Genomic DNA, 53,889 nt, shown 5'->3' with positions numbered 1-53,889 from the left:
GTTCGGATAGATTTTCAAACATGGCCCTCTAGGCTCCTCTGCCGGCTTCCACGTGTCGTCCCATAAGTAGGAACAGACGGTTCAATTCTCAAACGCCTTCGCGCGAAATGCGGCGACGGTTCAAAACGGTTTTGCCCCCACGGGCGATACTCGCTGGTGGGGGGCGATCCCCGCATGGACGGGGACCGGAAGGTTTTTCACTTCCGGATGTTGCGGCGCGTTTAGGCGGTTTGCGGCGGTGAGTCAAGCTGGACCGGGTCTTGCGCCCGTGGCGGGATCGCGGCAGGACGGCGGCGGACAGTTACGGGAGAGTGCGGCTATGGATGCGTCATCGGCCTATCAGGACAGTCTGCCGGTCAGTTCGGACGCGTTGCTGCGGCAGCTCGACGACTGGGGGGTCGAGTACCGCCTTTATGAGCATGTCCCCCTGCGTACGGTCGAGGACAGCAAGGCGATCGAATCCGGGCTGCTGCCCGAGGGGCTGGACGTGCTCCGGATCAAGAACCTCTATCTGCGCGACCGCAAGAAGCGGAACTATCTTGTGACGTTGGAGCAGGACCGCGCCATCGATCTCAAGGCGCTGGCCCGCGATCTGGGCGCGGGCGGGCTCTCCTTCGGATCACCCGAGCGGTTGATGGAGTTTCTCGGCATCCGGCCCGGCGCGGTCAGCCCGCTGGCGATGGTGACCGGCGCGGGCATGGGGGTGCAACTGGTGCTCGACCGCGCGGTGCAGCGGGCGCGGATCATCTGTCTGCATCCGCTGGTCAACGACCGCACGGTGGCGATGCGCCGGGAGGCGCTGATGGAGGTGCTGGAGCGGTTCGGCGCCGCGATCACCTGGCTGGACTAAGCGCGGTATCCCGCGCCAGATAGCGGTCAGATAGTGGGCAGACAGTTGAATGCGCCCCAGCCGAACAGGGCCGGGGCGCGGGCCGCGATCAGGCGGCGATATTGTCCAGCGCCTCGTTTGCCGCCCTGAGTGCCGCGTCGGGGTCCACGTTCATCCGGTCGGCCGCGACGATCTCGATATCGGTGATACCGATAAAGCCCAGCACGTGACGCAGATACCCGGTGGCGAAATCGATCTCCGAGCCCACCGGCGTGCCGCCGGAGGTGACGGCGAGGATCGCGCGCTTGCCCTTCAGCAGCCCCTCGGGGCCGGCCTCGGTATAGCGGAAGGTGACGCCGACGCGCGCCACCATGTCGATCCATGCCTTGAGCGTGGCGGGAACCGAGAAATTGTAGATCGGCAGGCCGATAACCAGCACATCGGCAGCCTTCAGTTCATCCACCAGATCGTCGGACAGCGCCATCTGCGCGCGCTGGGCGTCGTTGCGTTGATCCTCGGGGGTGAAATTGGCGGCGATCCAGGTCTCGTCGATCAGCGGCAGCGCATCGGCCAGGTCACGGCGCAACACGGTGCCGGCGGCCAGACGGTCGACGATTTTGGCAGACAGGTCGCGGGAGGTCGAGGCGCTGCGGCGCGCCGAGGTGTCGATATGCAGAACGGTGTGGGTCACGTCGTTATCCTTTCGAGGTGGGCACGGAATATGTCCTGCTACACAGAAAGTATCTTGCATGACCGAACGCAATTACCGAAAAAGCAGGGCGTCTGTGATCTGATGCACATACCCGGAGGAGCGCATGGACAACTGGGACGAGATCCGCACCGCCTATCAGGTGGCGCGCATGGGCACCGTCAGCGGCGCGGCCGAGGTGCTGGGCGTGCACCACGCCACCGTCATCCGCCATATCGACGCGATCGAGGGGCGGCTGGGCGTCAAGCTGTTCCAGCGCCATGCGCGCGGCTACACGCCCACCGAGGCGGGCCAGGACCTGCTGCGCGTGGCGCAGGCGACCGAGGACCAGTTCAACCAGCTTTCCGGCCGGCTCAAGGGGCAGGGCGATGAGGTGACGGGCGAGCTTGTGGTAACCTCGCTGGCCTCGCTGTCGCCGCTGCTGGTTCCGGTGCTGAGCGAGTTTCAGGCGGCCCATCCGGGCCTCATCGTGCGCTTTCTGACCGGAGAGCGGCTGTTCCGCCTGGAATACGGCGAGGCGCATGTGGCGATCCGCGCCGGTTCCGCGCCGGACCAGCCCGACAATGTGGTGCAGCGTTTCGCCGATCTGCCGGCGGCGATGTATGCGTCCGAAGGCTATATCGCCGAATATGGCAAGCCCGCCTCGGCCGAGGATTTCGCCAGCCATCATTTCGTCGGCGCTGACGATCCCGACAACCGGGCTCCGTTCAGCAAATGGCTGTACGCGCAGGTTTCGCAGGAGGCGGTGATCTTTCGCTGCAACAGCGGCGAGGCCTCCGACGAGGCGATCCTTTCCGGCGCCGGCATCGGCTTCATGTCGGTCTGGGAGGCCGAGCGCCATCCCGGCCTGGTGCAGGTGCTGCCGCCGCAGCCGGAATGGGCCAGCGCGCTGTGGCTGGTCACCCATGTGGACCTGCACCGCACCAACAAGGTGCAGAGCTTTCTGCGCCACCTCAAGGAACGGTCGCAGGAGTGGTGCAAGTGAGCGGCACGGACACCGCAGAGCGGGCGGGGCTGAGCCCAGGGGTCCAGGGGCATCTGGCGATGCTGGCCTTTTCGGCGCTGGTGGCTGGCTCTTTCTCGCTCGGGACCCAGGTGGCGAACGAGATCGCGCCGGCCGCCCTCAACGCGGCGCGTTTCGCCATCGCCGCGGTGGTGATCGGCGTTTTTGCGGCGGCAACCGGCAAGGTGACCCGCGCGGCCTTTGCGGCGCCCTGGCGCTATCTCGTCCTGGGCGGGCTGTTTGCCGCCTATTTCGTGCTGATGTTCGAGGGGCTGAAGACGGCAAAGGCGGTCAGCGCCGCGGCGGTCTTTACCCTGACCCCGATCCTGTCGGCGCTGTTCGGCTACTGGCTCCTGCGCCAGATCACCACCCGGCGGATGGCCGCCGCGCTGGCGGTGGGGGCGGCCGGCGCGCTCTGGGTGATCTTCGACGGCGACTGGCAGACGGCAAAGGTGTTTCATATCGGCAAGGGCGAGGCGGTCTATTTCGTCGGCTGCGTCGCCCATGCGGTCTATACGCCCATGGTGCGGCGGCTGAACCGGGGCGAGCCGGCGGTGATGTTCACCTTTGGCATGCTGCTGGCGGGCTGCCTCGTGCTGGTGCTGTTCGGCTGGAATGACATCCGCGCAACCGATTGGGGCGCGCTGCCGCCGATCGTCTGGGTCGGCCTGTTCTATCTGGCGATCTTCGCCAGCGCCGCCACCTTCGTTCTGCTGCAGTTCGCCACCCTGCGGCTGCCTTCGGCCAAGGTGATGGCCTATACCTATCTCACCCCCTCTTGGGTGATCCTGTGGGAGATCGCCCTGGGCCACGGGGCGCCGAACGGGCTGGTGCTGGTGGGCATCACCATGACGGTGGTGGCGTTGGTCCTGCTGCTGGAACAGGAGGCGTGACATGAAGAGGCCTGACATGAAACGGTCATCTGCGCCGGGTAGGCAGATGTCATGACCGACCATGACATCTGCCTGACCGTTTCGCTTCCCGCCCGCGCGGGCGTCTCCCTGATCGCCCCGGCGGGGTTCAGCACGCCCCACGCTGCACCACTATCGGTCGCGGTGCGCGGCGCCGACATGTGCCTGATCGCCGATCCGGGCGCGGCGCAGCACGCGTTGATTCTGACGCCGACGGCCGAACGGATCGAGGTCGAATGGCGCTATGCCGCGACGGGGGCGCCCTACCCCGAGGCGCTGTTTGCCCCGCGTGACAGCCGTTTCACCCGCAGCGCCGCCGCGCTGGGCGCCGAGGTGCGGGGGATCGCGGACGGGCGCGATCCGGCGGGGATCAAGGCGCTGGCCGATCACGTGGCCGCTCTTTTCACCTATGGCCACCCCGAACAGCGGTATTACGACGGCGCCGACGAGATCCCGCAGATCTGTTCGCTGACCGTCGGCTCCTGCGTTGACATCAACGCTTATTTCATCGCCGCCTGCCGCGCGGCGGGCTATGAGGCGGGGTATGTCACCGGCTATTTCATCCCCCGGGAAAAGCGGACCCATTGCGAGGACATGCATTGCTGGGTGGTGACCCGCGCCGGCGGACTGGTGCAGGAATGGGACATCGCCCATCACCTGAAACTGGGCACGGGCGACATCCGGCCGGGGCTCAATCCAAAGCCCGGCGTGCGGCTGCCGATGGCGCATTCGATGGGGCTGAATTTCCCCGCCGCCGGGCTGACCGACATCAAGCTGATCGGCGAGCCGTGGTGGATCGGGGCGGACGGTGCGCTCAGCCGGCCGGATCTCCAGATCCGGCTTCGGGGCTATGATCGTCTGGCCGGCTGAACTCGGCCTCCAGAAACCGCTCGAAGGCCTCCAGGTTGACCGGCTCGAACTGGCCGAACCCCTGCATCCAGACGCTGGCGGCGCGCAGCGCGTCCGGCTCCAGCTTGCACCATTTCACCCGGCCGCGCCGCTCCTGGCTGATCAGCCCCGCGCGGCTGAGGATGCTCAGGTGCTTGGAGATGGCGGCCAGCGACATCGCAAAGGGCTCGGCCACGTCGGTCACCGCCATGTCGTCTTCCAGCAGCATCGACAGGATCGCCCGCCGGGTGGGGTCGGCGAGGGCGGCGAATACCATGTCGAGCGGATCGGTCATGCCGAGGGCGTAGCGCCGGGGTGCGGCGATCGTCAACCATTTGGTTGAATATGGGTTTTCGCCCCGTTTGCCGCCAAGGCCGGTGGTTCCGGCCGGTGCCCGTCGCGCCATCAATAAAAAAGTACCAGATATACCAATATCTTACCCATCATTTTCAACGGCCATTCTAGCAATTGACTCCGCGCCCGCCGCCGCTTAGCACGATGCCTGAAAATACATGGGGTGGACGCCGGTGAGTGACGACGACCAAAAGCAGCGCATGGCGCAGCTGGAGGCGCGGATCGAGGCGGCGAAAAAGGCGCAGGCGCCCAAACCCCGCGTGGACGAGCATTACTCCCAGGCCAACCTGGCCTGGCGAATGGTGATCGAACTTGTGGCCGGTCTCGGGATCGGCTTTGGCATCGGCTACGGGCTGGACAGCCTGTTCGGGACACTCCCGATCCTGCTGCTGCTGTTTACATTGCTGGGCCTTGCCGCCGGAGTGAAGACGATGCTTCGCAGCGCGCAGGAGATCCAGGAGCAGAAATTGGCCGAAGGGGCCGAGCGAGACGACGAGAGGGATTGAACGTGGCAACCGAAGCGCAAGGTGCAGAACACGCCGCAGAGAGTGGCGGCCTGGTATTCCACCCGATGGATCAGTTCATCGTGAAGCCGCTGTTCGGGGGTGACACCCTGGCCTGGTACACGCCGACCAACGCGGCGCTGTGGATGGGGCTTTCGATCGTGGCGATCATCGTGCTGCTGGTCATGGGCTCGTCGCGCCGCGCCGTGGTTCCGTCGCGGATGCAGTCGGTCGCCGAGCTGGCCTATGGTTTCGTTCACAAGATGGTCGTGGACATCTGCGGCAAAGAAGGGGTGAAGTACTTCCCCTATGTGATGACGCTGTTCATGTTCATCGTCTCAGCCAACTTCCTCGGGCTGCTGCCGCTGTCGTTCTCCACCACCTCGCATTTCGCCGTCACCGTGGTGCTGGCTCTGCTGGTGTTCCTGAGCGTGACCGTTCTGGGGTTCGTCAAGAACGGCGCCGCCTTCCTTGGTCTGTTCTGGGTCTCGAGCGCGCCGCTGGCGCTGCGCCCGATCCTGGCGATCATCGAACTGATCTCGTATTTCGTGCGCCCTGTCAGCCACTCCATTCGTCTGGCCGGCAACCTGATGGCGGGCCACGCTGTGATCAAGGTGTTCGCCGGCTTTGCCGCGCTGACCGTCGTCAGCCCGGTGTCGGTTCTGGCGATCACCGCCATGTACGGCCTCGAGGTCCTGGTGGCCTTCATCCAGGCCTATGTCTTTACCATTCTGACCTGTGTGTACCTCAAGGATGCGCTGCATCCGTCGCACTAAGGTTCCCCTCATCACCCAATATCCAAACTTCCAATCGTAAGGAGATATCACAATGGAAGGCGATCTCGCACATATCGGCGCAGGCCTGGCAGCAATCGGTTCCGGCGCAGCCGCAATCGGGGTGGGCAACGTGGCAGGCAACTTCCTGTCGGGCGCCCTGCGCAACCCGTCGGCCGCCGCCAGCCAGACCGCGACCCTGTTCATCGGCATCGCGTTTGCAGAAGCACTGGGCATCTTCTCGTTCCTGGTCGCTCTGCTGCTGATGTTCGCTGTCTAAGCGCCTTCGGAACATCTGATCCTTACGGTCGGGCGGCGCGGGGATGACCCGGCGCTGCCCGAAGTAGGCTAAGTTCCCAAGGAGGACGACATGGCAACTGAGACGCACGACGCAGGCCAAGCCGCTGCAGAGATGGCGCATGGCGCCGCCGAAAGCGGTGCGGGCATGCCGCAGCTGGATTTTTCGACCTACCCGAACCAGGTTTTCTGGCTGGTTGTCACGCTTGTCGTGATCTACCTCATCCTGTCGCGGGTGGCGCTGCCGCGCATCGGCGGCATCCTGTCCGAACGGGCGGGAACCATCACCAACGATCTGGCCGCTGCCGAAGACCTCAAGGTCAAGGCCGCCGAGGCCGAAGAGGCCTATAATCAGGCTCTGGCCGAGGCCCGGGCCGAGGCACAGCGGATCGCCGCCGAGGCGCGTGCCGAAATCCAGGTCGGCCTGGACGACGCCATCGCCAGGGCCGATGCCGAAATCGCCGCGAAGGCCGCCGAATCGGAGAAGGCGATCGCCGAGATCCGCGCCGGCGCGCTGGAAAGCATCGAGATCGTGGCCAAGGACACCGCCGCCGAGATCGTTTCGGCGCTGGGCTTCAAATCGGATGAGGCCGCCGTCACCGGCGCCGTCACCGAACGGATGAAAGGGTAAGACAGATGCGCAATTTGACCGCCCTCATCCTCAGCCTCGGCTTTGCCAGCCCCGCGCTGGCCGCCTCCGGCCCGTTCTTTTCGCTGCACAACACCAACTTCGTTGTGCTGCTCGCCTTCATCGTCTTTGTCGGGGTCCTGTTCTACTTCAAGGTTCCGGGCATGATCGGCGGCGCGCTGGATACCCGCGCTGCGGGCATCAAGTCCGAGCTGGACGAGGCCCGCGCCCTGCGCGAAGAGGCACAGACGCTGCTGGCCTCCTACGAGCGCAAGCAGAAGGAAGTGCAGGAGCAGGCCGACCGGATCGTGGCGCACGCCAGGACCGACGCCGCCGCCGCCGCAGAGCAGGCCAAGGCCGATCTGGCGGCCTCCATCACCCGCCGTCTGGCCGCCGCCGAGGATCAGATCGCCTCGGCCCAGGCCGCCGCGGTCAAAGAGGTGCGCGATCAGGCCGTGACCATCGCTGTCGCGGCCGCCAATTCGGTGATCACCAAGCAGATGACCGCCGCCGAAGGCAACCGGCTGATCGACGCGGCCATCGCCGATGTGGAGGCCAAGCTGCACTGAACGCGGCTTGCAGTATCGCAGAAAACTGAAAACCCGGCCTCTGGCCGGGTTTTTCTTTTCCGGCGCCCGGCCCCCCGGCATCGCCACGCCTTGTGCGGTGGATCTTGCAGGAGAGGGGCCCGGTCGCCGACCTGTCGGGCCACTCTCTCAGACGCGCTTGCGGTCGCGCCCGGTTTCCCGTTGCAGTCGCTGCCGGGCGATCGCCTCGTTGCGCTCGGCGCGCCGCTGATCCTCCAGTGACCCCTGGACATAGTCCAGATGCGCCTCGACCGCGGCCCGGGAGCCGGCGGGATCGCGTGCCTGCAACGCGGTGTTGATCGCCCGGTGCTGGTCCAGCAGAGCCGCCCGAGAGGTGCGCTGCTTGAACATCACCTGACGGTTGTAGAACACCCCCTGCCGCAGCAGGTCGTACATCGAGCGCATCATGTGCAGCATCACCACGTTGTGGCTGGCATCGATGATGGCCGAGTGGAACTGCGCGTCCAGACGGGCCTCTTCCTCGGCGTTGTTGGGCCGGTTCTGCGCCGCCTCCATCTTGTCGAAGATCGCCCGGATGACCTTGAGATCGCTTTCCGAACCCAGCCGTGCGGCGCGCTCGGCCGCCAGCCCCTCCATGTCGCGGCGGAACGAAAGATAGTCGAACACCGCCTCGTCATGGGTGCCGAACAGACGGATCAGGGCCGGCGAAAAGGCCGACCCCAGAACATCGGCCACATAGATGCCGGACCCGGCCCGGGTGGTCAGAAGCCCCTCGTCCTGAAGCTCAGCCACCGCCTCGCGCAGCGACGGACGCGACACGCCCAGCCTGTCGGCCAGATCCCGCTCGGACGGCAGCCGTTCACCCGGGCGCAGGATGCCGCGCAGGATCAGCTTCTCGATCTGGCGCACGACCGAGGTGGACAGTTTCTCGGGCTGGACCTTTTGAAAGGGCATCGGGACTTCCGGTTGGGTATATGGCGTTATAGGGCCGCGCCCGGCGTCTCTCAACAGCAATCGGGTTTGTCGGAACGGCTGCCTGCGGCCCGCTCCCGGGGCCGGCGGCTGGAAAGACACGGTTAAGACGTGTCGTGGCATACTCCGGCCATGCGGTTTGCCAGCCTGATTTCCCTTGCGTTGCTGATGGGATGCAATGCCCCCGGTCCCCATTTCCGCGCCGTGCCCGCGACCCGGATCGCAGTCAACGGCAGCATTTTTGACGTTCGGGTGCGGAGAAAGCTGGCCGAGGCGATCCGGGTGAGCCCGGAATACGCCCCCCGGTTCGAGCCGATTCGGTATCGCGCCGGGCTGGCGATGGCGCTGGTCAGCGGGTGTTCGGTGACCCCGGTTCTGGGCGATCAGGCACAGGCGACCGGCTGGCTGGACTGTCCGGGCCACCGCCAACCGATGGTGCGGGTGGATCGCGCCTGCCGGCGGGTGTCTCCGGGCGGGGCGGCAGTTCCCGCCTATCGCTGCCTGCCTGCGGAATCGGCGGCCCGGTCGGTGGCCCAGTAGGCGGAGCGTCGCGCAAGTCACCCGCAATTTCGTCAATATATTGGGGATAAATACACCGCTCACGCCAGATACAGCGGCAACCCCGTTGACTCGGCGCGGCCCCAAGCGCCACATTTCGGGTTCAACTGGAATCACGATGGCCCGCCCTTGCGCTTTACCAAGCTCAGACTGACCGGCTTCAAAAGCTTCGTTGACCCGACCGACCTGATGATCGCCGAGGGGCTGACAGGGGTTGTCGGGCCGAACGGCTGCGGCAAGTCGAACCTGCTCGAGGCACTGCGTTGGGTGATGGGCGAGACCCGGGCCAAGGCGATGCGCGGCTCCGGCATGGAGGACGTGATCTTTGCCGGCTCCGGCAGCCGGCCCGCGCGCAACTTTGCCGAGGTCAGCCTGCATATCGACAATTCCGAACGGCTTGCGCCGGCGGGTTTCAACGACAGCGACACGCTGGAGATCGTCCGCCGCATCACCCGCGACGTCGGCAGCGCCTACAAGACCAACGGCAAGGACGTGCGCGCGCGCGATGTGCAGATGCTGTTCGCCGACGCCTCGACCGGCGCGCATTCGCCCTCGCTGGTGCGGCAGGGCCAGATCGCCGAGCTGATCAACGCCAAGCCCAAGTCGCGCCGCCGCATCCTGGAGGAGGCGGCGGGCATCTCCGGCCTCTATCAGCGTCGCCACGAGGCCGAGTTGAAACTGCGCGCGACCGAGACCAATCTGACCCGGGTCGATGACGTGCTGGAACAGCTCGCCACCCAGCTCGGACAACTGGCGCGCCAGGCCCGGCAGGCGGCGCGCTATCGCGAGATCGGATCGCAACTCCGGCTGGCCGAGGGGATGCTGCTCTATCGGCGCTGGCGCGAGGCGGACGAGGCCCGCGCGGCGGCCGAAACCGTGCTGCGCGAGCGCACCACCGAAGCCGCCGGCGCCGAGGCCACCGCCCAGCAGGCCGCCCGCACCCGCGCCGGCGCCGACGAGGCGATGCCTGCGCTGCGCGAGGAAGAGGCGATCGCGGCCGCCGTCCTGCAACGCCTGCAGGTGGAGCGTGACACGCTGAGCGACGAAGAGGCCCGCGCGCGTAAGACCATCGAGACGCTGACCGCCCGAATCGACCAGCTCGGCCGCGACATCGACCGCGAGACCGGGCTGAACCGCGACGCCGGCGAGACCATCGAGCGGCTGGAATGGGAGGCGCGCGAGCTGGCCAAGGCCGGCGCTGGACATGGCGAGAAGCTCTCCGAGGCGGCGGACCTGTCGCATGAGGCGGCCTCGGTCCTGCAGGACCGCGAGGAACACCTCAGCCAGGTGACCGAGGACGTGGCGCGGCTGGCCGCCCGCCACCAGTCGGCGCAACGCCTGCTTGAGGACAGCCGCAGGATGCTGGCCCGCTCCGAGGCCGAAGAGGACAAGGCGCGCCAGGCGGCGGGCGAGGCGGACCAGGCGCTGCGCGGGGCCGACGAGGCCTTCGAGGCGGCGCAGGAGGCCGCCGAAGAGGCGCAGGAGGCCGCCGAGGCCGCCGAAGAGGCGCTGGCCGCCGCCGACGAGATGCGCACCGATACCCAGGCCCGCGAGGCGGAGGCACGGGCGCAGCGATCCGAGGCCGAGGGCGAGGCCGGCGCACTGCGCGCCGAGACCCAGGCGCTGGCCAAACTGGTCGCCCGCGACACCGCCGAGGGGGGCCAGGTGCTCGACCTTCTGCGGGTGACGCCGGGCTATGAAAAGGCGCTGGGTGCCGCGCTGGCCGACGATCTGCGCGCCCCGGTGGTCGAGGAGGACGGCCCCTCCGGCTGGACGGCGCTGCCCGGCTACGGCGCCGGACAGGAACTGCCCGAAGGTGTGGTGGGGCTGGCCAATTACGTGACCGTACCGGAGGTTCTGATCCGGCGCATCGGTCAGATCGGGGTGATCGAGGCCGAGGACGGGCCGCGCCTGCAACCGCTTCTGAAACCCGGCCAGCGGCTGGTCACGCTGGAGGGCGATCTGTGGCGCTGGGACGGGTTCCGCGCCTGGGCGGAGGATGCCCCCTCTGCCGCCGCGCTGCGCCTGGAGCAGCTGAATCGGCTCGAGGCGCTGAAGCAGGAGCTGGAGCAGGTCACCGCCCGCGCCGAGGGAACCCGCGCCGCCCATGAAAGCCTCAGCCGCAAGCTGACCGAGGTGACCGAGGCCGACAAGGCGGCCCGCGACGCCCGCCGCGCCGCCGATCAGCGCGTCGCCGAGGCCGCCCGCGCCCTCAGCCGCGCCGAGGCCGAGCGCAACCTGGCCGGCGGCCGGCTGGAGAACCTCGGGCTTGCCGTCACCCGCCACAAAGAGGATGCGATGGCCGCCCGCGTCCAACTGCGCGAGGCCGAGGCCGGGCTGGCCGATCTGGGCGATCTGGACAGCGCCCGCGCCCAGGTCGAGGCGATCAGGCAGACCGTCGAGGCCGCCCGCATCACCATGTTGACCCGCCGCTCGGCCCATGACGAGCTGCGCCGCGAGGGCGAGGCACGGCTGAAACGCCAGCAGGAGGTCGCCAAGGAGATCAGCGGCTGGAAACACCGGCTCGACACCGCCGAACGGCGCATCGCCGAGCTGGCCGAGCGCAAGCAGAGTTCGGAAGAGGAACTGGACGACGCCCGCGCTGTGCCCGAGCAGATCGCCGAAAAGCGTGAGGAACTGGCCGAGGCCTCCGCCCAGGCCGAGGCGCGCCGCAGCGCGGCCGCCGATGCGCTGGCCACCGGCGAGGCCGCTCAGCGCGCAGCGATCCAGGCCGAGCGCGACGCCGAGCGGCACGCCTCCGACGCGCGTGAGGCCCGCGCCGCCGCCGAGGCGCGGATGGAGGCCGCCCGTGAAACCGTGCAGGCCGCCGCCGAGCGCATCGCCGAGGACATGCAGATAGGCCCCGAGCAGCTTCTCGAACAACTGGGGGTCACCCCCGATCAGATGCCCGGCTCGGATATACTCGAGGGGGATGTGAACCGCTACAAACGTCAGCGGGACGCCCTGGGCGCGGTCAACCTGCGCGCCGAGGAGGACGCCCGCGAGGTGCAGGAAGAGTTCGACACCCTGTCGGCCGAAAAAATCGATCTGGAAGAGGCGATCAAGACCCTGCGTAGCGGTATCTCCGGGCTGAACCGCGAGGGGCGCGAACGGCTGCTGACCGCCTTTGAACAGGTCAACAGCAACTTTTCCCTGCTGTTCCGGCACCTCTTCGGCGGCGGCGAGGCGAACCTGGTCATGGTCGAGAGCGACGATCCGCTCGAGGCCGGGCTGGAAATCATGTGCCAGCCGCCGGGCAAGAAGCTGTCGACCCTGTCGCTGCTGTCGGGGGGCGAACAGACGCTGACCGCGCTGGCGCTGATCTTTGCGGTGTTCCTAGCCAACCCGGCGCCGATCTGCGTGCTCGACGAGGTCGACGCCCCGCTGGACGACGCCAACGTGACACGGTTCTGCGATCTGCTGGACGAGATGTGCCGCCAGACCGACACGCGGTTTCTGATCATCACCCACCACGCGGTGACCATGAGCCGGATGGACCGGCTGTTCGGTGTCACCATGCAGGAACAGGGCGTATCGCAATTGGTTTCGGTGGATCTGAAAAAGGCCGAGTCCCTGGTGGCGTGAATTGACGCAAGCGCGCAATTTCGCTCGCCTAATCCTGTGTCTGGCCCCTATGGTGGACCATGATCCGCATTCCTCTCTGCCTGAGTCTCCTGCTTTGCGCGCCGGCGCTTTCGGCGCAGGGGTGGGATTGGCCCGAAGAAGATTTCGAGGGGCTCTTTACCGGGTTCAATCCAAAGTTCTTCGACCCTGAAAAACCCCGCTTTTCCCCGGACGGATCGGTGCGGCGGCCCTCCGATCCCGGTGGCCCGACCCATTTCGGGGCGTTCATTCTGCTTCCCGACGGGCGGCTTTGCATTTCCTCGGGCGAGGGGGCCGGGCGCTGTGACGTCTTTCTCAAGGACGGTCAGATGCGCCTGCTGGTCACCGAGGGCGGCAAGCGGCTGCCGTTCAAGTTCGAGCTGGGGATCGGGAACTGAGCCATCGGCGCAGCGCGCCGCCGATCCTCTGCCCGCACCCGGTCCCTCCCTTGATGGGAGAGGGGACGCCGGCAACCAATGATGTGCTTTTAGGGTCATCGCCGCTGGGGCGGGTTTCAGCGCCTCACAGCCGCTGCAACAGCGCCGCCGTGGGCCAGGCGTCTGCCGGCAGGCCCAGCTGCTTCTGTTCCGCCTGTACCGCCGCGCGGGTGCCGGCGCCGAGGATGCCGTCGACCTTGCCCACGTCATGGCCCCGGGCCGCTAGCCGGCGCTGCAGCTCTTTCATCTGCGCCCCGGTCAGCCCCGGTTCGGGATCGCCCGCGTCATAGACCTGCGCGCCTTCCAGCCGGTTTGCGAAATAGGCGGCGGTCAGAACATAGGTGAAACTCTGGTTCCACTCGAAATAGACCTGGAAATTGGGATAGGCGATAAAGGCCGGCCCCTTGCGCCCCTGCGGCAGGATGATCGAGGCGGGCAGCCCGCCACTGGCCAGGTCCCCCTCGCGCGGCCGAATGCCCATCCGCTGCCACTGCGCCACCGTCAGGGTCTGGCCCGGGCCGGTCAGCGACCAGTCGAGATTGCCCGGCACCCGCACCTCCTGCAACCAGGGCTCGCCGGCGCGCCAGCCCAGATGCGACAGCATCTTGGCCCCCGACATCAGCGCATCGGGGGCCGAGGTTTTCAGCCGCACATGGCCGTCGCCATCGCCGTCGATCCCGTTTTGCAGAATGTCGCGCGGCAGCATCTGCACCATGCCGATCTCGCCGGCCCAGGCGCCGGTGGTGGTGGCGGGGTCGAAATCGCCGTGCTTGTAAAGCTCCAGCGCGGCAAAGATCTGCGGTCGGAAGATATGCGGGCGGCGGCAGTCGTGCGCCAGCGTGCTCAGCGCGTTCAGCGTGTTGAAATCGCCCTGGAACCCGCCGTAGTCGGTCTCGAACGCCCAGAACGCCAGCAGCACCCCGCGCGAGACGCCATACTCGCGCTCGATCCGATCAAAGACGGTGTCGTATTTGCGGGTCATCGCCCGCCCCCGGTCGATCCGGTTATTGGAGATCAGACGGCGCGAAAACTCGATGAAGGGCATCTGGAACACGCCCTGCGCCCGGTCGGCCTTGAGCACCTTGGGATCCTGCCGGACCGAGCGGAAAAAGGCGTTGACGGTGGCTGCGTCGGTGCCCTTGGCGACAGCCTCGGATTTCAGGCCCTCGACAAAGCCCGGGAATGGGCCGCCGCATTGCGCATGGGCGGTGGGCACGGCGAGGCACAGGGCAATCAGGGGGGCGAAAAGACGCATGAAATCAATATCCTTGAAAATTCACCCTATCTTAGCGGCAGCAACAGCGCGCAGGCAACAATCAGCAGCAGGAAAATCATCCACACCCGCCAGAGCAGACGCGTGGCGGCCTCGATCTCGGCGGCGCCGATGCGGCGGCGCCCGGCCCGGTTGACCCAGGGCAGATCGCGCATGCGCCCGTCATAGCTGCGCGGCCCGGCCAGCGACACGTCCAGCGCGCGGGCCATCGCCGCCTCGGGCCAGCCGGCATTGGGCGATTTGTGCCGCCGCGCATCCGCGACGATCCCGGACCAGCGCCTCATCTGCCCGGTAAAGAGCGCGATCAGCAGCCCGGTCAGCCGCGCCGGGATCAGGTTCATCAGATCGTCGGCGCGCGCCGCCGCCTTGCCGAACGCCTCGTAACGGGGGGTGCGGTAGCCGATCATGCTGTCCGCTGTGTTGACGGCCTTGTACAGAATGAGGCCCGGAGTTCCCAATATCAGGAACCAGAAGGCCGGCGCGATCACCCCGTCAGAGAGGTTCTCGGCCGCGCTCTCGATGGCGGCGCGGGCGATTTGCGGCGCGTCCATGTCGCGGGTGTCGCGGCTGACGATCCGGGCCACCATCTCGCGCCCGGCGGGGAGGGACTGGCGCAGCCCCCCGGCCACGGCGCGCACATGCTCCGCCAGGGACCGCTGCGCCAGAAGGACCGCCGCCGTCAGCAGGTCCGCCACCGGCCCGAGCCAGCCGATGATCTGGCCCAGCGTCAGCGCCCCCAGCGCCAGCAGCGCGAGCGCCAGCGCCCCCTTTATCCCCCGCGCCTCGTCCCGGTTGAGCCAGTGGTCCAGCGCCGCCACCGCGCGCCCCATCAGCACCGCCGGATGCGGCAGCCGCGACCACAGCCAGGCGGGCTCGCCCAGCATCGCGTCGAGCAGCAGCGCGGCGGCGAGCAGGGCGGCGGTGCTCACAGCGCCGTCTCCAGCCTGTCCCAACCCCCGGCAGCGGGCAGACCAAGCCGCAACAGCTGCGACGAATAGGGAAACACACGGGTCCAGATGTGCTGCCGCGCCAGCCGGTCTTGCCAGGCCGCCGCATCCGCGACCCGGTAGAGACGGAACAGATCGGTGCCGCCTGCCAGAGCCGCGCCGCGCGCGATCATCAGCGCGTCCAGCCTGACGGCATCGCGGGCCAGCCGTGCGCGGGTCTCCTCGGCCCAGCGGCCATCGCGCAACGCCGCCGCCCCGATCCGCATGGCCGGGCCGGAGACCGGCCAGGGGCCCAGCAGCTCGGCCAGCCGCGCGATCGTCTGCGGCGCGGCGATGGCAAATCCCAGCCGCAGCCCGGCCAGCCCCCAGAACTTGCCAAAGCTTTTCAGCACCACCACCCCGGGCCGGTCGGCCAGCGCGATCAGGCTCTGCTCCGGGCAGATGTCACAGAAGCTTTCGTCGATGATGGTGAGCGGCGCGTCGGCCTCCTGCGCGTACCGCAAACGCCCGTCGGGGTTGTTCGGCTGCACCAGAACCCGGGCCTCGGCCGGGTCGCCGGCGACGACCGACCATCCCATGGCGGCGAATCCGGCGGCATGTTCGTTGTAGGTGGGCGCGTCGATCCGGACCCGGCCCGGCGGTGCCAGCGCCGGCAGCCGCGCGATCAGCGCCGAGGCGCCGGGCGCGGCCAGCACTCCGGCGCCCCCGGGCACGGGCCAAAAGGCGCGCGCGGCATCGGTCAGCGCCGTTTGCGCGGCGCGGTCGGGCAGGGCGGTCCAGTCTGCCGCAGCGACCGGCGGCAGCGGATAGGGAACGGGGTTGATGCCGGTGGACAGATCGAGCCACTGGCCGCGCGTGCCGCCATGGCGGGCGATGGCGGCGTCCAGCCCGCCGCCATGATCGCGGCCGGGCTGAGGCTGGGCTGGGGCTTGGTGCGGCATGTGGCGGACCCGGTGGCTGAGGGGGTGTCGCGCCGCTTCAACCGGATTTTGCCCCGGGGCACAAGCGGGGCGGTCGCGCCGCTTGGACAAAACACGAAAACTCGTTAGTGTTCAAATGGCAAAAGAACGGAGGTTGTGCGTGGGGGCCGGTCGCGTTTCAGACGGGATCCTGAGGATCCTGATCGTCGAGGGCGATCCGGATCTGGGCGGGCTCTGGGCGCGGCATCTGCGCCGGCAGGGCGGCGAGGTTCGTTTGGTCAGATCGCAAAGCGAGGCGATCCTCGCGCTTCAGTCCGAGGAGTTCAACATCATCGTTCTGGACCTCATCCTGGAGGCGGGCAGCGCGCTGGCGGTGGCCGATTTCGCCAGCTACCGCAGCCCGGAGACACGGGTGGTCTTTGTCACCGACAGCACCTTTTTTTCCGACGGATCGATCTTTTCCCACAGTGCCAACGCCTGCGCCTACGTGCGCAGCAACACCCCGCCGGAGGATCTGGCCGCCATTGTGGAGCATTACGGCGCGGCGCGGTGAGGTGAGGTGGTTTGTTCTGCCCGACACGCCGGATCAACACCCTGGGCGCCGGACAATCGCGGCCTTTTTTGCGCTTGCCCGGGCCCCCGCCAGTTCGGCCCTGAAACCGCCTCCCGGAGGGTTTCCGAGACGGGCCTCACCCCCGCCCGTGTGGCGCCCAAAGGTCCGGCTTGGCCACCGCCGGCACGATCCGGTGCGGGTTGATGGTCTCGTGACTGAAATAGTAATGGCGCACGATGTGGTCCGTATTCACCGTTCCGGCGACGCCGGGCCACTGATACAGCTCGCGCGTGTAGGCCCAGAGATTGGGGTAATCGACGATCCGCCGCTTGGCGCATTTGAAATGCAGGTGATAGACCGGATCGAACCGGATCAGCGTGGTGAACAGCCGCCAGTCGGCCTCGGTGATCCGCGCGCCCATCAGATAGCGGGCCTCGCCCAGCCGCGCCTCCAGCCAGTCGAGCGTGTCGAACAGCGGATGCACCGCCTCTTCATAGGCCGACTGGGTGGTGGCGAAACCGGATTTGTAGACGCCGTTGTTCACCGTGTCATAGATCCGCGCATTGATCGGCTCGATCGCCGCGCGCAGATCTTCGGGCCAAAAGTCTGACGTGTTGCCGGTGATGCCGTCGAAGGCCGAGTTGAACATGCGGATGATCTCGGCGCTTTCGTTCGAGACGATGGTTTCACGCTCCCGGTCCCAGAGGATCGGCACCGTGACCCGGCCGCTGAACGCGGGATCGGCGCGGGTATAGATCTGATGTGCCAGAGTGTGGCCATAAAGCAGGTCGCCGGTGGCGCCCTCGAAATCGGTGGAAAACGTCCAGCCGTCCGCCAGCATGTCGGGATGCACCACCGAGACGCCGATGTGATCCTCCAGCCCCTTGAGCGCTCGGAAGATCAGTGTGCGGTGCGCCCAGGGGCAGGCCAGGCTGACATAGAGGTGATAGCGCCCCGATTGCGCCGCGAACCCGCCGACGCCGCCGGGTCCGGGGCTGCCGTCCGGGGTCACCCAGTTGCGAAATTGCGCCGCCGCGCGTTCGAATCGTCCGCCGGTCTTCGAGGTGTCGATCCAGCCGGACTGCCAGGCGCCGTCTATCAGCATGCCCATGTTGCCCTCCATCGCGGTTCCCGCCAAAGTTAGGGCCTGCGCGCCCGCGCGCCCAGTGCGGCTGCTGCGCACCGGGTCTGCACCTGCGCACAGGCGGGTCACAGGCGGGTCGATGACGGGCGGGGGGCATCACCGGCGGGGTGAACCGTTGCCGCAACAGCCGGCGGGAAATCCGCCGCCAGGACGGGCCATGCGCTCCGCGCGCTTGCTTTTTTCAGGCGGCGGCGCAGAGTCGGGTCAGGCGTGAGGAGAGTGTGACGTGACCACCTATCTGTCGAAAGAACTGCGCGAAGGCATGGATGCGGCGCGCCTGGCGGGGATGAAAAAGGCCAGCCGGCTGCGGGTGCTGGCGGATGACGCCTTTCACCCGGTGCTGCGGCTGTGGCGCGACGGCTTCTCGGTCGAGGAGGCAGAGGCGGCGCATCTGCGCGGTCTGGTCGATCTCTACGACGGCAGCCGGCACCTCTATCAATGCCTGATCGTCGCGGCCGAGGAGGACGGCGGCGAGATGCGGTTCGAGTTCAAGCGCAACACACCGGCCAGTGACCGCGCGCCGCTGGATTACAGCCGCGATCCGGACGCGCCGGTGGCGCTGCTGCCCAGGCCGGACTGAGGCCGCGTCGGCGGAAATCCGAACCGGCCCGACCCACAGAAAAAGCCGCGCAGGGGGAAATCTTCTTGGAGGTTTTTCTTTGAGCGGGAGACCCCGGCTCAGGCGCTTTCCAGACGGTTCAGCAGCGCCTTGGCGGCGGCCTGTTCGGCCTGACGCTTGGAGCCGGCGGTGGCCTCGGCCTCTTCGCCGTTGTCCAGCCGTGCCGCGATGGTGAAGACCGGCGCGTGATCGGGGCCGGAGCGGCCCAGCTCGACGTATTTCGGCGGTGCCAGACGGCGCGCCTGCGCCCATTCCTGCAACGCGGTCTTGGGGTCGCGGGCATCCTCTTCGACGCTCTGGATGCGGCGGCCCCAGAGCCGCAGGATCATCTCGCGCGCCGGCTCAAAGCCGCCATCGCGGTAGACGGCGGCGATCACCGCCTCCATCGCGTCGCCCAGCAGCGCCTGCTTGCGGCGTCCGCCCGAGAGCATCTCGGACCGGCCCAGCTTCAGAACAGATCCCAGATCGACCTCGCGCGCGACCTCGGCGCAGGCCTCCTTGCGCACCAGCGCGTTGAAGCGCGGCGCGAGCTGCCCCTCGGTCGCCTTCTTGTCATCCAGCAGCAGCGCCTCGGCCATCACCAGCCCCAGCACCCGGTCGCCGAGGAACTCAAGCCGCTGGTTGTCCGCGCGCGTGGTCGAGGAGACAGAGCCATGGGTCAGCGCGCGCACCAGCAGTTCCGGCCGCGCGAACCGATGGCCGATCCGGGCCTCGAAGGCTCTCAGTTCCGCCGAAAGTTTCACTCGATCCCCTTGAAGAACCGGTCGCTGCGCCAGGTCCAGAAAAACAGCATGGAACGTCCGGCGGAGGAGAACATGATGCGATCCGCCCGGCCGACGATGTTTTCATAGGGGACAAAACCGACCCCGCCGGCGGCCTGCGGCAGACGGCTGTCGGCGGAATTGTCGCGGTTGTCGCCCATGAAGAAATAGTAGCCCTCCGGCACGGTATAGACGCCGGTGTGGTCCGAGCTCTGATCGCCGATATTGAGGATGGCGTGGCGCACACCGTTCGGCAGGGTCTCGATCTGGCGCGATTTCTCGCAGGTGCCGCCATTGCCCACCGGGCCGTTTTCACAGCGCGGGCGATGGCCCTGCGGCCCCTGCGGAGCCGAGAGCTCCTCGAACACGCCGTCCGCCTCGAGCTTGACAGCCTCGCCGTTGATCTGAAGCACCCCGTCGATGACCTGGATGCGGTCACCCGGCAGGCCGATCAGACGCTTGATGAAATCGCTCCCGGTGACCGGATGGCGGAACACCACCACATCGCCGCGCTCGGGCTCGCCGCCCCAGACGCGGCTGTTGTCGCCCTTGAGAAATCCGCAGATGTCCTCGGCGTCGATATCGATGCCGATGCCCGGCAGCTTGATGTTCGGGCAGGAGGCATAGGAATAGCCATAGGCCATCTTGTTGACGAACAGGAAATCGCCGATCAGCAGGGTCTGCTTCATCGAGCCCGACGGAATCCAGAACGGCTGGAAGAACAGGGTCCGGAACACCCCGGCGATCAGCAGGGCATAGACGATGGTCTTGACCGTCTCCCAGATGGCGTGTCCGGTTTTTTCTGTGCGGGCCATGCGGGCCTCCGTTCGGAATGGGGTTGGGCGCTTCTTGCGGGGCGGGCCGGGGTAAGTCAAGCGGGCGGGCCGGCCGCCCCCTCCGGGCCGGCAATCGGCCGCGCCTCGATCACCACAAAGGCCTGCGCCCAGGGGTGATCGTCGGTCAGCGTCACATGGACAATCGCCTCGTGTCCCGGCGGCGTCATCTGCGCCAGCCGCTCGGCGGCCCAGCCGGTCAGTTGCATCACCGGTTGGCCGGTCCGCAGGTTGCTGACGCCCATGTCCTTCCAGGCGATGCCCATGCGCAAACCGGTGCCGAGCGCCTTGGAACAGGCCTCTTTCGCGGCCCAGCGTTTGGCATAGGTGCCGGCCACGTCGCGGCGGCGTTCGGCCTTGCGCTGTTCTATCTCCGTAAAGACGCGGTTGCGGAACCGGTCGCCGAACCGCTCCAGCGTGCGGGCCACCCGGTCGATATTGGCCAGATCGGTGCCGATGCCGAGGATCATGGCGCCGCCGTCCGCCTGCGCGCCGGGGCAGAGCTCGCTACCGGCGCAGGGATCACCCCCGTGCCTCGTCCATCAGCCGGCGCATCTCGCGGATCGCCGGGTCGAGGCCGCGGAAGATCGCCTCGCCGATCAGGAAATGGCCGATGTTGAGCTCGCGCACCTCGGGAAAGGCGGCGATCGGCTGCACCGTGTCGTAGGTCAGCCCGTGGCCCGCATGGACCTCCAGCCCCAGCGAATGGGCAAAAGCCGACATCTCGCGCAGCCGCGCCAGCTCGGCGTCGCGCTCATCGAACCGGCCCTCGGCGTGGGCGTCGCAATAGGCCCCGGTGTGCAACTCGATCACCGCGGCGCCGATGCGGTGGGCGGCCTCGATCTGCGGCCGGTCGGCGGCGATGAAGATCGACACCCGGCAGCCCGCATCGCGCAGCGGCGCGATGAAATGGGCCAGCCGGTTTTCCTCGCGCGCGACCTCCAGCCCACCCTCGGTGGTCCGCTCCTCGCGCTTTTCGGGCACCAGGCACACCGCGTGCGGCTTGTGGCGCAGCGCGATCGCCTGCATCTCATCGGTTGCCGCCATCTCGAAATTCAGCGGCACGCTCAGCGCCTCTGCCAGCCCTTCGATGTCGGCGTCCGAGATATGGCGGCGATCCTCGCGCAGATGCGCGGTAATGCCGTCGGCACCGGCCGCCTCGGCCAGTTTCGCCGCGCGCAGCGGGTCGGGATAGGCACCGCCGCGGGCGTTCCGCACGGTGGCGACATGGTCGATATTCACGCCCAGCCGCAGACGGTGATCGGTCATCGGAAGACTCCTTGCCAGAGATTGCGCGCCGACACTAATCCGCCTTTTCGCCGACGTCAGCCTCTGCCCTGGCTTTTTTCTTGATCGCGTCGAACTTGGCCTTGATCCGGCCGCGCCGGCGCTGCTGATAGGCGCGGATCAGCGGCACGCTGAGGTAATAGGCGACAATGCCGGCCACCAGGCCCGGGATCAGACCGCCGACCATATAGGGATAGAAGATGTCGTGATAGAATACCGTCAGCCCGTTCCAGTCGGCCTCGCGGCCGGTGAAAAGGGCAAAGATATTGTCCTTCAGATCGCCGCCGGCCCGGGCAAACTTGCCCAGAAACCCGGTATGGCGGTTCTCGTCGAACTGGGTGCCCAGCAGGAAATGCCCGGTCTTGAGCGAGATCACCCCGATCGGCACATAGGTCAGCGGATTGCCGAAGAAGGTGGCGCTGAGCGCGGCCAGGATATTGCCCCGGACCGCCCGCGCGACCAGGAAGGCGACCACGAAATGCATGCCGTAGAACGGGGTAAAGGTGGTGAACACCCCGGCAAAGATGCCCCGCGCGATCCGCTCCGGTGTGTCGGGCAGGCGGCGGACCCGGTGCTTGACATAAAGAAAGGCCCGGTACCAACCGCCGCGAGGATAGAAAAATTCGACAACAATTTTCAGGAGCGAGCGGCGATCCCGGCGTTTGAATACCAACGTCGTCGTCCTTTCGTCCCTGTGCCGAACTCAGCGCGCCGCGGTGTGGGCCGGTGGCTTCTCGCGGTAGCGTTCCACCGAGGCCACATCGCTTTCAGCCTCGAGCATTAACATCAGTGAGTGGAGCTGTTCCACATCGCGCAGTTCCACATCGACCATCAGACGGTAGAAATCCGGTTTGCGGTCCACGAATTCAAGATTGCTGATATTGGCCTTCTTCTCGCCGATCAATGTGCAAATACGCCCCAGTACCCCGGCGTCGTTGCCGATGGTCAGGTCCAGCGTCACGTTGTAGGCGGCCGGGTGGGTGCCCGAATGCCAGTGCAGATCGACCCAGCGGCCCGGTTGATCCTCAAACTCGCTCAGGGTGTCGCAGTCGATGGTGTGCACCACCACGCCCTTGCCGCGATAGGTGATGCCGACGATGCGCTCGCCCGGCAGCGGTTGGCAGCAGGGCGCGCGCTCGAAACTCTGGCCCGGCTGCAACCCGATCACCGCCCGGCGCGGCGACACCTGTTCGCCCTCGTCGCGGCTAAGCTCGGGATAGACCGCCTGAACCACGTCATGCGCGGTCAGTTCGGCGCTGCCCAGCCGCGCCAGAAGCTCGTCGCGATCCTTCAGCCGCAGATGCCGCGCGGCGGCGTCGAGCGCCTTGTCGGTGGCCTTGCGCCCCACATGATCGAAGGCCGATCGCGCCAGTTCGTGGCCCAGCTTGATAAAGCGGCCGCGATCCAGTTCGCGCAGCGCGCGGCGGATCGCGGTGCGCGCCTTGCCGGTGGTGGCGATCTCCAGCCAGCTGACCTGCGGGGTCTGCCCCTCGGCAGTGATGATCTCGACCGACTGGCCGTTCTTCAGCCGGGTCCAGAGCGGCACCCGGATGCCATCCACCTTGGCGCCGACACAGGCATGTCCGATGCGGGTGTGGATCGCATAAGCATAATCGATCGGTGTCGCCCCGCGCGGCAGTTTCACCACATCGCCCTTCGGCGTGAAGCAGAACACCTGGTCGGAATACATCTCGAGCTTGACCGCCTCGAGGAAATCCTCGTGGTCCTCTTCGGCGTCGAACTGCTCGGTAAGCGAGGTGATCCACTTGGCCGGGTCGACGGCAAAGGGGTTCTCGCTGCGCACACCGTCCCGATAGGACCAATGTGCCGCCACGCCGGTTTCGGCCACATCATGCATCTGGCGGGTGCGGATCTGCACCTCGACGCGCTTGCCGTCGCGGCCCGACACGGTGGTATGGATCGAGCGGTATCCGTTTGATTTCGGCTGGCTGATGTAATCCTTGAACCGGCCCGGCACCGCGCGCCAGCGCTGGTGGATCGCCCCCAGCGCGCGATAGCAATCCTCTTCGCTGCCGGTGATGATGCGGAACCCGTAGATGTCCGACAGGCGCGAGAACCCCTGTTCCTTCTCCTGCATCTTGCGCCAGATCGAATAGGGCTTCTTGGCGCGGCCGAACACCTCGGCCTCGATCCCGGCCTTTTCCAGCTCGTGCCGCATGTCGCCGGTGATCCGGTGAATCACGTCGCCGGTCTCGCGCTGAAGCGTGATGAAGCGGCGGATGATCGACTGCCGCCCCTCGGGGTTCAGCACCCGGAACGACAGATCCTCCAGCTCCTCGCGCATCCACTGCATGCCCATGCGCCCGGCCAGCGGCGCAAAGATGTCCATCGTCTCGCGGGCCTTCTGGGCCTGCTTTTCCGGCTTCATCGCCTTGATGGTGCGCATGTTGTGCAGCCGGTCGGCCAGCTTGACCAGGATCACCCGCAGATCCTTGGACATCGCCATGAACAGCTTGCGAAAGTTCTCCGCCTGCTTGGTTTCGCGGCTGGAGAGCTGCAGGTTGGTCAGCTTGGTCACGCCGTCGACCAGTTCGGCCACCTCACGGCCAAACTGGCCGGACACCTCGGAATAGCTCGCCTTGGTGTCCTCGATGGTGTCGTGCAGGAGCGCGGTAATTATCGTCGCGTCGTCCAGCCGCTGTTCGGTCAGGATCGCGGCGACGGCCACCGGGTGGCTGAAATAGGGCTCGCCCGAACGGCGGACCTGCCCATCGTGCATCTGCCGCCCGTATTCATAGGCGGCAGTGATACGCGCGGCGTTGGTCTTGGGGTTGTAGTTGCGGACCAGCGCAATCAGGTCTTCGGCCGATATCATTCCGTCCGCGTCCCCATCACGCTCAGCCCTGGCCCTGGGCCTCCATCAGCTTGCGCAGCAGCATTTCCTCGGTCATGTCGTCCTCGGCCGGCTTGTCCTGCTCGGCCCCCATCAACAGGGCCATCTGATCCTCTTCCGGCTCGTCCACCTCGATCTGGGTCTGGTTCGACTCGATCAGACGTTCACGCAGTTCGTCCGCGCTCTGGGTCTCATCGGCGATTTCGCGCAGGGCAACGACCGGGTTCTTGTCGTTGTCGCGGTCCACGGTGATCGCGGCACCGGCGGACACTTCGCGCGCGCGGTGCGCGGCCAGCATCACCAGTTCAAACCGGTTCGGTACCTTGTCTACGCAATCTTCAACCGTCACGCGGGCCATGAGGTGATCTCCAATACAGTTTGGGTCCGGAACGGCGGTTTGTATCCGCGAATCTCTGGCTTGACAAGGCGGGAACAGCCCGTAACCGCAGAAATCAAGGGTTCAGATCGGGCGGATTTGCGCCACCTCCGCCGCCGGCAGCGCGGCCAGCAGGTCATGAACGGTCCGCCCCAGGAGCGGATGTCTCCAGCCGGGCGCTATGTCGGCCAGTGGCACCAGCACGAAACCGCGGTCCTGAAGCCTGGGATGCGGCAGGATCAGCCGGTCGGGCGTGGCCCGCCGCTGCTCCTCGGCCGGCAGGTCGCGCCACCGGGTCTGGGTCGCGGGGTCGGGGGCGACAGCGGCGTCCATTGCCAACAGGTCCAGGTCCAGTGTGCGCATTCCCCAGCGCTGCTGGCGTTCGCGGTCAAAGGCGGCCTCGATTGTGTGCAGCGCGGCCAGGCAGTCGACCGCATCGAGGTCGGTTTCGACCCCGACCACCGCATTGACATAGTCGGGCCCGGCGCCGGGCGGAAAGCAGGGGGTGACGAAAAACCGGCTGACGGCGCGAATCGCCAGCCCGCGCGGGGGCATCGCGGCGACCGCCGCCACCAGCGTCCGCTGCGGCGATCCGGCGCGGGAGGGAAGGTTCGCCCCCAGCGCAATCAGGGCATTTGACCGGAATCCGGTCAATTTCGCCGGGCTTTCGCGCCCAGTCTGGCCTTGCGATACATTGGATTTCACTTATTTTGGTACCATCATTTCGCCAGATTTTATTCACTCACTCACGGAACGCCACGGTGAAATGATCACACCGGAAGGACATTTTTATGTTTTACAAAGACGAACGGCTCGCGCTGTTCATCGATGGTTCGAATCTTTACGCGGCGGCCAAGGCGCTGGGGTTCGACATCGACTACAAATTGCTGCGCCATGAATTCATGCGCCGCGGTAAACTGTTGCGGGCCTTTTATTACACCGCCCTGCTTGAGAATGACGAGTATTCGCCGATCCGCCCGCTGGTGGACTGGCTGCATTACAACGGGTTCACCATGGTGACCAAGCCGGCCAAGGAATACACCGACAGCATGGGCCGGCGTAAGGTCAAGGGCAACATGGATATCGAGCTCGCGGTCGATGCCATGGAACTGGCGCCGCGCGTCGATCACATCGTCCTGTTTTCGGGCGATGGCGATTTCCGTCCGCTGGTGGCCAGCCTGCAACGTCAGGGCGTTCGCGTTTCGGTGGTCTCGACCATCCGCAGCCAGCCGCCGATGATCTCGGACGACCTGCGGCGCCAGGCCGACAACTTCATCGAACTGGAAGAGCTGAAGGAAGTGATCGGGCGGCCGCCGCGCGAGAACCAGTCTTCGGAAACGCGCAGCGTGGCTTACGCCAACAACTGATCCCCTGACGGGAAGGGGCGCGCCGGGTTGGGGCCCGGCGTCGCCGCTCAGTTTCCCGCCTGGGCGTTGATCGTGTTGTGCTGTTCGATGACCGCGTCGGGCCAGGTGCTCTTGATATAGGCCAGCACGGCAACAACGTCGTCCGGGCTTAGGGTGTCTTTGAACCCGGGCATGCGGCTGATGTAACCGCCGCCGACCAATTGCGCCGTGCCATGCCACGTCAGCGCCAGAAGCTGTTTGTCCGGGTGGTGCCAGGTGTGGCCGCTCTCGTCATGGGGCGGGGCGGGCAGATATCCCTCGGCGTCGCGTTCGCGCCAGTTCTTCTGTCCTTCCAGCCGGGCGCCGTGGCAACTGGCGCAGAACCCCTTGTAGACCTCGGCGCCGCGCGCCACGATCTTCGCATCGGTATAGGGCAGCAGCCCTGGCTGCGCCTCTGCGCCCGTTTGCGACCAGAACAGCGTCGCGGCGGCCAGCGCGGCCACGCCGATCCCTCCGATCTTCCAGATCCGTCCGGTTCCCGCGATCCGTTCCTTCATCCTGCGCCCCCAAGCATCGGTTTCCTCTGCGCTGACCTGCCCGCCTCCCGCGCCGGAAGGTCCAATCACGGCTGCGTGAGTGGCGGCTTGGGCGGCGGGCGGACTGGACCATCGCGCCCTGACGCCTTACCTGTCTGGGCAAGGAGACCGCGACATGAGCAAACCGCCCCTGACCCTCTATCTCGCCGCGCCGCGCGGCTTCTGCGCCGGCGTCGACCGCGCCATCAAGATCGTCGAGATGGCGCTCGAGAAATGGGGCGCGCCGGTCTATGTGCGCCATGAGATCGTGCACAACAAATTCGTCGTCGACGGGCTGCGCGACAAGGGCGCCGTCTTTGTCGAAGAGCTGGAGGATTGTCCCGAGGACCGGCCGGTGATCTTTTCGGCGCATGGCGTGCCCAAGGCGATCCCGGCCGAGGCGGCGCGGCGGCACATGGTCTATGTCGATGCCACCTGCCCGCTGGTTTCCAAGGTGCATATCGAGGCGCAACGCCATTCCGACAACGGGCTGCAGATGATCATGATCGGCCATGCCGGCCACCCCGAGACCATCGGCACCATGGGGCAATTGCCCGAGGGCGAGGTTCTGCTGGTCGAAACCCCCGCCGACGTGGCCGATGTCGTGGTGCGCGATCCGCAAAAGCTGGCCTATGTCACCCAGACCACGCTCAGCATCGACGACACCGCCGAAATCGTCGCCGCGCTGCGGGCGCGGTTCCCGGCCATCGTCGGTCCGCACAAGGAGGACATCTGCTATGCCACCACCAACCGGCAGGAGGCGGTGAAGGCGATGGCGCAGAACTGCGATGCCATGCTGGTGGTGGGCGCGCCGAACTCCTCCAACTCGCGCCGTCTGGTCGAGGTGGGGGCCAAGGCCGGCTGTTCCTATTCGCAACTGGTCCAGCGGGCGGAGAATATCGACTGGCGCGCGCTGGAGGGGATCTCCAGCATCGGCATCACCGCCGGGGCTTCGGCGCCCGAGGTGCTGGTCAACGAGGTGATCGACGCCTTCCGCGACCGTTTCGAGGTGACGGTGGAAACCGTACAAACCGCCATCGAAAACGTAGAGTTCAAGGTGCCGCGCGTGTTGAGAGAGCCCGCCTGATGTCGCTGCAATTCCTGCTGACCGCCTTCGTCGTCGTGATCGCGCCGGGAACCGGGGTGCTCTATACCCTGGCGCTGGGGCTGGGGCAGGGGCGGCGTGCAGCGCTCTGGGCCGCGCTCGGCTGCACCTTCGGCATCGTGCCGCACCTTGCTGCGGCGACGCTGGGCCTGGCGGCGATCCTGCATGCCTCTGCCCTGCTGTTCAACGGGGTGAAATTCGCCGGCGTCGCCTATCTGCTCTACCTCGCCTGGCAGTCGCTGAAATCGGGTGGGGCGCTCAGCGTCGCGGCGCAGCGCAGCGGCGAGCCCGGCTGGCGCATCGCCCGGCGCGGTGCGCTGATCAATATCCTGAACCCCAAGCTGTCGGTGTTCTTCCTCGCCCTGCTGCCGCCGTTCCTCTCCGGCGACCCGGCCACCGCCACCATCGAGATGGCCGGCCTCGGCGGTATCTTCATGGCGATGACGCTGGCCGTCTTCATCCTCTACGGGTTCTGCGCCGCCCAGGCCCGCGCGCTGGTGCTGGGGTCCGAGAGGGTGATGCGCTGGCTCAACCGCTCTTTCGCCGCGCTTTTCGCGGCCCTCGCGGGCCGTCTGGCGCTGGAGCGGATCTGAGCGCCGCATGTTGAGAGGTGTTCCCCCGATCCCGCGCCTGCTGGGGCTGACGGCCCTGATCCCCTTTCTGTGGGGCGCGGCGACCTATCTGAACGGCGATCTGGCGGCCTGGGGCGCCAGCCATCTGGGGCCGCGCTTCGTCGGGCCTTACGTGCAGCTTTTCTTCGGCTCGGTGCTGCTCAGCTTCATGTCCGGCGCGCTCTTCGCCTTTGCTACCCGGGGCGGCGGCCCGGCGGGCGCTGCGGCCCATGTGCTGGCGGCGCTTCCGGCGATCTGGGCCTTCGCGATGACCGGCGGCGGGCCGGTCTCGGCCGCGATGAACCTGATCTTCGGCTTTGCCGGGCTGCTGCTTCTGGACCTCGCCTTTGCCTATTGGCGGCTGGCGCCGCCCTGGTGGATGCGGCTGCGGCTGCCGATGGCGGTGGTGATCCTGGCCTGTCTTGCCGTGGGGGTGGTGCTGTGAGCGATCCAAAGACAATCGCCATCTATGACGACCGCGCGGCGGAGTACGCCGGGATGACGGATCAATACAACACCACTGACCCGCGGCTGGTGGCCTTTATCGCCGCCTGCCCCGAGGGCGGACGGGTGCTGGATCTGGGCTGCGGCCCCGGCGCCGCGGCGGCCAGGATGGCCGAAGCGGGGCTGGCGGTCGATGCGGTGGATGCCTCTGCGGCGATGGTGGAGATGGCGGCGCGTCATCCGGGGGTGACCGCGCGACACGCCACATTCGACGACATCGCGGGCGAGGCGCTTTATGACGGGATCTGGGCCAACTTCAGCCTGTTGCACGCGCCCCGGACCGATTTCCCCCGCCACCTGTCCGGGTTGCACCGCGCGCTCAAACCCGGTGGAGTCTTTCTGATCGGGCTGAAGCTGGGTAAGGGAGAGGCCCGCGACCGCATCGGTCGGCTTTACACCTATTACACCGAGGATGACCTGATGGATTACCTGCGCGCCGCAGGCTTTACCCCCACCGATATCAAACATGGGCAAGGCGAGGGGCTGGACGGAACCGTGTCCCCCTGGATTTCGGTGATCGCCCATGGCTGAGCTGTTTGCCTATACCGACGGGGCCTGTTCCGGCAATCCCGGCCCGGGCGGCTGGGGCGTGCTGTTGCACGCGATCGAGGACGGCGTGATCGTCAAGCAGCGCGAGCTGAAGGGCGGCGAGGCGGCCACCACCAACAACCGCATGGAGCTTCTGGCCGCGATCAACGCGCTGGAAAGCCTGACGCGCCCGACCGAGCTGACCATCATCACCGACAGCAACTACGTCAAGAACGGCATCACCGGCTGGATCTTCGGCTGGAAAAAGAACGGCTGGAAGAACGCGGCGAAAAAGCCGGTCAAGAACGCCGAGCTTTGGCAGCGGCTGGATGCGGCGCAGGTGCGCCACCAGGTGACCTGGAAATGGGTCAAGGGCCACGCCGGCCACCCGGAGAACGAGCGCGCCGACGAACTGGCGCGCGAGGGCATGAAGCCGTTCAAGGCAAAAGCCTAGTCGCAGTCGTAGAACTTGCGCCGCGCGCCGATGCAGTCCGATGAGACCACCGGCGCCAGCTTGGTCGTGTCCTTGCGTGTCTGTGCGCCGGTGACATTGCCGACTGTTCCCCGATCCGATTGCGCCGCGCCGGAGCCGGAGACAGACGGCGATGTCCTCCTGGTTCCGGCCCTGCCCTGGGCGGAGGCGGGCGGTTTCGCGGCCGCCGGTTGCCGCGTGGTCGTCCGCACCGGCACCTGTTTGCATTCGGTCCCGGCGTGTTGCTCCAGCCGGGTCCGGATGCGCAGCAACTGCGCGGCATCGTCCGGCGCGACGGTCGGCAGGGAAATGCCCGCCGCCTCGGCAAACCCGTCGAGCCCGCGCTGCGAATTGGGTCCCAGAATGCCGTCGACGCCGCCCCGGTAGCAGCCGCTGGCGCGCAGCGTGCGCTGAATGTCGCGGGCGAGGTCCACCACAGACGGGGCGGCGGGGGCCGCCGGGGCCGGTGCGGAGACTGGCGCGGAGATCGGGGCGCGGATTGGCCGCGCCGCGCCCTGCGGATCCGGTTCCGGGGCGGCCAGGCCCGCGCGGCCCCCGCCGGGCGCGGTGCCGGCGGCGCGGCGCAGCGCCTCGCGTTTTTCCAGCGCAAAAGCATAGAGCGGATGGTCGCTCTGCCCCTCGTGCCGGATCAGAAAGGCATCCCAGTCGGCCAGTGTGCCGTCGCGGTCGATGCGCACGAAATCCTCGGCCAGCGACGGCCCGGAGGCGGGGGCGGGCGGCGCGGCGGCGGCAGGCTGCGGCGCGCCGCCGCCACTTGCGGGGTTGATCACATATTCGCCGCCGCCCAGCGAGGAATAGACAAAGGGCGCCGCCCCGGGGACCGACTGGCGCATCCGGTCGCGGACCCGTCCCAGCACCCGGCGCACATCCGCAGGCGGCCCGTCCAGCGCGGCCAGAAAGGCGGCGGTAAAGGGCGAGTTTCCGCCCTCTGTCCCGTCCGGCGTAATGGCACCGGCGGCGGCGGCATAGGCGACCAGCGTGTCGCTCTGATCGGTGCGCAGATCGGCCAGCCCCTGGCTGACGCTGCGGCTGCCCCCGGATTGCTGCATCCGGACGACGAAGGGGTTGTTGCGGCAGGCGTCCAGCACCACCATCTTCATCACATGCGCGCCGGAAATCTGGCGCAGAACAAGATCCAGATCGACCATCTCCAGCGGCGCGTCGCGTTCGTCCTCCAGCCGCGCATCGACGGGGACAAGGTAGTTGGTCCCGCCGATCTCGATGCCGTGGCCGGCGTAGTAGACCAGCGCGATATCGGCCCGGTCGGCCATGTCGCGGAATTTGCGCAGCGTGTCGCGCATGCCGATCCGCCCCAGATCGTCGCCGCGCAGCACGGTGAAACCCTGCCGGGTCAGCGCCGCAGCGACGGCGGCGGCGTCGTTGCGCGGATTGTCCAGCGGGGCCACCGCGGAATAGGCGGCATTGCCGATCACCAGCGCCACCCGCCCGGCCCAAAGGGCCGAGGGCAGGATCAGCAGGGCGAAAATCAGCGACAGAAAACGCATGGCCGGCCTCTTGCCGTGAAACAACGGCAGTCTAGGCGAAACCGACCGGTTTTCAAATGTCCTCGGTCTGGGCAGCGGATGAACGGCTGCCCCGGTAAATCCGAATGGCCGGTGTGAACGAAGTGCCGGGAAACAAGGCGCGCAGCGCCGCCGGGCCGTCCACGACCGCCCCCTTAGCGCCGGAAATATGTCTGCCAGAGCCAGATCACCAGCATCGCCCCCAGCACCGCGCCGACAAAGCCGGACAGCGCCCCCATCATGGTCAGCAACGCCCGCAGGATCAGACCGCCCAGAAGCGCGCCGATGATGCCGATCAGCATGGTGGTGGGAATGTCGGCCTCCATCTTCATCATGCGTGTGGCCAGGAACCCCGCTGCGGCGCCGATGATGATCAGCGCGATGATACCCATACCCATATCCCTACCTCCGCCAATGGAACGGTACGATGATCAGCGCGCCGATCGAGGAGACGACGGCATTCACCCCGGCAGAGTGAAAGCCGATCCCGAACATGATCTGGATGAAATAGAACAGAAACGCGCCGCCGACGCAGATGATGATCGACTGCAAGTAACCGTTGTGGGTGAACCCGGTCTTCTCAGAGGCATAGCCCACGATCCCCGCGATGACCACGGTGCCGAACAGCGTCAGAAACATCCCGCCCGCCTCCTTTGCGCGCCGGTCACAGCCGTGTGCCCTTTGCCACCGGACGGCCGCGCAGGAACACACCGGCATCCTGCGCCGCTTTGCCTGCCCGTTGCAAGCGTGTGAGGCGCAGCGCGCCGCTGCCGCAGGCGATGGTGAGGGCCTCGTCCAGAACCTCGCCGGGCGCGCCAGCGCCGTCAACCAGCCGCGAGGCCAGCAGCTTCACCCGCTCGCCGTCGATCTCGCACCATGCCCCGGGAAAGGGGGAGAGGCCGCGAATCCTGCGGTCGACCTCCTCGGCCGGTTGGGTCCAGTCCACCCGCGCCTCCGCCTTGTCGATCTTCTGCGCATAGGTCACACCCGCCTCGGGCTGCGGCTCGGGCTCCAGATCGTCCAGCCGCGCCAGAGCCTCGATGATCAGCGCCGCGCCCATCTCCGACAGCCGGTCGTGTAGGTCCGCCGTGGTCTCCTCCGGGCCGATCGGCGTGGCCTTGCGCAGCAGCACCGGGCCGGTGTCGAGGCCGGCCTCCATCTGCATGATGCAGACGCCGGTTTCGGCATCGCCCGCCATGATCGCGCGGTGGATCGGGGCGGCGCCGCGCCAGCGCGGCAGCAGGCTCGCGTGGATGTTGAGGCAGCCCCGGGCGGGCGCGTCCAGCACCGCCTGCGGCAGGATCAGCCCATAAGCGACCACGACGGCCACATCGGCGTTCAGCGCGGCGAAGTCGTCCTGTTCCTCTGCTCCCTTCAGGCTGACCGGATGGCGCACCGGCAGCCCCAGCGCCTCCGCCCGCGCCTGCACCGGGCTCGGCCGGTCCTTCTTGCCACGGCCCGCCGGGCGCGGCGGCTGGCAATAGACGCAGGCGATCTCATGCCCCGCGCCCACCAGCGCGTCGAGCACCGGAACCGAGAAATCCGGGGTACCCATGAAGATGATGCGCATCGTCAGACCTCCGCTTTGTCGCTGGCTTCGCCATCGCGGCGCACCTTAGCCATGCGCCGCCCGGTGTCCAGCATTGGCGGCACCCTTCCCAGCCCTGTCTCCTGGCGCGGAATCGAGGCCGCAGGCCGCCGCGCAAGCGCCGGACCGGCCCGCGGTCTGGCGCTGTGTCAACGTCAGCGTGCCGTTCGGATGGAGGCCGGGTTTGGCTGGGATTAAAGCGCGCCGATCCGCTGTTGCGCGCGCCAGCCCCCGGTCCGGCGCTTGCGCGGCTTGCTCTGTGGGGCGAGCCGCGGAGAGGGGGCAACCCCTCCCGCCGTCTCAGAGTGTCAGGACACTTCGCCTTACCCGCGCGGAAAGATGCCGTTGCTGATGAATTCCATCACCGGCACGCCGTCCTGATTGAGCACGGTCACCTTGCTTTTCACGAAGCCGATCGGGCGGCTTTTCGACGCGGTCAGCTCGAGCACCTCCATCCGCACCGACAGCACCTCGCCGGGATAGACCGGCTTGAGCCAGCGAAGCGCGTCGATACCGGGCGAGCCCAGCGACCGGCCGGTCTTGTCCATATTCTCGACCATCATCGCCATGGTCATTGCGCAGGTGTGCCAGCCGCTGGCGCAGAGCCCGCCGAACAGCGACTGTTTCGCCGCCTCTTCGTCGAGGTGAAAGAACTGGGGGTCATACTTGCCGGCGAACTCAATGACCTCTTCCCTGGTCACCTCATAGGCGCCGAATTCCTGCACCTGCCCGATTTCGAAACGTTCAAAGGGGATGAAGTTCAGTGTTTCCTCAGCCATATGCGCGCTCCCTGACTGGTTCTCGTCCCCCTGAAAAGGGGCATGGCCCCGGCGGGATGCAATGGTCAAATCGCCGGGGGGCCGGGGAACGCCGCGTCATTTCGCCGGGATGTGTCCGTGACCTGGCCGGTCAGCCAGCCAGCTTGCGGGCCTTGCGCAGCAGCATGTCGCGTTTCACCTTGCTCAGCCGGTCGAAATACATCCGGCCCGCCAGATGGTCGATCTGGTGCTGCACCGAAGTTGCCCAGAGCCCGACGAAATCGCGCTCCTCCACCTCGCCCCGTTCGTTCAGAAACCGCACCGTCACCGCGCGCGGACGTTCGATTTTCGCCGATACGCCAGGCAGGTTCGGGCTCGCCTCCTCATGCGCCCGCGGCTGGACCGAGGCGTGCAGGATCTCGGGGTTGGCCATGCGGACGGCTTTCCCGCGCTCTTCCGAGGCATCGACCACGGCCAGCCGCAGCATCACGCCGATCTGCGGCGCGGCGAGGCCGACACCGGGCATCGCCTCCATGGTGTCGATCATGTCGTCCCAGATCGCGCGGATCCCGTCGGTGATCTCCTCCACCGGCTCGGCGGGGGTGCGCAGCCGCTTGTCGGGCCAGGGCAGGCAGGGGCGGGCGGTCATGCCTGGGCCATATCCTCGAAGCGGCGGATCGCCTCGGCGCGGGCCACCGGCGCGAGGCGGTCGAAGGTCACCACGCCGTCGAGGTGATCATATTCATGTTGGGCGCAACGCGCGGCGAAGCCGTCCAGCCAGCGGCGCTGCACATCGCCCTGCGCGTCGGTCCATTCCATCTCGACCCGCGCCGGCCGCTCGATCGCGGTCAGCACACCGGGGATCGACAGGCAGCCCTCCTCGCCCGCGACGATCTCGTCCGAGCGATCCAGAATGCGCGGGTTGATCATCGCGACGGGGGTCTTTGCCCCCTCTTTCCAGGTCACATCCATCACGAAGAACCGCTTTGTCACGCCGACCTGCGGCGCGGCGAGGCCGCGGCCGGGGGCGTCATACATGGTCTGAAACATCTGCTCGATCAGCGATGAGAGATCCTCTCCCTGCGTCACCGGATCGCAAACCGTGGCAAGACGCGGATCGGGCCAGCGCAGGATCGGCAGTACCGCCATCTCAGGGCCGCGCCCTGTCGCGCTTCAGCTTCTGCATCTTGCGGGTGATCATCTGCCGTTTCATCGGACCCAGATAGTCGATGAAAAGCTTGCCGTTCAGGTGGTCGATCTCATGCTGCACGCAGGTCGCCCAAAGGCCCTCGAACGTCTCTTTGCGGGCGTTGCCGTCGCGGTCCATCCAGGCCACCTCGACCTCGGAGGGGCGGGTCACCTCGGCGTATTGCTCGGGGATCGACAGGCAGCCCTCGTCGTAGGTGCTGGTCTCGTCCGAGTGGGCCAGCACCTCGGGGTTGAACATGATCAGCGGGCGCGGGGTTCCCTCTGTCTCCTTGACGCAATCCAGCACGATCAGCCGGTCGAGCACGCCGACCTGCGGCGCGGCAAGGCCGATGCCCGGGGCCTCATACATGGTTTCCAGCATGTCGTCGGCCAGCTTGCGCAGATCGTCGGACAGATCGGCGACCGGTGCGCAGAGCTTTTTCAGCCGGGGGTCGGGGTGGATCAGGATCGGGCGTTTCATGGCCCTGATTTAGGTGATGATTCGGCTCGCCGCAACGCCCCCCTTGCACCCGCCGGCATTCTGAGTAGCCTCCGCCACGATCAAATGGAGACTCCGCATGAACTTCGACGAGATTATCGACCGCCGCGGCACCCATTCCACCAAATGGGACAAGATGGAGGCGATCTATGGCGTGTCCGCCGAGGATGGCCTGCCGATGTGGGTCGCCGATACCGATTTCCGCGCCCCCAAGGTGGTGCAGGACACGGTCCGGAACATGGCGGATCATGGGATCTTCGCCTATGCCGATTACAGTGCCGAATATACCGGCGCGATCCGCTGGTGGATGCAGAACCGCCACGGCTGGACGGTCGAGCGGGACTGGATCTTCACCACCACCGGGCTCGTGAACGGGGTCGGCATGTGCCTTGACGCCTTTACCGATCCGGGCGACGGCATCGTCCTCTTCACCCCGGTCTATCACGCCTTTGCCAAGGTGATCCGCAACGCCGGGCGCAAGGTGGTCGAATGCGGGATGCCGATCGAGGACGGCCTCTACCGGATGGATTTCGACGCCTGGGATGCGCAGATGACCGGCGCGGAGAAGATGGTGATCCTGTGCTCGCCGCACAATCCCGGCGGGCGGGTCTGGACGCGGGCGGAATTGCAGGGCATTGCCGATTTCTGCAAGCGGCACGACCTGCTGCTGATCTCGGACGAGATCCACCACGATCTGGTCTTCCCCGGCCACAAGCACATCCCGATGACGATGGTCGACCCCTCGGTCAACGACCGGGTGATCATGCTGACCGCGCCGTCCAAGACCTTCAATGTCGCCGGGCTGCACACCGGCAACGTCATCATCCCGGACGACGGGCTGCGCGCCCGGTTTGCCGCGCGGATGAGCGCGCTGAACCTCGCCGGAAACTCGGTGGGCGAGGCGGTGGCGGCCGCGGCCTATTCGCCCGAGGGCGCAGCCTGGGTCGATGAGCTGATGGTCTATCTCGACACCAACCGAAAGATCTTCGATGCCGCCATCGACGACATCCCGGGTCTGAAATCCATGCCGCTCCAGGCGACCTTCCTGGCCTGGGTCGATTTCTCGGGCACCGGCATGGCGCGCGAGGAGTTCACCGCGCGGGTCGAACAGCAGGCCAGGATCGCGGCCAACCACGGCCCCACCTTCGGGCTTGGCGGCGACAACTTCCTGCGGTTCAACCTCGGCACCCAGAGGGCGCGGATCGAAGAGGCCTGCGACCGGCTCATGGCGGCCTTCTCGGACCTGCAATAACCCTCCTTCGGCGCCTCACGGCGGGCCGCACCCGGCACCCGGGCGCGGCCTGTTTTCCCTTGCCCTAGCCAACCCCTGCGAAATCCTCTATCGCAACGGCAGTTCAACCAGGGGAATCCCATGACCACACGCGCCGGTTTCGTCGCCCTGATCGGAGAGCCCAACGCGGGCAAGTCCACGCTGACCAACGCCATGGTCGGCGCCAAGGTGTCGATCGTCACCCACAAGGTGCAGACCACCCGCGCCCGCATCCGCGGCGTGGCGATGGAAGGCGAGGCGCAGATCGTCTTTGTCGACACGCCGGGCCTGTTCCGCCCGCGCCGCCGGCTCGACCGCGCCATGGTCGCCGCCGCCTGGGGCGGCGCGGCGGATGCCGACATCATCGTGCTGATGGTCGAGGCGCACCGCGGCGTTACCGAGGGCGTCGAGCGCATCCTCGAAGGGTTGGCCGACATCGGTAAGGGCCGCACCGTGGCGCTCGCGATCAACAAGATCGACCGGGTCCGGGCCGAGACCCTGCTGGCGCTGGCCAAGGATCTGAACGACCGCTACCCCTTTGCCGAGACCTTCATGATCTCCGCCGAAAAGGGCCACGGCGTCGCCGACCTGCGCAAATGGCTGGCCAAGGAAATCCCCGAGGGGCCCTGGCTTTATCCCGAGGACCAGATCGCCGATCTGCCGATGCGGATGATCGCCGCCGAGATGACGCGCGAGAAACTGACCCTGCGGCTGCATCAGGAGCTGCCCTATCAGCTCACCGTCGAGACCGAGAACTGGGAAGAGCGCAAGGACGGCTCGGCCCGCATCGACCAGTTGGTCTATGTCATGCGCGACGGCCACAAGGGCATCGTGCTGGGTCACAAGGGCGAGACCATCAAGGCCGTCTCCAAGGCCGCGCGCGAGGAACTGGAAGAGTTCCTCGGTCGCAAGGTGCACCTGTTCCTGCAGGTCAAGGTGCGCCCGAACTGGCTGGAAGAGGCCGAGCGCTATTCCGAGATGGGGCTGGAGTTCAAGGACGGCAATACGTGATCGGCAGACTGGTCAGCTCCTTCTGGGTGCAGGCCTATCTGACCCGCCTGCGTCTGAACGACATCCCCGCCTTTGTCACCGCGCATGGCGACGACACCGCCGGGGCGGTGCTGATCAAGCTCAATACGCTGGACGGTCAGGCGACCCTGTTCCAGCGCGGCTTCGATCTGGACAGCGGCGCCAGGCGCTGGATCGAACTGGCCCGGGGCGACGAGGCCGGGGTCGATGACGCCATCGCCCGCCAGCGCGGATTTGACCCCGATCTGTGGGTGATCGAGGTCGAGGACAGGCAGGGCCGCCACCTGCTGGACGAGGACGGGCTGGCCGACTGACGTGCGGCACGCGGGGCGGGTGATCCCGACCCTTTGCACCCTCTGACCGGGCCGCGGCGTAGGCGGCCGCACCACCCCGCGAAACGCTTCTCAGACAATGCGTCCCGTGCTATGCGAAATTCGTGACCCGGCTTGTTCCCAGGCGCCTCTTCGAGGCCGCGCTGATCGCGCTGTTCACCGTGGCCCTGGCGGCTGCGGCGCTGGCGCATCGCGCGCCGGACCGCTCCCAGGCCGGGCTTGCCGCCGTGCAGGCCTCACTCGGTGTCGCGGTCGACCTTTGCGGCGCGGCCGGCGGGTCCGGCGGCACCCGCGGACAACCCGCGCCCTGCCAGTTCTGCCAGATCGCCTCCAACGCCTTCGCGCCTGCCACGGCGGGCGATCCGCACCCGGTCGACACCGTGCTGCTTGCCGAGATCGTGCCGCCGGACTTCCGCCGCGCCGAGGCGCAGGCGCTCGACCCGATCCGCCTCGCCCGGGCTCCGCCGCGCATCTGACCCGATCCTGATCGCCGTCGGTGATTTGCGCCCCGTTTTTTCTGCGCGGGGACGGGCATCCATCGTTCAATCACTGCTTTCAGGGGGCCGCGGTGCCAGGGGTCCGTTCATTTCCCCGTCCCCGGGGCGTCCGGGGCGATGGCGCATTCCGCGCGCGTCCGTCCCGCCCTCGCGCCTGCATTCCGGCCTCGCCGGGCGGCTTCGGCCGCCGGGCAGGGCGATCAACCTTCACACAGTTCCAACAGGTGACACATGAAACGCTTTCTCGCACTTCTTGCCCTCGGCCTCGCGGCCACCATGACCCAGGCCCATGAATTCACGCTTGGTGACCTCGAGGTCATCCACCCCAACATCCCGCTGCCCGCCCCCGGGGCGATGGCGGCGGCCGGCTATATGGTGGTCGCCAACGACAGTCACGCCCCCGAGCGGCTGGTCGCGGTCCGCTCGGCGCTCTCCGAAAGGGTGATGATGCATGTGACCGAGGTGGACGCGAACGGCGTCGCGAAGATGCATCCGCTCCAAGCCGTCGACATCCCGGAGAATGACAGCGCCGCGTTCGAGCCGGGCGGAAGGCACATCATGTTCATGGGCCTGACCGCCGACCTGCACGAGGGCGACAGGGTGCCCGCCACGCTGGTTTTCGAGTCCGCAGGCGAAATGGCGGTCGAGTTCGTGGTCGGCCCGGCCGACCGGGCGGCGGGACACGCCCACGCCGATCATGCCGCCATGGATCATTCGTCCATGCAGCACTCCGCCGCCACCCACTCGGCGATGGATCACGGCAGCATGGATCATTCGGCGATGGCAGGGATGAGCGATCCCGAGCAGATCCGCGCGCTGCTGATGGGCACCTTCGACCGTCCCGGCGCGCCGCTGACGGTCGAGCCGATCACCCTGCGCGGCCCAGTGGCCGTGGCCGGCTGGAGCCAGGGTGGCCAGGGCGGCCGCGCCTTCCTGCGCAAGGATGCCGACGGCTGGTTCGTCGAACTTTGCTCGGGGCAAAGCCTCGTCGACGCCGCGACCTTCGTCGGGATGGGGCTCGGACACGCCGATGCCGAATTGCTGGCCGCCGAGGTGAACGGCGCCGAGGCCCCGCTGGGCGCCGCCTTCATCGCGCGGCTCAATTCCTTCGAGGGCACGGTGGTCATCGGCCGTCAGGGTCATGACCACCAACACTGACGGTGCCAACAGGGCGCCGGGCCTGACCGGGTCCGGCGTCCGGGCGGGGCCACTTCCGACCGCAGCGCTGGGGCGCGTCGGTTTTCCACTGCCGGTCGCAGGATGGCTGTGTTCGCGGCGGCGGCCCCGGTGTATTCTGCGGCCGGCATCACCCGATCTGGAAGTGAGCCGGCACATCTGACACAAGGTCTTGGCATGGAATGGCGCGATCATGGCATATTGCTGAGCCTGCGGCGTCACGGCGAGGCGGCGGCGATCATCGATGTCTTTACCGAATCCCACGGCCGCCATGCCGGTGTGGTGCCCGGCGGCGCCAGCCGCAAGCAGGCGCCGGTGCTGCAACCCGGCGCGCAGCTCGACCTGATCTGGCGGGCGCGGCTGGAGGACCATATCGGCACTTACCGCGCGGAACCGCTGCGCAGCCGGGCCGCCGCCGCGCTGTCGGGCCGGTTGGCGCTGGCCGGGCTGAACGCGGTCACCGCGCTGCTCTCCTTCGCGCTGGCGGAACGCGAGGTGCATGGCGCCCTTTACCGCCGCTCCGAACAGCTTCTCGATCTGCTGGGGCAGGACGAGATATGGCCGCTGGCCTATCTGAACTGGGAAATGGCCCTGCTGGAAGAGCTGGGCTTTGGCCTCGACCTCAGCCAATGCGCCGCCACCGGGGTCAATGATGAACTGATCTATGTCTCGCCCAGATCGGGCCGGGCGGTGTCGCGCCACGGCGCGGGGGACTGGGCCGACCGGATGCTGCCGCTGCCGCCTTGTCTGCGCGGCGACGGGCCGGCGCCGGATGCCGAGATCGCCGAGGGGCTGCGCACCACCGGCTATTTCCTGCAGCACCGGCTGGCCCCGGCGCTGGGCCACACGCCGCTGCCGGAGGCGCGGGCGCGCTTTGTCGATCAGTTCACTCGGCGGATCTGAATACCATCTCGCGCCCCGCCGCGTTGCGCAGGATCAGCGTGCCGGTCGCCACCTCGGCCTCGGTCATCGCGGTGAGCGCCGACAGGAACGCCTGCTCCGCCTCCAGCTCGGGACAGGCGCGGCGGGTCGAGAGCAGCTGACCGGCGTCGAACCACGGATAGGGTGTGGTCATCACCCCGGAATAGCGGTTGCAGGGCGCCTCGCCCGCGATCTGGCCCGGCTCGGGAAAGGCCAGAGTCGCGGTCGCGGGGAAGGGGGAACCGTCCAGTTCCGCGAGATGCCAGACCCGATCCGCCGCGCCGAACCCGGCGACGGTCTCGTCCTTCGCGCACATGTCGAGGCCCAGCAGGGCGATTAGAAAAAGCAGCCGCATGAGCGACAGCATGACACGCCGGGGCGGCTTGCGCAAAGCGCCGCGTGCGGCTGTACTCGGTGCAGAACCGCCAAAAGGAGGACCGCCGCATGGCAGAGGAACGCGACATCCGCGAAGGCGAGGTACAGCTCGATTTCGACCCCGGCGACCGGGCGCAGGCGGGGGTCGCCTTCATCGGTCATATCCGCTCGGACTGGGCCAGGGGCGATGCGCCCCGGAATCTCACCCAGGCGCGCGCCAGCGGGGGTGGCAATGCCCGGATCGAGCTTGACCCGGTCTATGCGCGCGGGCTCGCCGGGCTGGAGGAGGGGCAGGCGATTTGGGTGCTCTACTGGATGGACAGGGGCCGGCGCGACCTGATCGTGCAGGCGCCGCACCACCGGCCCGATCCGCGCGGGGTGTTCTCGCTGCGCTCGCCGGTGCGGCCCAACCCGATCGCCATGGCGGTGGTGCGGATCACCACGCTCGATGCGGTGCGCGGCGTCATCGGCATCGACGCCACCGATGCCTTTGACATGACTCCGGTGGTGGATATCAAGCCGTGGCACGACGGCATCGACATCCCGCCCGGGATCTAGCAGACAGCCACGGCGCGGCGATGCCTCACGGAAAAGGGCGCCGCCGTCGTGGCTGCGCCCTCTCGTCTGTTCCGGCCCTGAGTATTCCGGGCGCGTCTCACCCCAGCAGACGCCGCGCGATCACCTGCGCCTGGATCTCGGCCGCCCCCTCGAAGATGTTGAGGATGCGCGCATCGCACAGAACGCGGCTGATCTTGTACTCCAGCGCGAAGCCGTTGCCGCCGTGGATCTGCAGCCCGTTGTCCGCCGCAGCCCAGGCCACCCGCGCGCCCAAGAGCTTGGCCATCCCGGCCTCGAGGTCGCAGCGCTTGCCGTGGTCCTTCTGCCAGGCGCTGAAATAGGTGAGCTGGCGGGCGATCATGATCTCGACCGCCATCATCGACAGCTTGCCCGAGACACGCGGGAAGGCGATCAGCGATTTGCCGAACTGCTTGCGGTCCTGTGCGTATTGCATGGCGATATCCAGCGCCGACTGCGCCACGCCGATGGCGCGGGCGGCGGTCTGGATGCGGGCCGATTCGAAGGTTTCCATCAGTTGCTTGAAGCCTTTGCCCTCTTCCTGGCCCAGCAGGTTCTCACCCTTGACCTGAAAACCGTCAAAGCCCAGCTCGTATTCCTTCATGCCGCGATAGCCCAGCACCTCGATCTCGCCGCCGGTCATGCCGGGGGTCGGAAAGGGATCGTCCTCATTGCCCGGGGTCTTTTCGGCCAGGAACATCGACAGCCCCTTGTAGTCGGAGGTCGAGGGATCGGTGCGCGCCAGCAGCGTCATCACGTTGGCGCGCGCCGCATGGGTGATCCAGGTCTTGTTGCCCGTCACCACGTAATCGCCGTTCTCGTCCTTGACCGCGCGGGTGCGCAGGCTGCCCAGGTCGGACCCGGTGTTGGGTTCGGTGAACACCGCGGTGGGTAGCACCTCGCCACTGGCAATCCGGGGCAGCCATTGCTCCTTTTGTTCGTCGGTGCCGCCGGCCAGGATCAGTTCGGCCGCGATCTCGGACCGGGTGCCGAGGCTGCCGACGCCGATATAGCCGCGCGACAGCTCTTCGGAGACCACAACCATTGACGCCTTCGACAGGCCCAGCCCGCCGAGGTTCTCGGGAATGGTCAGGCCAAAGACGCCCATCTCGGCCAGCTCATCGATGATTTCCATCGGGATCAGCTCGTCCTTGAGGTGCCAGTCATGAGCAAAGGGTTCGACCTTTTCCACCGCAAAGCGGCGGAACTGGTCGCGGATCATCTCCAGCTCTTCCTCCAGCCCGGTGGCGCCCACGGTGGTCTCGGCGGCGCGTTCCTGCATCAATTCGACCAGGCGGTGGCGCGCGGCGGGGGTGTTGCCCGTGGCGGTCAGGGTGGCGATGGCGTCGCTGTCCAGCGCGGCGGAGTCTGCGGCGGTCAGCCCCAGATCGGACAGGCGCACGATCTCGCCCTGGCTCATCGGGATGCCGCCGCGGATCTGCGCCAGGTATTCGCCAAAGGCAATCTGATGGATCAGTTGCTCGACCTCTCCGAACCGGCCCTGCTCGCGCAGGCGGGTGGCCCAGGCCTGCATCTGGCGCAGCGATTCGACATAGGTGGCCAGCCAGGACAGCCCATGCGCGGCGGTCTGATTGGCCTCCAGCGCCGCAGCCGAGACGCGTCCGCCCTCGCTGACCGTCTCGCGCAGCTTTGCCTTGGCGGCCTCCAGCACCGCCTCGGTCGGCGCGATCGCATCGGCGGTCAGGGTCAGCAGGTCGGGCAGAAGGGCGGTCTGGGTCATCGTCGTCGGGTCCTGTCCATCATGGGCCATGAATCATATCCTCCGTAGCGTCGCTTGTCCCTAATCACTTCGCAGGTGCAGCGCAACAAAAATACGCCCAAGGCCCTGCGTTGGTTCAATAGTTGCGTGATAAATTTTGCAGTGCAGCGTCCCGGCGCAGCGATTATGAGAGGGGCATGACCGCGCTGTTTTCCCTGATGGACCCGCTCCACCTCGGCCTTGCCTTCGCCATCGCGCTGATGGGCGGGCTGGTAAAGGGCATGGTGGGTTTTGCCCTGCCGCTGATCCTGATCTCCGGCATGGGCAGTTTTCTGTCGCCGGAACTGGCGCTCGCCGGACTGATCCTGCCGACGGTGGTGACCAACGGCATTCAGGCGCTGCGGCAGGGGCCGGCGGCAGCGCTTTCCTCCATCCGCCGGTTCCGGGTGTTCCTGATCGTCGGCGGCGTGTTCCTGCTGGCCAGCGCGCAGATGGTCTCGGTTCTGCCGCTGCGGGTCATGCTGCTGATCCTCGGTGGGATGATCTCGGCCTTCTGCCTGATGCAGCTTGCCGGGCTGCGGTTCCACATGGCCGCACCCTCGGCCCGGATCGAGGCGGCGGTGGCGGCCTTTGCCGGGCTGATCGGCGGCGTCTCAGGGGTCTGGGGACCGCCGACAGTGGCCTATCTGACCGCGCTGGGCACACCCAAGGCGGACCAGATCCGGGTTCAGGGGGTGATCTACGGGCTGGGCGCGGTGGCGCTGACGGTGGGGCATGTCGGCTCGGGCGTGCTGAACCAGGTGACGGTGTGGTTCTCGCTGGCGCTGCTGGTGCCGGTGCTCTTCGGCATGTGGATCGGCGGCCGCATCCATGACCGCATCGATCAGGATGTGTTCCGCAAGCTGACCCTGGCGATCCTGCTGCTGGCCGGGCTGAACCTGATCCGCCGGGCGCTGATGGCGTGACGCGGGCAGGGTCGAAGCCCTGACGTTTCAGGCACGCCCGCCGCGCCCTTGGGCAAAAGAAAAACCCCGGCGTTTCCGCCGGGGCTCTCTGTCTCTCTCTGATCGGCCGGATCAGCCGATGGCGACGGCTTTCACATCGTCATCGATGTAGGGCGCATACTGCTCGAAGTTCTCGGCGAACATCGAGACCAGCTTGGCGGCCTGCGCGTCATAGGCGGCCTGATCGGCCCAGGTCTGGCGCGGGTCCAGCAGCTGGGTGTCCACGCCCGGCACCGCGACCGGAACCTCAAAGCCGAAGTTCTCGTCCTTGCGGAACTCCGCCTCGTTCAGCGAGCCTTCCAGCGCCGCGGTCAGCAGCGCGCGGGTGGCCCGGATCGGCATGCGCGAGCCGGTGCCGAAGGCGCCGCCGGTCCAGCCGGTGTTGACCAGCCAGCAGGTGGCGCCGTGCTGGGCGATCTTCTCCTGCAGCAGCTTGCCGTAGGCTTCCGGACGGCGCGGCATGAACGGTGCGCCGAAGCAGGTCGAGAAGGTGGGCTCCGGCTCGACCACGCCGCGCTCGGTGCCCGGGGTCTTCGAGGTGAAGCCGGACAGGAAGTGATACATCGCCTGCGCCGGGGTCAGCCGCGAGATCGGCGGCAGCACGCCATAGGCGTCGCAGGTCAGCAGGATGATGTTTTTCGGATGGCCGCCCAGCGCGTTTTCCGATGCGTTGGAGATATACTCCAGCGGATAGGCGCAGCGCATGTTCTCGGTCAGGCTGGAATCCTGGAAGTCGAGCTCGAAGGTCTCCTCGTCAAAGACCATGTTCTCGATCACGGTGCCGAACTTATGTGTGGTGGCATAGATTTCCGGCTCTGCCTCGGGCGACAGGTTGATGGTCTTGGCATAGCAGCCGCCTTCGAAGTTGAAGGTGCCGCGGTCCGACCAGCCGTGCTCGTCGTCGCCGATCAGGATCCGTGCCGGATCGGCCGACAGGGTGGTCTTGCCGGTGCCCGACAGGCCGAAGAAGATGGCGGTGTCGACCGGGTTGCCGACCGCGTGGTTGGCCGAGCAGTGCATCGGCATCACGCCTTTTTCCGGCAGCAGGTAGTTCAGCAGGGTGAACACGGATTTCTTGTTCTCGCCAGCGTATTCGGTATTGCCGATCAGGATCAGCTTCTTGTCGAAATTCAGCGCGATCACGGTGTCCGAGCGGCAGTCGTGGCGCGCGGGGTCTGCCTTGAAGCTGGGGCAGTTGATGATGGTGAAATCGGCCAGGAAGCTGTCCAGCTCGGCGCGCTCGGGCCGGCGCAGCAGGTGGCGGATAAAGAGGCCGTGCCAGGCCAGCTCGGTCACCATGCGGACATTGATGGCATAGGCCGGGTCGGCGCCGCCCACCAGATCCTGCACAAAGAACTCGCGGCCCTTCATGTGCTCCAGCATGTCGGCATAGAGGGTATCAAAGCCCTCGGGCGACATCGCGGCGTTGTTTTCCCACCAGATGGTGTCGATGACGCTGTCGGTCCTGACCACATGCTTGTCTTTGGGGGACCGACCGGTAAATTTGCCGGTGGTCACCAGGAATGCGCCGCCGTTGCCCAGGGTGCCTTCGCCGCGTTTCAGCGCCGCCTCGATCAGCGCCGGTTCCATGAGGTTGTAATGGACATTGCCCAGGCCCTCGATGCCTTGGTCCTCGAGGCGGAATTGCGGGTTGACCCGTCCAGATGTCATGCGTTCGTTCTCCTGTGGCGGCGGCTGGCGTCGCGTGTCGTTCTATCGCTGTGCGGGGCGATCTCGGGCCAAATTGCCCGATGCGGCGGGTCTTAGCATGACGTTTTAGTTCATGAACAGGACGCTTTGGCGCAGTTAGCGCAACCACGGCGACGTTTAGCGCAACCAATCCGCTGCCCGCACCGAAACCTGCGGCAATTCAACCATGCTTAAGGAATATTTGTTCCCCTTGGGGCGGTTTGTTCTGCTGATTCGCAGTTAAGGATTGATTCGCAACGCGAAAAAAGGGCAGAATAAGGGAAAAAACATGGCAGTGATGAGCAGATAGGTGCACCCCAATGTCAAAGATCGCGCTGGTTGATGACGACAGGAATATCCTGACGTCGGTTTCCATGACCCTCGAAGCCGAGGGGTTCGAGGTGGAGACCTATAACGACGGGCAGCAGGCGCTTGACGCCTTCAACAAGAAGCTGCCCGACATGGCTGTTCTCGACATTAAGATGCCGCGGATGGATGGAATGGACCTGTTGCAGCGGTTGCGGCAGAAAACCCAGATGCCGGTGATCTTCCTCACCTCCAAGGATGACGAGATCGACGAGGTTCTGGGCCTGCGGATGGGTGCGGACGACTATGTGAAAAAGCCGTTTTCGCAGCGTCTTCTGGTCGAACGCATCCGCGCGCTGCTGCGCCGGCAGGAGGCGGTCGAGGGCGACGCCGCCGGCACCAGCCCCGAGGCCAAGGTGATGGAACGCGGCCAGCTGCGGATGGACCCGCTGCGCCATTCGGTGATCTGGAAGGGGCGCGACGTCTCGCTCACGGTGACCGAGTTTCTGCTGCTCCAGGCGCTGGCGCAGCGCCCCGGTTTCGTGAAGTCGCGCGATCAGCTGATGGACGTGGCCTATGACGATCAGGTTTATGTCGACGATCGCACGATCGACAGTCATATCAAGAGGTTGCGCAAAAAGATGCGCAACGCCGATCCCGAGTTCTCGGCCATCGAGACGCTCTATGGCATCGGTTACAGGTATAACGAGGAATAGGGTCCGATCCGGATCTGTTTGAAAGGGTTGACGTGCGCGATACCGGCGTCTCTCACTTGCATCACGACGGCGATGTCGTGCTGGGCGACGATTGGGTCGCCCCGCGCGAGACCATGTCTGCCGAGCTGCGCGCAAAGCGTGACCGGCGCGGCTTTTTCTCGCTGCGCGGCTCGCCGCTGACGCGAAAGATCATCGTCTTCAACCTGATCGCCCTGATCATCCTGGTTGCCGGGCTGCTGTATCTCAACGCCTCGCGCGACAGCCTGGTGGCGCAGCGCGCCGAGGCGCTGGCGGGCGAGGCCCGGCTGGTCGCCAATGTCTTCGAGGCACAGCTGCCGGCCCGCGGCCCGGTCAACCTGGTCACCGGCGACGGCGTCGATGTCGCCGAAACGCTCGCCGCGCTGACCCTGCGCAGCGGCATCGAGGTGGTGGTCTTCGACCCCGCGGGCACTGTCGTGGGCAAGACTCTGGGCACCGGCGACGGGCTGCCGCAACCGGCTGACCCCGGGACCGGACGCACGCTCATCAGTGACGGGCTTTCGGCAGTGTGGCGGGGCGCGGCCGCGCTGTTCTCCTCGCAGTCGGCGACACCCGATCCCGTCGCGGTGGAGGATCGGCTGAACAGTCTTCTGGCGCCGGTGCTGGACGGGGGGGCGACCCGCATCTCGACCCTGCGCGATACCGCCGCCGCCACCGAACTGGCCGCCGTGACCCCGATCCTGCAGGGCGGCAGGGTGTTGGGCGCGGTGGCGCTGGTCAGCCCCGCGGGTGAGATCGACGCGCTGGTGCGCGGCGACCGCGAGCGGGTGCTGGAGATGTTCATCGTTGCCCTGCTGGTCTCTGTCGGGCTGTCGCTGGTGCTGGCCTCGACCATCGCCAATCCGCTGGCCGATCTCGCCGAGGCGGCCGAGCTGGGCCGCGACCGCAACGCCCGCAAGATGAACCCCGGCCGGGTGCGCATCCCCGACCTGACGGCCCGCCCGGACGAGATCGGGCGGCTGTCGCGCGCGCTGCGGGGCATGGTCGCCGCCCTCTATCACCGCATCGACGGCAACGAACAATTCGCCGCCGACGTGGCCCATGAGATCAAGAACCCGCTGGCCAGCCTGCAATCGGCCGTCGGCACCCTGCGCATGGTCAAGCGCGAGGATCAGCGCGACAAGCTGCTCGACGTGATCGAGCACGACGTGCGCCGTCTCGACCGTCTGGTCAGCGACATTTCCAACGCCTCCCGCCTCGACGCCGAACTGGTCAAGGAAGATCAGGAAAGCTTTGATCTGCTGACGATGTTGTCCAACCTCAACCAGTATCTGGGCGAGGATGCCCGCGCCAGGGACATCGACTATATCACCGACCTGCCCGACAACCCGATCGTCATTCACGGACTGGAGGCGCGCTTGGCGCAGGTCTTTGTCAACCTGATCACCAACGCGATCTCCTTCTGCGAGCCGGGCGATGCGATCCGCGTCTGGGCGCGCAAGCGGCAGAACCGGGTGCTGGTGGTGGTCGAGGATACCGGCCCCGGCATCCCCGAAGAGGCGCTCAGCAAGATCTTCAAACGCTTCTACTCGCAACGCCCGGAAGAGCATTTCGGCAACAACTCCGGCCTCGGCCTAGCCATCTCCAAGCAGATCGTCGAGGCCCACGGCGGCGTGATCTGGGCCGAGAATATCCGCCCGACCGAGGCCGACGTCACCTCTGACCCGCTGGGCGCCCGCTTCGTCGTGGGCCTGCCGGTCTGAGCCGTGACGGACCCGGCCGACGCCGCCCCCCCGCCCGACACCGTTGTGCACGCCTCTTGTGTCGCGCTAGCCGGGCGCGGGCTGCTGATCACCGGTGCCTCGGGGCGCGGAAAATCCGCGCTGGCGCTGCAGTTGATGGCGCTGGGGGCGGCGCTGGTCGCCGACGACCGGGTCGCGCTGCAGCGGGACGGGGGCCGGGTCATGGCCAGCGCACCGGCGGCCATCGCCGGGCTGATCGAGGCGCGCGGCCTGGGGCTGTTGCACGCCGCGCCGGCCGGCCCGACGCCGGTCTTCGCCCTGCTCGATCTCGACCGCGACGAACCGGACAGGCTGCCGCCCGCGCGCCGAATTGACCTGCTGGGACAATCCGTGATCTTGCTTTGGCGGGTGGATGCGCCACATTTCCCTGCAGCGCTTGCTCAATATCTCAGGACCGGTCAGAGAACCCTATGACAACAGCGATGCAGAACGGCCCCGTGCGCCTGGTTCTGGTGACGGGGCCCTCGGGGGCCGGTCGCTCCACCGCGATCCACGCGCTTGAGGATCTGGGCTTCGAGGCCATCGACAACCTGCCGCTGCGGCTGGTGCCGCTGCTGCTGGACGGGCCGCACCCGGCGCGCCCGCTGGCGCTGGGCATCGATCCGCGCAACCGCGATTTCTCGACAGCCGCCCTTCTGGATCTGATCGAGCGGCTCGCCGCGCGGCCCGAGATCGAGCCGACCGTGCTCTATCTCGACTGCCGCGAGGACGTGTTGATCCGCCGGTTCTCGGAAACCCGACGGCGCCATCCGCTGGCCCCGGCCGAAAGCCCGGAGGTCGGCATCCGCCGCGAACTGGGTCTGCTGGCTCAGATCCGTGACCGCGCCGAGGTCCTGATCGACACCTCGGACATCAACCCGCACCAGCTGCGCGGAGAGATCGAACGCTGGTTCGCCCCCGACGGCGCCGCGGGCCTGGCGCTGACGGTGCAGTCGTTTTCCTACAAGCGCGGGCTGCCGCGCGGCATCGACATGGTGTTCGACTGCCGGTTTCTCGCCAACCCTTACTGGGTGCCCGGCCTGCGCGTCTTTGACGGCCGCGATCCCCGCGTCGCCGCCCATGTCGCCGCCGACCCGCGGTTCGGGCCGTTCTTCGACCGCGTGCTCGACCTCACCCGATTGTTGTTGCCGGCCTTTGCGGAAGAGGGCAAATCGCACCTGTCCATCGCCTTTGGCTGCACCGGCGGCCAGCACCGGTCGGTCGCGCTGGCGGAAACCCTGGCCAAGGCCCTTGCGGAGGATGGACGGCAGGTGTCAATTAGGCACCGCGAGCTGGACAGCCAGCACAATGGGTAGGGGCCAGGGGTAAGGGGCCGGATGATCGGAATTGTCATCGTCGCGCACGGCGGGCTGGCCAGGGAATATCTGGCCGCGGTGGAGCATGTGATCGGCAAGCAGCCGGGCCTGGTCGCGGTCTCGATCGAGCCTGACCACGACCGCGAGGCCAAGCAGCGCGAGATCGCCGCCGCCGCCGACTCGGTCGATACCGGCGACGGTGTCGTCATCGTCACCGACCTGTTCGGCGGCTCGCCCTCCAACCTCAGCCTGCGCGCCTGCCGGCCCTCCGACCGCCGCATCCTCTACGGCGCCAACCTGCCAATGCTGATCAAACTGGCGAAAAGCCGCCACCTGCCGGTTGGCGATGCGGTGCGCCGCGCCATGGAGGCGGGTCGGAAGTATATCAACAGCCGCAACATCGGCCCGAACGAAGCCTGACGGACGGAAATGACCCAACGCACATTGAAAATCGTGAACGAAAAAGGGCTGCACGCCCGCGCCTCGGCCAAACTGGTCGAAGTGGTCGAAGGGTTCGACGCACAAGCCGAGGTGTCGCGCGACGGTTTGAGCGCCGCCGGCGACAGTATCATGGGGCTTTTGATGTTGGCAGCGTCCCGGGGAACGACTATTGACGTGCAGACATCGGGGCCGGATGCTGAGGCGCTGGCCGATGCGATCGAGGCGCTGGTCGCCGACAAGTTCGGCGAAGACTACTGAGCGCCGCCGGCACGCGTTGCGATGAACGGGAAACAGAAATTGGTCGATACCGCCCACAACAGCAATTCACGGATGTCCGGCCCGGTCGATGCGCCGCAAGAGGGTGAGGTCTATGACCGCCGGACGCTGACCTACGCCAATTCCTTCGACGATCCCTGGACCGCCTTTGCGATCAAGGCCATCGAGTGGGTCACCGGAAAGCCCAGCATCCTGCGCATGGTCAACAAGTTCGAAAAGCAGAACGCCGAATACCGCGGCCAGAAATTCTGGCGCGGCGCACTCGACGTGATGGGGATCGACCTTGTGACCCCGGTCGAACAGCTCGCCAACATCCCGGCGGAGGGGCCCGTGGTGGTTGTGGCCAACCACCCCCACGGCATGGTCGACGGCATGGTCCTGGCCGACCTGATCGGTCGGAACCGCCTCGATTACCGGATTCTGACCCGCTCGGTGCTCACCGGTCTGGACGAGGCCGCGACCTCCTTCATGATCCCGGTCCCCTTCCCGCACGACCCCGACGCGCAGCGCAAGATGGTCGAGATGCGCGCCAAGGCGATGGCGCATCTGGGCGAGGGCGGCGTGGTGGCGCTGTTCCCCTCCGGCGTGGTGATGTCCGCCGACAGATGGCTCGGCCCGCCGATAGAGCGGGACTGGAACGTCTTCACCGCCAAGATGATCCGAAAATCCGGTGCCCGGGTGGTGCCGATCTATTTCCCGGGCCGCAATTCGCGCGCCTATCAGATCGCCTGCAAGGTCTCGCCGATCCTGCGCCAGGGGCTGCTGCTGCACGAGATCGTGCGCGCCTGCAACAAACCGCAGGCGCCGGTGATCGGCGCGCCGCTGACAGACGAGCAGATGGCGCCGCTGGCGACCGATCCGCGCGGCTTCATGGCCTGGCTGCGCGAGCACACGCTGGCGCTGGGCAACAGCGGCAGCTAACCCTCGGAACAGAGCCACCACGGCCCCGGGGAAGGCGCGACGCGCCGCCACGCAGGCCCGATCGCGGTCGGAGACTGCCGGGCATTCCGGCCGCTGCTCCGGCGCCAAGAGAGAAGAAACGCGTCCTGCCTGGCCTTTCGCCGCGCGCCTCAGCGCGTCGGCACCGGCACATCGCCGCGATAATCGTAAAAGCCCCGCTCGGTCTTGCGGCCCAGCCAGCCGGCCTCGACGTATTTGGTCAGCAGCGGGCAGGGCCGGTACTTGGTGTCCGCCAGCCCGTCGTGCAGCACGTTCATGATCGCCAGACAGGTATCCAGCCCGATGAAATCGGCCAGTTCCAGCGGCCCCATCGGATGGTTCGCGCCCAGCTTCATCGACTGGTCAATCGACTGCACGTTGCCCACCCCTTCGTAGAGCGTATAGACCGCCTCGTTGATCATCGGCATCAGGATGCGGTTGACGATGAAGCCGGGGAAATCCTCGGCGCTGGCCGCCGTCTTGCCCAGACGCTCAACCACCGCCAGACAGGCCTGGTAGGTCTCCAGATCGGTGGCGATGCCGCGGATCAGCTCGACCAGCTGCATCACTGGCACCGGGTTCATGAAATGGAACCCCATGAACTTTTCCGGCCGGTCCGTGCGGCTGGCCAGCCGGGTGATCGAGATCGACGAGGTGTTCGAGGTCAGGATCGTGGCGGGCTTCAGATGCGGCTGCAGATCCTCGAAGATCGCCTGCTTCACCGTCTCCCGCTCGGTCGCGGCCTCGATCACCAGATCGGCGGTGCCTATATCGGGCAGCGACAGCGTGGTGGTGATCCGCTTCAGCGTCGCCTGCACCAGCTCCTCTGAAATCCTGCCGCGCGCCGCCTGCCGCGACAGGTTGCCTTCGATGGTCTCCAGCGCCCGGTTCAGCGCGTCCTGGCTGACATCGGACAGGATCACGTCATATTCGGCCAGCGCCATCACATGGGCGATCCCGTTGCCCATCTGTCCCGCTCCGATCACACCGACTGTCTGAATGTTCATCGCCCTGCCTTTCACCGCGTTGCCGCGCCGACCATACCGGCGCTTTCTGCCGGGGTACAAGGGCCGGCGAACGCTTCGATTTTAATCAAATACGTCCATTAGCCGAATCGCAACGCAAACCCGTCCATTCTGCCCCGGGACCCAACTCGGGGGACCGAAAGACTGGGGGCAGACGGGGGCCATCATGAGTATGCAATTGACGAGCGCCGGGGCGCGCGAGGATCCGATTTGCCGTTTTCCGGGCTCGGCGCTGCCGGTGCGCGGCCCCTGCGTCGACCTGGTCCGGCCCTATCTGGCCTTCCTTGGCGGCAGCGAGACCTTCGGCCGTTTCGTCGAGGCGCCGTTTCCCACCCTGGTCGACCGGGCGCTGGGGCAAAGCTGCGTCAATCTGGGCAGCATCAATGCCGGGCTGGGCGCGATCCTGCGCGATGCCGGCGTGATGCGCATCGCCGCCGGGGCCGAGCTGACCGTGGTGCAGATCCCCGGCGCGCAGGATCTCGGCAATCAGTATTACCGGGTGCATCCGCGCCGCAACGACCGCTTCCTTGCTCCGACCCGGCGCCTTGCCGCGCTCTACCCCGAGGTCGATTTCACCCAGTTCCATTTCACCAAGCATCTCGTCACCACGCTTTACCGTCAGTCTCCGGCACGCTTCGCGCCGGTCCTGGACGAGTTGCGGGCGCTCTGGATCGACCGGATGGAGCAGTTGTTGGGCACGCTGGGCGGGCGGGTGCTGCTGCTCTGGCTGCAATACGACGACAGGCGGCCGCAGGACGACGCGCCGCTGGGGCCCGATCCGCTTCTGGTTTCCCGCGCGATGATCGACCGGATCCGCCCGGACGCGCGCGGTCTGGTCGAGGTGCCGGTGGTGCCGGCCGGCCGGCGGGTCGGCGAGACCGCGAGGATGGCGTTCGGACCGCTGCAGGCGCTGGCGGCCGAACATTTGCCGGGGCCGTCGATGCATCGCCGTATCGCCGCCCGGCTCTCCGAGGCGATCCGCACGCTGGACTGACCGTGGCGCCTGACCGTGAACTGACCGGGGTCTGACCAACGGGTGACGGAAGGGGCCGGCGGCCATGAAAAAAGGCCCGCCGGGCGGCGGGCCTTTCTGTCTGCATCCGGCTGGCCCGTCGGGGCCGCCCGTCCTTACCCCAGCTTTTCGGTGAGTTCGGGGACGGCGGTGAAGAGGTCTGCGACGAGGCCGTAGTCGGCGACCTGGAAGATCGGCGCCTCTTCGTCCT

66 protein-coding genes (1 of these 66 only partly in view) are annotated in these 53,889 nt (G+C 67.0%); 36 read left to right on the top strand and 30 right to left on the bottom strand.

What is annotated here, in order from left to right; all coding sequences use genetic code 11:
• Nucleotides 1–22, bottom strand: the 5' portion of a protein-coding gene (ffh, locus tag E1832_RS11815) for a signal recognition particle protein (RefSeq protein WP_133359961.1). 1,493 nt of this gene lie to the left of the window's left edge; the window shows 22 of its 1,515 coding nt (coding positions 1–22); the start codon lies at nt 20–22; its stop codon lies beyond the left edge, outside the window.
• Between the two features lie 297 nt (nt 23–319).
• Here ffh and E1832_RS11810 point away from each other — a divergent pair, with 297 nt between their 5' ends.
• Nucleotides 320–850: a prolyl-tRNA synthetase associated domain-containing protein gene (locus tag E1832_RS11810; protein ID WP_133359960.1), complete on the top strand. Its 531-nt coding sequence runs from the start codon at nt 320–322 to the stop codon at nt 848–850.
• A gap of 88 nt (nt 851–938) precedes the next feature.
• Here the strand turns inward: E1832_RS11810 and E1832_RS11805 are convergent, their stop codons facing one another.
• Nucleotides 939–1,520: an FMN-dependent NADH-azoreductase gene (locus E1832_RS11805; protein WP_133359959.1), complete on the bottom strand. Its 582-nt coding sequence runs from the start codon at nt 1,518–1,520 to the stop codon at nt 939–941.
• A gap of 124 nt (nt 1,521–1,644) precedes the next feature.
• Between E1832_RS11805 and E1832_RS11800 the strand changes: the two genes are divergently transcribed.
• From E1832_RS11800 to E1832_RS11790, 3 genes are read left to right on the top strand one after another with little or no spacing between them, the layout of a single operon-like run.
• Nucleotides 1,645–2,523, top strand: coding sequence for a LysR family transcriptional regulator (locus tag E1832_RS11800; RefSeq protein ID WP_133359958.1), 879 nt, complete (start codon nt 1,645–1,647; stop codon nt 2,521–2,523).
• A gap of 59 nt (nt 2,524–2,582) precedes the next feature.
• Complete coding sequence (locus E1832_RS11795; protein ID WP_425358973.1) at nt 2,583–3,434, top strand: DMT family transporter; 852 nt, start codon at nt 2,583–2,585, stop codon at nt 3,432–3,434.
• Nucleotides 3,435–3,485: 51 nt separating this feature from the next.
• Complete coding sequence (locus tag E1832_RS11790) at nt 3,486–4,322, top strand: transglutaminase-like domain-containing protein (protein WP_133359957.1); 837 nt, start codon at nt 3,486–3,488, stop codon at nt 4,320–4,322.
• Here the strand turns inward: E1832_RS11790 and E1832_RS11785 are convergent.
• On the bottom strand, nt 4,267–4,635 hold the full coding sequence (locus E1832_RS11785) for an ArsR/SmtB family transcription factor (protein ID WP_133359956.1): 369 nt from the start codon (nt 4,633–4,635) through the stop codon (nt 4,267–4,269). The genes E1832_RS11790 and E1832_RS11785 overlap by 56 nt on opposite strands.
• 232 nt (nt 4,636–4,867) lie before the next feature.
• Between E1832_RS11785 and E1832_RS11780 the strand changes: the two genes are divergently transcribed.
• The 5 genes from E1832_RS11780 to E1832_RS11760 all read left to right on the top strand — a co-directional run bounded on the left by E1832_RS11780 (nt 4,868) and on the right by E1832_RS11760 (nt 7,464).
• Nucleotides 4,868–5,200, top strand: a complete 333-nt coding sequence (locus E1832_RS11780) for an AtpZ/AtpI family protein (protein ID WP_133359955.1) — start codon at nt 4,868–4,870, stop codon at nt 5,198–5,200.
• A gap of 2 nt (nt 5,201–5,202) precedes the next feature.
• Nucleotides 5,203–5,973, top strand: coding sequence for a F0F1 ATP synthase subunit A (locus E1832_RS11775; RefSeq protein WP_206021046.1), 771 nt, complete (start codon nt 5,203–5,205; stop codon nt 5,971–5,973).
• A gap of 52 nt (nt 5,974–6,025) precedes the next feature.
• Nucleotides 6,026–6,250, top strand: coding sequence for a F0F1 ATP synthase subunit C (locus E1832_RS11770; RefSeq protein ID WP_093114590.1), 225 nt, complete (start codon nt 6,026–6,028; stop codon nt 6,248–6,250).
• A gap of 90 nt (nt 6,251–6,340) precedes the next feature.
• The gene (locus E1832_RS11765) at nt 6,341–6,898 is read left to right on the top strand and encodes a F0F1 ATP synthase subunit B' (protein ID WP_133359954.1); all 558 of its coding nucleotides are present in this window, start codon (nt 6,341–6,343) and stop codon (nt 6,896–6,898) included.
• A gap of 5 nt (nt 6,899–6,903) precedes the next feature.
• Nucleotides 6,904–7,464: a F0F1 ATP synthase subunit B gene (locus tag E1832_RS11760; protein WP_133359953.1), complete on the top strand. Its 561-nt coding sequence runs from the start codon at nt 6,904–6,906 to the stop codon at nt 7,462–7,464.
• 147 nt (nt 7,465–7,611) lie between these two features.
• On the opposite strand, the gene E1832_RS11755 is transcribed toward E1832_RS11760, so the two are convergent.
• A complete protein-coding gene (locus E1832_RS11755) occupies nt 7,612–8,397 on the bottom strand; it encodes a FadR/GntR family transcriptional regulator (RefSeq protein ID WP_133359952.1) in 786 nt (261 codons plus the stop codon).
• A 186-nt stretch (nt 8,398–8,583) separates the two neighbouring features.
• Here E1832_RS11755 and E1832_RS11750 point away from each other — a divergent pair, with 186 nt between their 5' ends.
• The 3 genes from E1832_RS11750 to E1832_RS11740 all read left to right on the top strand — a co-directional run bounded on the left by E1832_RS11750 (nt 8,584) and on the right by E1832_RS11740 (nt 12,974).
• Nucleotides 8,584–8,955 carry a hypothetical protein gene (locus E1832_RS11750; protein WP_206021045.1) on the top strand — a complete coding sequence of 124 codons (372 nt, stop codon included), beginning with the start codon at nt 8,584–8,586 and terminating at the stop codon, nt 8,953–8,955.
• Between the two features lie 147 nt (nt 8,956–9,102).
• Nucleotides 9,103–12,558 (top strand): chromosome segregation protein SMC, encoded by a 3,456-nt coding sequence (gene smc, locus E1832_RS11745; RefSeq protein ID WP_133359951.1) that lies wholly within the window; start codon nt 9,103–9,105, stop codon nt 12,556–12,558.
• 59 nt (nt 12,559–12,617) lie between these two features.
• A complete protein-coding gene (locus tag E1832_RS11740) occupies nt 12,618–12,974 on the top strand; it encodes a hypothetical protein (RefSeq protein WP_133359950.1) in 357 nt (118 codons plus the stop codon).
• 124 nt (nt 12,975–13,098) lie between these two features.
• Here the strand turns inward: E1832_RS11740 and E1832_RS11735 are convergent, their stop codons facing one another.
• The 3 genes from E1832_RS11735 to E1832_RS11725 are packed head-to-tail and all read right to left on the bottom strand — an operon-like array spanning nt 13,099 to nt 16,174.
• Nucleotides 13,099–14,268, bottom strand: a complete 1,170-nt coding sequence (locus E1832_RS11735) for a lytic murein transglycosylase (RefSeq protein WP_133359949.1) — start codon at nt 14,266–14,268, stop codon at nt 13,099–13,101.
• Nucleotides 14,269–14,294: 26 nt separating this feature from the next.
• Entirely contained in the window at nt 14,295–15,215 is a 921-nt protein-coding gene (gene cbiB, locus E1832_RS11730) for an adenosylcobinamide-phosphate synthase CbiB (protein WP_133359948.1), read from the bottom strand.
• Nucleotides 15,212–16,174 (bottom strand): threonine-phosphate decarboxylase, encoded by a 963-nt coding sequence (locus tag E1832_RS11725; RefSeq protein ID WP_133359947.1) that lies wholly within the window; start codon nt 16,172–16,174, stop codon nt 15,212–15,214. The genes cbiB and E1832_RS11725 overlap by 4 nt, the downstream gene beginning before the upstream one ends.
• A 169-nt stretch (nt 16,175–16,343) precedes the next feature.
• Here E1832_RS11725 and E1832_RS11720 point away from each other — a divergent pair, with 169 nt between their 5' ends.
• Nucleotides 16,344–16,706, top strand: a complete 363-nt coding sequence (locus E1832_RS11720; protein ID WP_133360055.1) for a response regulator transcription factor — start codon at nt 16,344–16,346, stop codon at nt 16,704–16,706.
• Nucleotides 16,707–16,842: 136 nt separating this feature from the next.
• On the opposite strand, the gene E1832_RS11715 is transcribed toward E1832_RS11720, so the two are convergent.
• Nucleotides 16,843–17,817 (bottom strand): glutathione S-transferase family protein, encoded by a 975-nt coding sequence (locus E1832_RS11715; RefSeq protein ID WP_133359946.1) that lies wholly within the window; start codon nt 17,815–17,817, stop codon nt 16,843–16,845.
• Between the two features lie 259 nt (nt 17,818–18,076).
• On the opposite strand from E1832_RS11715, the gene E1832_RS11710 reads away from it, so the two are divergent.
• The gene (locus tag E1832_RS11710) at nt 18,077–18,430 is read left to right on the top strand and encodes a hypothetical protein (RefSeq protein ID WP_133359945.1); all 354 of its coding nucleotides are present in this window, start codon (nt 18,077–18,079) and stop codon (nt 18,428–18,430) included.
• 98 nt (nt 18,431–18,528) lie between these two features.
• Here the strand turns inward: E1832_RS11710 and rnc are convergent, their stop codons facing one another.
• The 8 genes from rnc to folK all read right to left on the bottom strand — a co-directional run bounded on the left by rnc (nt 18,529) and on the right by folK (nt 25,234).
• A complete protein-coding gene (gene rnc, locus E1832_RS11705; protein ID WP_133359944.1) occupies nt 18,529–19,212 on the bottom strand; it encodes a ribonuclease III in 684 nt (227 codons plus the stop codon).
• Nucleotides 19,209–20,045, bottom strand: coding sequence for a signal peptidase I (gene lepB, locus E1832_RS11700; RefSeq protein WP_133359943.1), 837 nt, complete (start codon nt 20,043–20,045; stop codon nt 19,209–19,211). The genes rnc and lepB overlap by 4 nt, the downstream gene beginning before the upstream one ends.
• Nucleotides 20,046–20,101: 56 nt before the next feature.
• Nucleotides 20,102–20,533 (bottom strand): holo-ACP synthase, encoded by a 432-nt coding sequence (gene acpS, locus E1832_RS11695; RefSeq protein WP_133359942.1) that lies wholly within the window; start codon nt 20,531–20,533, stop codon nt 20,102–20,104.
• Between the two features lie 52 nt (nt 20,534–20,585).
• A complete protein-coding gene (locus E1832_RS11690; protein WP_133359941.1) occupies nt 20,586–21,332 on the bottom strand; it encodes a pyridoxine 5'-phosphate synthase in 747 nt (248 codons plus the stop codon).
• Between the two features lie 34 nt (nt 21,333–21,366).
• The gene (locus tag E1832_RS11685) at nt 21,367–22,023 is read right to left on the bottom strand and encodes a DUF2062 domain-containing protein (protein WP_133359940.1); all 657 of its coding nucleotides are present in this window, start codon (nt 22,021–22,023) and stop codon (nt 21,367–21,369) included.
• 30 nt (nt 22,024–22,053) lie between these two features.
• Entirely contained in the window at nt 22,054–24,186 is a 2,133-nt protein-coding gene (locus E1832_RS11680; protein WP_133359939.1) for a RelA/SpoT family protein, read from the bottom strand.
• Between the two features lie 22 nt (nt 24,187–24,208).
• On the bottom strand, nt 24,209–24,562 hold the full coding sequence (gene rpoZ / locus E1832_RS11675) for a DNA-directed RNA polymerase subunit omega (protein ID WP_133359938.1): 354 nt from the start codon (nt 24,560–24,562) through the stop codon (nt 24,209–24,211).
• A gap of 102 nt (nt 24,563–24,664) precedes the next feature.
• Nucleotides 24,665–25,234, bottom strand: coding sequence for a 2-amino-4-hydroxy-6-hydroxymethyldihydropteridine diphosphokinase (gene folK, locus E1832_RS11670; protein WP_133359937.1), 570 nt, complete (start codon nt 25,232–25,234; stop codon nt 24,665–24,667).
• Between the two features lie 137 nt (nt 25,235–25,371).
• Here folK and E1832_RS11665 point away from each other — a divergent pair, with 137 nt between their 5' ends.
• The gene (locus E1832_RS11665) at nt 25,372–25,947 is read left to right on the top strand and encodes a LabA-like NYN domain-containing protein (protein ID WP_133359936.1); all 576 of its coding nucleotides are present in this window, start codon (nt 25,372–25,374) and stop codon (nt 25,945–25,947) included.
• 47 nt (nt 25,948–25,994) lie between these two features.
• Here E1832_RS11665 and E1832_RS11660 read toward each other — a convergent pair whose 3' ends face one another.
• Entirely contained in the window at nt 25,995–26,483 is a 489-nt protein-coding gene (locus tag E1832_RS11660; protein WP_133359935.1) for a c-type cytochrome, read from the bottom strand.
• Nucleotides 26,484–26,637: 154 nt separating this feature from the next.
• Between E1832_RS11660 and ispH the strand changes: the two genes are divergently transcribed.
• From ispH to rnhA, 5 genes are read left to right on the top strand one after another with little or no spacing between them, the layout of a single operon-like run.
• Nucleotides 26,638–27,588: a 4-hydroxy-3-methylbut-2-enyl diphosphate reductase gene (ispH, locus tag E1832_RS11655; RefSeq protein ID WP_133359934.1), complete on the top strand. Its 951-nt coding sequence runs from the start codon at nt 26,638–26,640 to the stop codon at nt 27,586–27,588.
• Complete coding sequence (locus tag E1832_RS11650) at nt 27,585–28,199, top strand: LysE family translocator (RefSeq protein WP_133360054.1); 615 nt, start codon at nt 27,585–27,587, stop codon at nt 28,197–28,199. Before ispH ends, E1832_RS11650 begins: the two co-directional genes overlap by 4 nt.
• Before the next feature lie 7 nt (nt 28,200–28,206).
• Entirely contained in the window at nt 28,207–28,662 is a 456-nt protein-coding gene (locus tag E1832_RS11645; RefSeq protein ID WP_133359933.1) for a DUF3429 domain-containing protein, read from the top strand.
• The gene (locus tag E1832_RS11640) at nt 28,659–29,252 is read left to right on the top strand and encodes a class I SAM-dependent methyltransferase (protein ID WP_133359932.1); all 594 of its coding nucleotides are present in this window, start codon (nt 28,659–28,661) and stop codon (nt 29,250–29,252) included. Before E1832_RS11645 ends, E1832_RS11640 begins: the two co-directional genes overlap by 4 nt.
• Nucleotides 29,245–29,703: a ribonuclease HI gene (rnhA, locus tag E1832_RS11635; RefSeq protein WP_133359931.1), complete on the top strand. Its 459-nt coding sequence runs from the start codon at nt 29,245–29,247 to the stop codon at nt 29,701–29,703. Before E1832_RS11640 ends, rnhA begins: the two co-directional genes overlap by 8 nt.
• Here rnhA and E1832_RS11630 read toward each other — a convergent pair.
• The 8 genes from E1832_RS11630 to def (E1832_RS11595) form a co-directional block, all read right to left on the bottom strand.
• On the bottom strand, nt 29,700–31,247 hold the full coding sequence (locus tag E1832_RS11630) for a caspase family protein (protein ID WP_133359930.1): 1,548 nt from the start codon (nt 31,245–31,247) through the stop codon (nt 29,700–29,702). The genes rnhA and E1832_RS11630 overlap by 4 nt on opposite strands.
• Nucleotides 31,248–31,420: 173 nt before the next feature.
• Complete coding sequence (locus E1832_RS11625; RefSeq protein WP_133360053.1) at nt 31,421–31,657, bottom strand: GlsB/YeaQ/YmgE family stress response membrane protein; 237 nt, start codon at nt 31,655–31,657, stop codon at nt 31,421–31,423.
• Between the two features lie 10 nt (nt 31,658–31,667).
• Complete coding sequence (locus E1832_RS11620) at nt 31,668–31,904, bottom strand: hypothetical protein (protein WP_133359929.1); 237 nt, start codon at nt 31,902–31,904, stop codon at nt 31,668–31,670.
• A gap of 25 nt (nt 31,905–31,929) precedes the next feature.
• Entirely contained in the window at nt 31,930–32,835 is a 906-nt protein-coding gene (gene fmt, locus E1832_RS11615) for a methionyl-tRNA formyltransferase (RefSeq protein WP_133359928.1), read from the bottom strand.
• A gap of 341 nt (nt 32,836–33,176) precedes the next feature.
• Nucleotides 33,177–33,632: a MaoC family dehydratase gene (locus E1832_RS11610; RefSeq protein ID WP_133359927.1), complete on the bottom strand. Its 456-nt coding sequence runs from the start codon at nt 33,630–33,632 to the stop codon at nt 33,177–33,179.
• 130 nt (nt 33,633–33,762) lie between these two features.
• Nucleotides 33,763–34,260 carry a peptide deformylase gene (def, locus tag E1832_RS11605; protein WP_133359926.1) on the bottom strand — a complete coding sequence of 166 codons (498 nt, stop codon included), beginning with the start codon at nt 34,258–34,260 and terminating at the stop codon, nt 33,763–33,765.
• Nucleotides 34,257–34,760 (bottom strand): peptide deformylase, encoded by a 504-nt coding sequence (def, locus tag E1832_RS11600; protein ID WP_133359925.1) that lies wholly within the window; start codon nt 34,758–34,760, stop codon nt 34,257–34,259. The genes def (E1832_RS11605) and def (E1832_RS11600) overlap by 4 nt, the downstream gene beginning before the upstream one ends.
• Before the next feature lies 1 nt (nt 34,761).
• Entirely contained in the window at nt 34,762–35,280 is a 519-nt protein-coding gene (gene def / locus E1832_RS11595) for a peptide deformylase (protein WP_133359924.1), read from the bottom strand.
• A gap of 97 nt (nt 35,281–35,377) precedes the next feature.
• On the opposite strand from def (E1832_RS11595), the gene E1832_RS11590 reads away from it, so the two are divergent.
• The 6 genes from E1832_RS11590 (at nt 35,378) to recO (ending at nt 40,505) form a co-directional block, all read left to right on the top strand.
• Nucleotides 35,378–36,550: a MalY/PatB family protein gene (locus tag E1832_RS11590; RefSeq protein ID WP_133359923.1), complete on the top strand. Its 1,173-nt coding sequence runs from the start codon at nt 35,378–35,380 to the stop codon at nt 36,548–36,550.
• A 120-nt stretch (nt 36,551–36,670) separates the two neighbouring features.
• Entirely contained in the window at nt 36,671–37,579 is a 909-nt protein-coding gene (gene era, locus E1832_RS11585) for a GTPase Era (RefSeq protein ID WP_133359922.1), read from the top strand.
• Complete coding sequence (locus E1832_RS11580; protein ID WP_133360052.1) at nt 37,579–37,911, top strand: DUF1491 family protein; 333 nt, start codon at nt 37,579–37,581, stop codon at nt 37,909–37,911. The genes era and E1832_RS11580 overlap by 1 nt, the downstream gene beginning before the upstream one ends.
• A 122-nt stretch (nt 37,912–38,033) precedes the next feature.
• Nucleotides 38,034–38,405, top strand: coding sequence for a hypothetical protein (locus E1832_RS11575; RefSeq protein WP_133359921.1), 372 nt, complete (start codon nt 38,034–38,036; stop codon nt 38,403–38,405).
• A gap of 252 nt (nt 38,406–38,657) precedes the next feature.
• A complete protein-coding gene (locus tag E1832_RS11570) occupies nt 38,658–39,584 on the top strand; it encodes a copper uptake system-associated protein (protein WP_133359920.1) in 927 nt (308 codons plus the stop codon).
• A 195-nt stretch (nt 39,585–39,779) separates the two neighbouring features.
• Nucleotides 39,780–40,505: a DNA repair protein RecO gene (recO, locus tag E1832_RS11565; RefSeq protein ID WP_133359919.1), complete on the top strand. Its 726-nt coding sequence runs from the start codon at nt 39,780–39,782 to the stop codon at nt 40,503–40,505.
• Here recO and E1832_RS11560 read toward each other — a convergent pair.
• Complete coding sequence (locus E1832_RS11560) at nt 40,489–40,878, bottom strand: META domain-containing protein (RefSeq protein WP_133360051.1); 390 nt, start codon at nt 40,876–40,878, stop codon at nt 40,489–40,491. The genes recO and E1832_RS11560 overlap by 17 nt on opposite strands.
• Nucleotides 40,879–40,967: 89 nt before the next feature.
• Between E1832_RS11560 and E1832_RS11555 the strand changes: the two genes are divergently transcribed.
• Nucleotides 40,968–41,456: an SAM-dependent methyltransferase gene (locus E1832_RS11555; protein ID WP_133359918.1), complete on the top strand. Its 489-nt coding sequence runs from the start codon at nt 40,968–40,970 to the stop codon at nt 41,454–41,456.
• 97 nt (nt 41,457–41,553) lie between these two features.
• Here the strand turns inward: E1832_RS11555 and E1832_RS11550 are convergent, their stop codons facing one another.
• On the bottom strand, nt 41,554–43,245 hold the full coding sequence (locus tag E1832_RS11550) for an acyl-CoA dehydrogenase family protein (protein WP_133359917.1): 1,692 nt from the start codon (nt 43,243–43,245) through the stop codon (nt 41,554–41,556).
• A 146-nt stretch (nt 43,246–43,391) separates the two neighbouring features.
• Here E1832_RS11550 and E1832_RS11545 point away from each other — a divergent pair, with 146 nt between their 5' ends.
• Complete coding sequence (locus tag E1832_RS11545) at nt 43,392–44,159, top strand: sulfite exporter TauE/SafE family protein (protein WP_133359916.1); 768 nt, start codon at nt 43,392–43,394, stop codon at nt 44,157–44,159.
• Between the two features lie 111 nt (nt 44,160–44,270).
• Here E1832_RS11545 and E1832_RS11540 read toward each other — a convergent pair whose 3' ends face one another.
• Nucleotides 44,271–45,869 carry a phosphoenolpyruvate carboxykinase gene (locus tag E1832_RS11540; protein WP_133359915.1) on the bottom strand — a complete coding sequence of 533 codons (1,599 nt, stop codon included), beginning with the start codon at nt 45,867–45,869 and terminating at the stop codon, nt 44,271–44,273.
• Between the two features lie 338 nt (nt 45,870–46,207).
• Here E1832_RS11540 and E1832_RS11535 point away from each other — a divergent pair, with 338 nt between their 5' ends.
• From E1832_RS11535 to E1832_RS11505, 7 genes are read left to right on the top strand one after another with little or no spacing between them, the layout of a single operon-like run.
• Complete coding sequence (locus tag E1832_RS11535) at nt 46,208–46,909, top strand: response regulator transcription factor (protein WP_133359914.1); 702 nt, start codon at nt 46,208–46,210, stop codon at nt 46,907–46,909.
• Between the two features lie 32 nt (nt 46,910–46,941).
• A complete protein-coding gene (locus E1832_RS11530; protein ID WP_133359913.1) occupies nt 46,942–48,651 on the top strand; it encodes a sensor histidine kinase in 1,710 nt (569 codons plus the stop codon).
• A gap of 3 nt (nt 48,652–48,654) precedes the next feature.
• The gene (locus E1832_RS11525) at nt 48,655–49,104 is read left to right on the top strand and encodes an HPr kinase/phosphorylase (RefSeq protein WP_133359912.1); all 450 of its coding nucleotides are present in this window, start codon (nt 48,655–48,657) and stop codon (nt 49,102–49,104) included.
• Nucleotides 49,101–49,985 carry an RNase adapter RapZ gene (gene rapZ, locus E1832_RS11520; RefSeq protein ID WP_133359911.1) on the top strand — a complete coding sequence of 295 codons (885 nt, stop codon included), beginning with the start codon at nt 49,101–49,103 and terminating at the stop codon, nt 49,983–49,985. Before E1832_RS11525 ends, rapZ begins: the two co-directional genes overlap by 4 nt.
• Before the next feature lie 21 nt (nt 49,986–50,006).
• Nucleotides 50,007–50,405 carry a PTS sugar transporter subunit IIA gene (locus tag E1832_RS11515; RefSeq protein WP_133359910.1) on the top strand — a complete coding sequence of 133 codons (399 nt, stop codon included), beginning with the start codon at nt 50,007–50,009 and terminating at the stop codon, nt 50,403–50,405.
• Nucleotides 50,406–50,414: 9 nt separating this feature from the next.
• Complete coding sequence (locus tag E1832_RS11510; protein WP_133359909.1) at nt 50,415–50,684, top strand: HPr family phosphocarrier protein; 270 nt, start codon at nt 50,415–50,417, stop codon at nt 50,682–50,684.
• 39 nt (nt 50,685–50,723) lie between these two features.
• Nucleotides 50,724–51,623 (top strand): lysophospholipid acyltransferase family protein, encoded by a 900-nt coding sequence (locus tag E1832_RS11505; protein ID WP_425358971.1) that lies wholly within the window; start codon nt 50,724–50,726, stop codon nt 51,621–51,623.
• Nucleotides 51,624–51,772: 149 nt separating this feature from the next.
• On the opposite strand, the gene E1832_RS11500 is transcribed toward E1832_RS11505, so the two are convergent.
• Nucleotides 51,773–52,648, bottom strand: a complete 876-nt coding sequence (locus E1832_RS11500; protein ID WP_133359907.1) for a 3-hydroxybutyryl-CoA dehydrogenase — start codon at nt 52,646–52,648, stop codon at nt 51,773–51,775.
• 184 nt (nt 52,649–52,832) lie between these two features.
• On the opposite strand from E1832_RS11500, the gene E1832_RS11495 reads away from it, so the two are divergent.
• Nucleotides 52,833–53,660: a DUF6473 family protein gene (locus tag E1832_RS11495; protein WP_133359906.1), complete on the top strand. Its 828-nt coding sequence runs from the start codon at nt 52,833–52,835 to the stop codon at nt 53,658–53,660.
• Nucleotides 53,661–53,794: 134 nt separating this feature from the next.
• Here the strand turns inward: E1832_RS11495 and E1832_RS11490 are convergent.
• On the bottom strand, nt 53,795–53,889 hold a 95-nt coding region (locus E1832_RS11490), incomplete at its 5' end, for an electron transfer flavoprotein subunit alpha (RefSeq protein ID WP_133359905.1).

The sequence above is a fragment of the Antarcticimicrobium luteum genome (assembly GCF_004358185.1).
Classification (GTDB): Bacteria; Pseudomonadota; Alphaproteobacteria; order Rhodobacterales; family Rhodobacteraceae; genus Antarcticimicrobium; species Antarcticimicrobium luteum.
This window is presented reverse-complemented; position numbering and strand designations above follow the sequence as displayed.

Coding starts and splice junctions, on each gene's coding strand:
- E1832_RS11810 (WP_133359960.1), top strand. CDS start 320: ATGGATGCGTCATCGGCCTATCAGGACAGTCTGCCGGTCAGTTCGGAC.
- E1832_RS11510 (WP_133359909.1), top strand. CDS start 50,415: ATGACCCAACGCACATTGAAAATCGTGAACGAAAAAGGGCTGCACGCC.
- ispH (WP_133359934.1), top strand. CDS start 26,638: ATGAGCAAACCGCCCCTGACCCTCTATCTCGCCGCGCCGCGCGGCTTC.
- E1832_RS11800 (WP_133359958.1), top strand. CDS start 1,645: ATGGACAACTGGGACGAGATCCGCACCGCCTATCAGGTGGCGCGCATG.
- E1832_RS11770 (WP_093114590.1), top strand. CDS start 6,026: ATGGAAGGCGATCTCGCACATATCGGCGCAGGCCTGGCAGCAATCGGT.
- E1832_RS11590 (WP_133359923.1), top strand. CDS start 35,378: ATGAACTTCGACGAGATTATCGACCGCCGCGGCACCCATTCCACCAAA.
- E1832_RS11625 (WP_133360053.1), bottom strand. CDS start 31,657: ATGGGTATCATCGCGCTGATCATCATCGGCGCCGCAGCGGGGTTCCTG.
- E1832_RS11680 (WP_133359939.1), bottom strand. CDS start 24,186: ATGATATCGGCCGAAGACCTGATTGCGCTGGTCCGCAACTACAACCCC.
- recO (WP_133359919.1), top strand. CDS start 39,780: ATGGAATGGCGCGATCATGGCATATTGCTGAGCCTGCGGCGTCACGGC.
- E1832_RS11660 (WP_133359935.1), bottom strand. CDS start 26,483: ATGAAGGAACGGATCGCGGGAACCGGACGGATCTGGAAGATCGGAGGG.
- E1832_RS11545 (WP_133359916.1), top strand. CDS start 43,392: ATGACCGCGCTGTTTTCCCTGATGGACCCGCTCCACCTCGGCCTTGCC.
- E1832_RS11750 (WP_206021045.1), top strand. CDS start 8,584: ATGGGATGCAATGCCCCCGGTCCCCATTTCCGCGCCGTGCCCGCGACC.
- E1832_RS11690 (WP_133359941.1), bottom strand. CDS start 21,332: ATGACCGATCACCGTCTGCGGCTGGGCGTGAATATCGACCATGTCGCC.
- E1832_RS11515 (WP_133359910.1), top strand. CDS start 50,007: ATGATCGGAATTGTCATCGTCGCGCACGGCGGGCTGGCCAGGGAATAT.
- E1832_RS11620 (WP_133359929.1), bottom strand. CDS start 31,904: ATGTTTCTGACGCTGTTCGGCACCGTGGTCATCGCGGGGATCGTGGGC.
- E1832_RS11785 (WP_133359956.1), bottom strand. CDS start 4,635: ATGACCGATCCGCTCGACATGGTATTCGCCGCCCTCGCCGACCCCACC.
- E1832_RS11735 (WP_133359949.1), bottom strand. CDS start 14,268: ATGCGTCTTTTCGCCCCCCTGATTGCCCTGTGCCTCGCCGTGCCCACC.
- E1832_RS11500 (WP_133359907.1), bottom strand. CDS start 52,648: ATGAACATTCAGACAGTCGGTGTGATCGGAGCGGGACAGATGGGCAAC.
- era (WP_133359922.1), top strand. CDS start 36,671: ATGACCACACGCGCCGGTTTCGTCGCCCTGATCGGAGAGCCCAACGCG.
- E1832_RS11630 (WP_133359930.1), bottom strand. CDS start 31,247: ATGCGTTTTCTGTCGCTGATTTTCGCCCTGCTGATCCTGCCCTCGGCC.
- E1832_RS11795 (WP_425358973.1), top strand. CDS start 2,583: ATGCTGGCCTTTTCGGCGCTGGTGGCTGGCTCTTTCTCGCTCGGGACC.
- rnhA (WP_133359931.1), top strand. CDS start 29,245: ATGGCTGAGCTGTTTGCCTATACCGACGGGGCCTGTTCCGGCAATCCC.
- E1832_RS11665 (WP_133359936.1), top strand. CDS start 25,372: ATGTTTTACAAAGACGAACGGCTCGCGCTGTTCATCGATGGTTCGAAT.
- E1832_RS11560 (WP_133360051.1), bottom strand. CDS start 40,878: ATGCGGCTGCTTTTTCTAATCGCCCTGCTGGGCCTCGACATGTGCGCG.
- fmt (WP_133359928.1), bottom strand. CDS start 32,835: ATGCGCATCATCTTCATGGGTACCCCGGATTTCTCGGTTCCGGTGCTC.
- E1832_RS11540 (WP_133359915.1), bottom strand. CDS start 45,869: ATGACATCTGGACGGGTCAACCCGCAATTCCGCCTCGAGGACCAAGGC.
- E1832_RS11535 (WP_133359914.1), top strand. CDS start 46,208: ATGTCAAAGATCGCGCTGGTTGATGACGACAGGAATATCCTGACGTCG.
- def (WP_133359925.1), bottom strand. CDS start 34,760: ATGGCGGTACTGCCGATCCTGCGCTGGCCCGATCCGCGTCTTGCCACG.
- E1832_RS11570 (WP_133359920.1), top strand. CDS start 38,658: ATGAAACGCTTTCTCGCACTTCTTGCCCTCGGCCTCGCGGCCACCATG.
- acpS (WP_133359942.1), bottom strand. CDS start 20,533: ATGATCCTCGGCATCGGCACCGATCTGGCCAATATCGACCGGGTGGCC.
- def (WP_133359924.1), bottom strand. CDS start 35,280: ATGAAACGCCCGATCCTGATCCACCCCGACCCCCGGCTGAAAAAGCTC.
- E1832_RS11645 (WP_133359933.1), top strand. CDS start 28,207: ATGTTGAGAGGTGTTCCCCCGATCCCGCGCCTGCTGGGGCTGACGGCC.
- rapZ (WP_133359911.1), top strand. CDS start 49,101: ATGACAACAGCGATGCAGAACGGCCCCGTGCGCCTGGTTCTGGTGACG.
- E1832_RS11765 (WP_133359954.1), top strand. CDS start 6,341: ATGGCAACTGAGACGCACGACGCAGGCCAAGCCGCTGCAGAGATGGCG.
- E1832_RS11610 (WP_133359927.1), bottom strand. CDS start 33,632: ATGGCTGAGGAAACACTGAACTTCATCCCCTTTGAACGTTTCGAAATC.
- E1832_RS11555 (WP_133359918.1), top strand. CDS start 40,968: ATGGCAGAGGAACGCGACATCCGCGAAGGCGAGGTACAGCTCGATTTC.
- E1832_RS11725 (WP_133359947.1), bottom strand. CDS start 16,174: ATGCCGCACCAAGCCCCAGCCCAGCCTCAGCCCGGCCGCGATCATGGC.
- E1832_RS11715 (WP_133359946.1), bottom strand. CDS start 17,817: ATGGGCATGCTGATAGACGGCGCCTGGCAGTCCGGCTGGATCGACACC.
- E1832_RS11755 (WP_133359952.1), bottom strand. CDS start 8,397: ATGCCCTTTCAAAAGGTCCAGCCCGAGAAACTGTCCACCTCGGTCGTG.
- lepB (WP_133359943.1), bottom strand. CDS start 20,045: ATGGCCCGCACAGAAAAAACCGGACACGCCATCTGGGAGACGGTCAAG.
- rpoZ (WP_133359938.1), bottom strand. CDS start 24,562: ATGGCCCGCGTGACGGTTGAAGATTGCGTAGACAAGGTACCGAACCGG.
- E1832_RS11740 (WP_133359950.1), top strand. CDS start 12,618: ATGATCCGCATTCCTCTCTGCCTGAGTCTCCTGCTTTGCGCGCCGGCG.
- E1832_RS11495 (WP_133359906.1), top strand. CDS start 52,833: ATGAGTATGCAATTGACGAGCGCCGGGGCGCGCGAGGATCCGATTTGC.
- E1832_RS11550 (WP_133359917.1), bottom strand. CDS start 43,245: ATGGCCCATGATGGACAGGACCCGACGACGATGACCCAGACCGCCCTT.
- E1832_RS11760 (WP_133359953.1), top strand. CDS start 6,904: ATGCGCAATTTGACCGCCCTCATCCTCAGCCTCGGCTTTGCCAGCCCC.
- def (WP_133359926.1), bottom strand. CDS start 34,260: ATGACCGCCCGCCCCTGCCTGCCCTGGCCCGACAAGCGGCTGCGCACC.
- E1832_RS11790 (WP_133359957.1), top strand. CDS start 3,486: ATGACCGACCATGACATCTGCCTGACCGTTTCGCTTCCCGCCCGCGCG.